Source organism: Micromonospora sp. NPDC005237 (assembly GCF_040607775.1).
In the GTDB taxonomy this organism is placed as follows: Bacteria; Actinomycetota; Actinomycetes; order Mycobacteriales; family Micromonosporaceae; genus Micromonospora.
This window is the reverse complement of sequence record NZ_JBEXHJ010000006.1, coordinates 1-57154: the sequence shown is the minus strand read 5'-3', so window position 1 is coordinate 57154 and position 57154 is coordinate 1. Positions and strand designations below refer to the sequence as shown.

At 69.4% G+C, this 57154-nt stretch carries 59 protein-coding genes and 2 pseudogenes (1 of these 61 cut by a window edge); 25 read left to right on the top strand and 36 right to left on the bottom strand.

Translation table 11 applies throughout. The annotated features are described in order from the left end of the window. From ABZT87_RS17530 to ABZT87_RS17515, 4 genes are all read right to left on the bottom strand, one after another. Nucleotides 1-170 carry the 5' end (the start) of a phenylacetate--CoA ligase family protein gene (locus tag ABZT87_RS17530; RefSeq protein WP_355065958.1) on the bottom strand. The gene continues 1255 nt to the left of window position 1, outside the view, so only the first 170 of its 1425 coding nucleotides appear in the window; the start codon lies at nt 168-170; its stop codon lies off the left edge, out of view. A gap of 64 nt (nt 171-234) precedes the next feature. Continuing rightward, a complete protein-coding gene (locus ABZT87_RS17525; protein WP_354855626.1) occupies nt 235-945 on the bottom strand; it encodes an SDR family oxidoreductase in 711 nt (236 codons plus the stop codon). Beyond that, nucleotides 942-1535, bottom strand: coding sequence for an aminodeoxychorismate/anthranilate synthase component II (locus ABZT87_RS17520; RefSeq protein WP_355136586.1), 594 nt, complete (start codon nt 1533-1535; stop codon nt 942-944). The genes ABZT87_RS17525 and ABZT87_RS17520 overlap by 4 nt, the downstream gene beginning before the upstream one ends. Then, on the bottom strand, nt 1532-2839 hold the full coding sequence (locus ABZT87_RS17515; RefSeq protein ID WP_355136584.1) for an anthranilate synthase component I family protein: 1308 nt from the start codon (nt 2837-2839) through the stop codon (nt 1532-1534). The genes ABZT87_RS17520 and ABZT87_RS17515 overlap by 4 nt, the downstream gene beginning before the upstream one ends. Nucleotides 2840-3408: 569 nt before the next feature. Between ABZT87_RS17515 and ABZT87_RS17510 the strand changes: the two genes are divergently transcribed. Further along, nucleotides 3409-4758, top strand: coding sequence for a PLP-dependent aminotransferase family protein (locus ABZT87_RS17510; protein WP_355136582.1), 1350 nt, complete (start codon nt 3409-3411; stop codon nt 4756-4758). A 120-nt stretch (nt 4759-4878) separates the two neighbouring features. Here the strand turns inward: ABZT87_RS17510 and ABZT87_RS17505 are convergent, their stop codons facing one another. Both ABZT87_RS17505 and ABZT87_RS17500 read right to left on the bottom strand, forming a co-directional pair. Next, a complete protein-coding gene (locus tag ABZT87_RS17505; protein ID WP_354855630.1) occupies nt 4879-5475 on the bottom strand; it encodes a VanZ family protein in 597 nt (198 codons plus the stop codon). A gap of 145 nt (nt 5476-5620) precedes the next feature. Next, entirely contained in the window at nt 5621-6331 is a 711-nt protein-coding gene (locus ABZT87_RS17500; protein WP_354855631.1) for an alpha/beta hydrolase, read from the bottom strand. Between the two features lie 343 nt (nt 6332-6674). Between ABZT87_RS17500 and ABZT87_RS17495 the strand changes: the two genes are divergently transcribed. Continuing rightward, on the top strand, nt 6675-8192 hold the full coding sequence (locus ABZT87_RS17495; protein ID WP_355136580.1) for a family 43 glycosylhydrolase: 1518 nt from the start codon (nt 6675-6677) through the stop codon (nt 8190-8192). A gap of 100 nt (nt 8193-8292) precedes the next feature. Further along, on the top strand, nt 8293-9336 hold the full coding sequence (locus tag ABZT87_RS17490) for an SMP-30/gluconolactonase/LRE family protein (protein ID WP_355136578.1): 1044 nt from the start codon (nt 8293-8295) through the stop codon (nt 9334-9336). A 59-nt stretch (nt 9337-9395) separates the two neighbouring features. Here ABZT87_RS17490 and ABZT87_RS17485 read toward each other — a convergent pair whose 3' ends face one another. After that, nucleotides 9396-9671: a hypothetical protein gene (locus tag ABZT87_RS17485; protein ID WP_354855633.1), complete on the bottom strand. Its 276-nt coding sequence runs from the start codon at nt 9669-9671 to the stop codon at nt 9396-9398. A gap of 120 nt (nt 9672-9791) precedes the next feature. Here ABZT87_RS17485 and ABZT87_RS17480 point away from each other — a divergent pair, with 120 nt between their 5' ends. After that, nucleotides 9792-10652: an oxygenase MpaB family protein gene (locus tag ABZT87_RS17480; RefSeq protein WP_355136576.1), complete on the top strand. Its 861-nt coding sequence runs from the start codon at nt 9792-9794 to the stop codon at nt 10650-10652. Nucleotides 10653-10823: 171 nt separating this feature from the next. Further along, entirely contained in the window at nt 10824-12671 is a 1848-nt protein-coding gene (locus tag ABZT87_RS17475) for a glycoside hydrolase family 15 protein (RefSeq protein ID WP_355136574.1), read from the top strand. Between the two features lie 35 nt (nt 12672-12706). Here ABZT87_RS17475 and ABZT87_RS17470 read toward each other — a convergent pair whose 3' ends face one another. From ABZT87_RS17470 to ABZT87_RS17460, 3 genes are read right to left on the bottom strand one after another with little or no spacing between them, the layout of a single operon-like run. After that, nucleotides 12707-13888, bottom strand: a complete 1182-nt coding sequence (locus ABZT87_RS17470) for an aminotransferase class I/II-fold pyridoxal phosphate-dependent enzyme (protein ID WP_355136572.1) — start codon at nt 13886-13888, stop codon at nt 12707-12709. A gap of 58 nt (nt 13889-13946) precedes the next feature. Continuing rightward, the gene (locus ABZT87_RS17465; protein ID WP_354855638.1) at nt 13947-14165 is read right to left on the bottom strand and encodes an NAD(P)-binding domain-containing protein; all 219 of its coding nucleotides are present in this window, start codon (nt 14163-14165) and stop codon (nt 13947-13949) included. Nucleotides 14166-14170: 5 nt separating this feature from the next. Further along, a complete protein-coding gene (locus ABZT87_RS17460; protein WP_354855639.1) occupies nt 14171-14869 on the bottom strand; it encodes an MBL fold metallo-hydrolase in 699 nt (232 codons plus the stop codon). 325 nt (nt 14870-15194) lie between these two features. On the opposite strand from ABZT87_RS17460, the gene ABZT87_RS17455 reads away from it, so the two are divergent. Continuing rightward, a complete protein-coding gene (locus ABZT87_RS17455; RefSeq protein WP_354855640.1) occupies nt 15195-15803 on the top strand; it encodes a helix-turn-helix domain-containing protein in 609 nt (202 codons plus the stop codon). A 159-nt stretch (nt 15804-15962) separates the two neighbouring features. Here the strand turns inward: ABZT87_RS17455 and ABZT87_RS17450 are convergent, their stop codons facing one another. The 7 genes from ABZT87_RS17450 to ABZT87_RS17420 all read right to left on the bottom strand — a co-directional run bounded on the left by ABZT87_RS17450 (nt 15963) and on the right by ABZT87_RS17420 (nt 21645). Further along, nucleotides 15963-17402: an NAD(P)/FAD-dependent oxidoreductase gene (locus tag ABZT87_RS17450; RefSeq protein WP_354855641.1), complete on the bottom strand. Its 1440-nt coding sequence runs from the start codon at nt 17400-17402 to the stop codon at nt 15963-15965. 1 nt (nt 17403) lies between these two features. After that, entirely contained in the window at nt 17404-17961 is a 558-nt protein-coding gene (locus tag ABZT87_RS17445; RefSeq protein ID WP_355136570.1) for a hypothetical protein, read from the bottom strand. A 75-nt stretch (nt 17962-18036) separates the two neighbouring features. Further along, nucleotides 18037-18210 carry a hypothetical protein gene (locus ABZT87_RS17440; protein ID WP_355136568.1) on the bottom strand — a complete coding sequence of 58 codons (174 nt, stop codon included), beginning with the start codon at nt 18208-18210 and terminating at the stop codon, nt 18037-18039. Nucleotides 18211-18537: 327 nt separating this feature from the next. Beyond that, nucleotides 18538-19914 carry a low temperature requirement protein A gene (locus tag ABZT87_RS17435; RefSeq protein ID WP_355136566.1) on the bottom strand — a complete coding sequence of 459 codons (1377 nt, stop codon included), beginning with the start codon at nt 19912-19914 and terminating at the stop codon, nt 18538-18540. A gap of 143 nt (nt 19915-20057) precedes the next feature. After that, nucleotides 20058-20351, bottom strand: coding sequence for a DUF1330 domain-containing protein (locus ABZT87_RS17430; protein ID WP_354855645.1), 294 nt, complete (start codon nt 20349-20351; stop codon nt 20058-20060). Between the two features lie 235 nt (nt 20352-20586). Beyond that, on the bottom strand, nt 20587-20937 hold the full coding sequence (locus tag ABZT87_RS17425; RefSeq protein WP_355136564.1) for a transposase family protein: 351 nt from the start codon (nt 20935-20937) through the stop codon (nt 20587-20589). 255 nt (nt 20938-21192) lie between these two features. Further along, nucleotides 21193-21645, bottom strand: a complete 453-nt coding sequence (locus ABZT87_RS17420) for a VOC family protein (RefSeq protein WP_354855647.1) — start codon at nt 21643-21645, stop codon at nt 21193-21195. 128 nt (nt 21646-21773) lie between these two features. Here ABZT87_RS17420 and ABZT87_RS17415 point away from each other — a divergent pair, with 128 nt between their 5' ends. Continuing rightward, entirely contained in the window at nt 21774-23273 is a 1500-nt protein-coding gene (locus tag ABZT87_RS17415; protein ID WP_355136562.1) for a UvrD-helicase domain-containing protein, read from the top strand. Nucleotides 23274-23359: 86 nt separating this feature from the next. Here the strand turns inward: ABZT87_RS17415 and ABZT87_RS17410 are convergent, their stop codons facing one another. Further along, nucleotides 23360-23482: a hypothetical protein gene (locus ABZT87_RS17410; protein ID WP_355065925.1), complete on the bottom strand. Its 123-nt coding sequence runs from the start codon at nt 23480-23482 to the stop codon at nt 23360-23362. On the opposite strand from ABZT87_RS17410, the gene ABZT87_RS17405 reads away from it, so the two are divergent. The 3 genes from ABZT87_RS17405 to ABZT87_RS17395 all read left to right on the top strand — a co-directional run bounded on the left by ABZT87_RS17405 (nt 23471) and on the right by ABZT87_RS17395 (nt 25349). Then, complete coding sequence (locus ABZT87_RS17405) at nt 23471-24070, top strand: hypothetical protein (protein ID WP_355136560.1); 600 nt, start codon at nt 23471-23473, stop codon at nt 24068-24070. The genes ABZT87_RS17410 and ABZT87_RS17405 overlap by 12 nt on opposite strands. Nucleotides 24071-24231: 161 nt before the next feature. Beyond that, nucleotides 24232-24606, top strand: coding sequence for a metalloregulator ArsR/SmtB family transcription factor (locus ABZT87_RS17400; protein WP_355136558.1), 375 nt, complete (start codon nt 24232-24234; stop codon nt 24604-24606). A 68-nt stretch (nt 24607-24674) separates the two neighbouring features. After that, nucleotides 24675-25349, top strand: a complete 675-nt coding sequence (locus ABZT87_RS17395; protein WP_355136556.1) for an alpha/beta hydrolase — start codon at nt 24675-24677, stop codon at nt 25347-25349. A gap of 293 nt (nt 25350-25642) precedes the next feature. Here the strand turns inward: ABZT87_RS17395 and ABZT87_RS17390 are convergent, their stop codons facing one another. From ABZT87_RS17390 to ABZT87_RS17350, 9 genes and pseudogenes are all read right to left on the bottom strand, one after another. Continuing rightward, nucleotides 25643-26149, bottom strand: coding sequence for a hypothetical protein (locus ABZT87_RS17390; protein ID WP_355136554.1), 507 nt, complete (start codon nt 26147-26149; stop codon nt 25643-25645). Between the two features lie 338 nt (nt 26150-26487). Then, nucleotides 26488-28092, bottom strand: a pseudogene (gene ptsP / locus ABZT87_RS17385) (phosphoenolpyruvate--protein phosphotransferase); the annotation flags it as partial. Next, nucleotides 28085-28360 (bottom strand): HPr family phosphocarrier protein, encoded by a 276-nt coding sequence (locus tag ABZT87_RS17380; RefSeq protein ID WP_354855655.1) that lies wholly within the window; start codon nt 28358-28360, stop codon nt 28085-28087. The pseudogene ptsP and the gene ABZT87_RS17380, both read right to left, overlap by 8 nt. A gap of 9 nt (nt 28361-28369) precedes the next feature. Beyond that, the gene (locus ABZT87_RS17375) at nt 28370-29410 is read right to left on the bottom strand and encodes a zinc-dependent dehydrogenase (protein ID WP_355136552.1); all 1041 of its coding nucleotides are present in this window, start codon (nt 29408-29410) and stop codon (nt 28370-28372) included. Next, nucleotides 29407-29841, bottom strand: a complete 435-nt coding sequence (locus tag ABZT87_RS17370; protein ID WP_355065911.1) for a PTS sugar transporter subunit IIA — start codon at nt 29839-29841, stop codon at nt 29407-29409. Before ABZT87_RS17370 ends, ABZT87_RS17375 begins: the two co-directional genes overlap by 4 nt. Beyond that, nucleotides 29834-30142, bottom strand: a complete 309-nt coding sequence (locus tag ABZT87_RS17365; RefSeq protein WP_354855658.1) for a PTS lactose transporter subunit IIB — start codon at nt 30140-30142, stop codon at nt 29834-29836. Before ABZT87_RS17365 ends, ABZT87_RS17370 begins: the two co-directional genes overlap by 8 nt. Nucleotides 30143-30146: 4 nt before the next feature. After that, nucleotides 30147-31307, bottom strand: a complete 1161-nt coding sequence (locus tag ABZT87_RS17360) for a PTS mannitol transporter subunit IICB (protein ID WP_354855659.1) — start codon at nt 31305-31307, stop codon at nt 30147-30149. Nucleotides 31308-31367: 60 nt separating this feature from the next. After that, nucleotides 31368-32276, bottom strand: a complete 909-nt coding sequence (pfkB, locus tag ABZT87_RS17355; protein ID WP_355136550.1) for a 1-phosphofructokinase — start codon at nt 32274-32276, stop codon at nt 31368-31370. Next, on the bottom strand, nt 32273-33034 hold the full coding sequence (locus ABZT87_RS17350; RefSeq protein ID WP_354855661.1) for a DeoR/GlpR family DNA-binding transcription regulator: 762 nt from the start codon (nt 33032-33034) through the stop codon (nt 32273-32275). The genes pfkB and ABZT87_RS17350 overlap by 4 nt, the downstream gene beginning before the upstream one ends. A 409-nt stretch (nt 33035-33443) precedes the next feature. On the opposite strand from ABZT87_RS17350, the gene ABZT87_RS17345 reads away from it, so the two are divergent. The 5 genes from ABZT87_RS17345 (at nt 33444) to ABZT87_RS17325 (ending at nt 35817) form a co-directional block, all read left to right on the top strand. Further along, complete coding sequence (locus ABZT87_RS17345) at nt 33444-33647, top strand: hypothetical protein (protein ID WP_355136548.1); 204 nt, start codon at nt 33444-33446, stop codon at nt 33645-33647. Nucleotides 33648-34293: 646 nt separating this feature from the next. Next, complete coding sequence (locus tag ABZT87_RS17340; RefSeq protein WP_355136546.1) at nt 34294-34638, top strand: metalloregulator ArsR/SmtB family transcription factor; 345 nt, start codon at nt 34294-34296, stop codon at nt 34636-34638. Continuing rightward, entirely contained in the window at nt 34635-35069 is a 435-nt protein-coding gene (locus ABZT87_RS17335) for an SRPBCC domain-containing protein (protein WP_355136544.1), read from the top strand. Before ABZT87_RS17340 ends, ABZT87_RS17335 begins: the two co-directional genes overlap by 4 nt. Beyond that, the gene (locus tag ABZT87_RS17330) at nt 35066-35494 is read left to right on the top strand and encodes a nuclear transport factor 2 family protein (protein WP_355136542.1); all 429 of its coding nucleotides are present in this window, start codon (nt 35066-35068) and stop codon (nt 35492-35494) included. Before ABZT87_RS17335 ends, ABZT87_RS17330 begins: the two co-directional genes overlap by 4 nt. Before the next feature lie 191 nt (nt 35495-35685). Further along, entirely contained in the window at nt 35686-35817 is a 132-nt protein-coding gene (locus tag ABZT87_RS17325) for a hypothetical protein (RefSeq protein WP_355136540.1), read from the top strand. Between the two features lie 25 nt (nt 35818-35842). Here the strand turns inward: ABZT87_RS17325 and ABZT87_RS17320 are convergent, their stop codons facing one another. The 4 genes and pseudogenes from ABZT87_RS17320 to ABZT87_RS17305 form a co-directional block, all read right to left on the bottom strand. After that, nucleotides 35843-36109, bottom strand: a complete 267-nt coding sequence (locus ABZT87_RS17320) for an ABC transporter permease (RefSeq protein WP_355065907.1) — start codon at nt 36107-36109, stop codon at nt 35843-35845. A 104-nt stretch (nt 36110-36213) separates the two neighbouring features. Then, nucleotides 36214-36468, bottom strand: a pseudogene (locus ABZT87_RS17315) (ABC transporter permease); the annotation flags it as partial. An 84-nt stretch (nt 36469-36552) separates the two neighbouring features. Next, the gene (locus tag ABZT87_RS17310) at nt 36553-37137 is read right to left on the bottom strand and encodes a phosphatase PAP2 family protein (protein ID WP_355065905.1); all 585 of its coding nucleotides are present in this window, start codon (nt 37135-37137) and stop codon (nt 36553-36555) included. Between the two features lie 107 nt (nt 37138-37244). Continuing rightward, nucleotides 37245-38492, bottom strand: a complete 1248-nt coding sequence (locus ABZT87_RS17305) for a hypothetical protein (protein ID WP_355136538.1) — start codon at nt 38490-38492, stop codon at nt 37245-37247. Between the two features lie 643 nt (nt 38493-39135). Between ABZT87_RS17305 and ABZT87_RS17300 the strand changes: the two genes are divergently transcribed. The 4 genes from ABZT87_RS17300 (at nt 39136) to ABZT87_RS17285 (ending at nt 42978) form a co-directional block, all read left to right on the top strand. Further along, entirely contained in the window at nt 39136-39630 is a 495-nt protein-coding gene (locus tag ABZT87_RS17300) for an SMI1/KNR4 family protein (protein ID WP_355136536.1), read from the top strand. Nucleotides 39631-39769: 139 nt separating this feature from the next. After that, nucleotides 39770-40873 carry an FUSC family protein gene (locus ABZT87_RS17295; protein ID WP_355136534.1) on the top strand — a complete coding sequence of 368 codons (1104 nt, stop codon included), beginning with the start codon at nt 39770-39772 and terminating at the stop codon, nt 40871-40873. A 170-nt stretch (nt 40874-41043) separates the two neighbouring features. Beyond that, nucleotides 41044-41928 (top strand): class I SAM-dependent methyltransferase, encoded by an 885-nt coding sequence (locus tag ABZT87_RS17290; protein ID WP_355065897.1) that lies wholly within the window; start codon nt 41044-41046, stop codon nt 41926-41928. A 636-nt stretch (nt 41929-42564) separates the two neighbouring features. Next, nucleotides 42565-42978, top strand: a complete 414-nt coding sequence (locus tag ABZT87_RS17285) for a carboxymuconolactone decarboxylase family protein (protein ID WP_354855690.1) — start codon at nt 42565-42567, stop codon at nt 42976-42978. 498 nt (nt 42979-43476) lie between these two features. On the opposite strand, the gene ABZT87_RS17280 is transcribed toward ABZT87_RS17285, so the two are convergent. Both ABZT87_RS17280 and ABZT87_RS17275 read right to left on the bottom strand, forming a co-directional pair. Next, nucleotides 43477-43854, bottom strand: a complete 378-nt coding sequence (locus ABZT87_RS17280) for a hypothetical protein (RefSeq protein WP_355136532.1) — start codon at nt 43852-43854, stop codon at nt 43477-43479. An 89-nt stretch (nt 43855-43943) separates the two neighbouring features. Next, nucleotides 43944-45038, bottom strand: coding sequence for an ROK family transcriptional regulator (locus ABZT87_RS17275; protein ID WP_355136530.1), 1095 nt, complete (start codon nt 45036-45038; stop codon nt 43944-43946). 88 nt (nt 45039-45126) lie between these two features. Here ABZT87_RS17275 and ABZT87_RS17270 point away from each other — a divergent pair, with 88 nt between their 5' ends. Continuing rightward, complete coding sequence (locus ABZT87_RS17270) at nt 45127-46401, top strand: DUF1479 domain-containing protein (protein ID WP_354855669.1); 1275 nt, start codon at nt 45127-45129, stop codon at nt 46399-46401. 573 nt (nt 46402-46974) lie between these two features. On the opposite strand, the gene ABZT87_RS17265 is transcribed toward ABZT87_RS17270, so the two are convergent. Then, nucleotides 46975-47340, bottom strand: coding sequence for a hypothetical protein (locus tag ABZT87_RS17265; protein ID WP_355136528.1), 366 nt, complete (start codon nt 47338-47340; stop codon nt 46975-46977). A gap of 127 nt (nt 47341-47467) precedes the next feature. Continuing rightward, nucleotides 47468-47890 carry a hypothetical protein gene (locus ABZT87_RS17260; protein WP_355136526.1) on the bottom strand — a complete coding sequence of 141 codons (423 nt, stop codon included), beginning with the start codon at nt 47888-47890 and terminating at the stop codon, nt 47468-47470. A 162-nt stretch (nt 47891-48052) separates the two neighbouring features. Between ABZT87_RS17260 and ABZT87_RS17255 the strand changes: the two genes are divergently transcribed. The 4 genes from ABZT87_RS17255 (at nt 48053) to ABZT87_RS17240 (ending at nt 54036) form a co-directional block, all read left to right on the top strand. Continuing rightward, nucleotides 48053-48319 carry an RICIN domain-containing protein gene (locus tag ABZT87_RS17255; RefSeq protein ID WP_355136524.1) on the top strand — a complete coding sequence of 89 codons (267 nt, stop codon included), beginning with the start codon at nt 48053-48055 and terminating at the stop codon, nt 48317-48319. Between the two features lie 158 nt (nt 48320-48477). Then, a complete protein-coding gene (locus tag ABZT87_RS17250; protein ID WP_355136522.1) occupies nt 48478-51360 on the top strand; it encodes a hypothetical protein in 2883 nt (960 codons plus the stop codon). A 4-nt stretch (nt 51361-51364) separates the two neighbouring features. Then, a complete protein-coding gene (locus tag ABZT87_RS17245; RefSeq protein ID WP_355136520.1) occupies nt 51365-53344 on the top strand; it encodes a pre-toxin TG domain-containing protein in 1980 nt (659 codons plus the stop codon). A 302-nt stretch (nt 53345-53646) separates the two neighbouring features. Further along, on the top strand, nt 53647-54036 hold the full coding sequence (locus ABZT87_RS17240) for an OsmC family protein (protein WP_354855674.1): 390 nt from the start codon (nt 53647-53649) through the stop codon (nt 54034-54036). A gap of 468 nt (nt 54037-54504) precedes the next feature. Here ABZT87_RS17240 and ABZT87_RS17235 read toward each other — a convergent pair whose 3' ends face one another. Continuing rightward, on the bottom strand, nt 54505-54744 hold the full coding sequence (locus tag ABZT87_RS17235; protein WP_355136518.1) for an integrase core domain-containing protein: 240 nt from the start codon (nt 54742-54744) through the stop codon (nt 54505-54507). 311 nt (nt 54745-55055) lie between these two features. Here ABZT87_RS17235 and ABZT87_RS17230 point away from each other — a divergent pair. Continuing rightward, nucleotides 55056-57154 (top strand): glycoside hydrolase family 2 TIM barrel-domain containing protein (locus tag ABZT87_RS17230; RefSeq protein ID WP_355136516.1); only part of this gene is annotated, 2099 nt, incomplete at its 3' end.

Sequence of the window (57154 nt, the reverse complement as noted above, 5' to 3'; positions counted from 1 at the left end):
CGGGCGTAGAACGGCGAGCCGGTCGTCACCTGGTCGAGCACCGTGCGCAGTTGGCGTTCCCGCCACGCGTTCAGCTCGGCGGGATCGAGGGTGCGGTCGTAGAAGGCCTTGTGCAGGGCCAGGTAGTCGACGGCGAAGTCGGCCGCCGGTCCGGTGGTCGGAAGCCACATGGTCGGGATCCTCTCCAGGGGTGAGCCGGCTGCGGTGCGATCGGCGCTCGGGCGGTGACGCGGCTCAGTGCAGGCCGCCGTTGACGTCCACCACAGTGGCGGTGACGTAGCTGCTGGCCGGGTCGGCGAGCCAGGCGACGGCCGCGGCGATCTCGGCCGGTGTGCCGAACCGGCCGACGGGAATCCGGGCCCGGTAGTCGTCGCGACGCTGCGCCGGAATCCGGGCGGCCATCGGGGTCTCGACCAGGCCGGGAGCGACCGCGTTGACCCGGATGCGGTGCTCGGCGAGCGACCGGCCGAGGCTGTGGGTGAGCGCGATGCACGCACCCTTCGACGCCCCGTACGCCGCGTCCGGGCTGCCGGACTGCCCGCTGATCGAGGCGACGTTGACCACCGTGCCGGGCCGGCCGGCGCTGATCAGGGCGCGGGCGAACGCCTGCGTGCAGAAGAACGCGGCGCCCACGTTGACGTCGAACACCTGCGCGTACGTCTTCGGGTCGTAGTCGAGGAAGGCCCGGGCGTGGTAGACCCCGGCGTTGTTCACCAGCACCTCCGGCAGGCCGTACCGCTCGCGGATCTCCGCGAAGAGCTGCTCGACCTGCTCCGGCACGGCCACGTCGGCGACAAGCGAGGCGTACGCCGCCGGGTCGACGGCCGGGTCGACGTCCACGCCGAGCACGCGGTGCCCGGACTCGGTCAGGGCCGCGGTCACGGCCCGACCGATGCCGCCCGCCGCGCCGGTGACCACGGCGAGGGGTGCCGACCGGTCGGTCATGACGAACCCGCCGTCAGCGTCGCCGACGCGCTGCGCAGGAAGTTGTCGAACAGGCGCAGCCCGTCCTCGGTGAGCACGCTTTCCGGGTGGAACTGCACCCCCTCGACCGGCAGGGCCCGGTGTCGTACCCCCATCACGTAGCCGTCGTCGGACGACCGCGCGGTGACGTGCAGGGCCAGCGGCGCCGGGTCCGCGACGATGAGCGAGTGGTAGCGGGTCACGGTGAGCGGGGCGGGCGCGCCGTCGAAGACCCCTCGACCGTCGTGCGTGACGACGCTGGTCTTGCCGTGCATCAGGTGCCGGGCGACCGCGACCGTCCCCCCGTACGCGAGGCCGATCGCCTGATGGCCGAGGCAGACGCCGAGCAGCGGGACCTGGCCGGCGAAGGCGTGCACCAGCTCCACGTGCCCGGACTCGGCGGGATGACCAGGCCCGGGGCCGAGCACCACCGCGTCCGGTCGCAGGGCCGCGAGCTGGTCGCTGGTCCGCGTCCGGGAGCGGACCACCACGGTCCGCGCGCCGAGCGTCCGCAGGTACTGGTCGATGATGTGGGTGAAACTGTCGTACGCGTCGACGAGCAGGACCTTCACGACAGCAGCTCCGCACCGGTCAGGGCCCAGAAGGTGGCGTTCATCTTGGCCAGCGTCTCCCGCCACTCGTCGCCCGGTGTGGAGTCGGCCACCACCCCGGCGGACGCCTGGGTGCGGTAGCGCCGGCCGTCGTGCACGGCGGTGCGGATGCAGAGCGCGAGCACGGCGTACCCGCGGACGTCCACGAGCCCGACGGCGCCCGCGTAGACGCCCCGAGGCTCGTCCTCCAAGCCGTCGATGATCTCCATCGCCCGCAGCTTGGGGGCGCCGGTCATGGTGCCGGCCGGGAAGGTGGCGCAGATCGCCGCCCACACGTCGGCGTCGTCGGCGAGCTGGCCGGAGACGGTGGAGACCAGGTGGTGCACGTACGCGAACGGCTCGACGTCGAACATGGCGTCGACGCTGAGCGTGCCGGGCACGCAGACCCGGCCGATGTCGTTGCGGCACAGGTCGACAAGCATGACGTGCTCGGCCCGTTCCTTCTCGCTGGCCGCCAGCTCGGCCACCCGCCGTCGGTCGGTCTCCGGGTCGGTGGCCCGGGGCGCGGTGCCGGCGATCGGCCGCATCGACAGCCGGCCCTGTTCGATGCGCAGGAACAGCTCCGGGCTCGCCCCGATGACGGTCTGGCCGGCCCACGGGGTCAGGTACATGTACGGCGACGGGTTGCGGTGGCGCAGCCGTCGGTAGACCTCCAGCGGCGTGAGCGTGGTCTCCACGTCGATCCGGTGGCCGATCTGGATCTGGTAGCTGTCCCCCACCTCGATGTGCCGCAGGCACTGCTTCACCCGGGCGGCGAACGTCTCCTCGTCCACGGTGTCCCGGACCAGGCTGGGCGGCGGGGCGGCCGGCACGTCCGGGTGGCCGTCGGCCGGCCCGGGAAGGTCCGGTAGCCGGGCGGCGTCGTCGTCCGGCGGCAGGTGCGGGCCGGAGGCGGAGAGCTGCCGCACCGTGCCGGCGCGCAGGTCCCACCAGACGGTGTGCCGGAACAGCGCGAGTGTGCAACGCGGGATGTCGTCGACCACCCGGTCGACGGAGAGCTCGTCCATGTCCCGCGCGGCCTCGTACGCCAGGGTGGTGAGGAAACCGAAGGCGAAGCTGTCGGCGGGGACTGAGGTGCGGACCGCGAACGCCCGCTGCACGGCCCGGACGGCGGCCCACACCTCGCTCGGTCCAGCGACCGGCCAGACCCGCTGGGCGCCGCGGTGCCGGACCGGCTCGCCTAGGACGGCGGTCAGCACGGCGGCCACGGCGTCGCCGAGCGCACCCTCGGCGGTCACCTCCAGCCGGTCGGCGATGAACCGCACCTCGGCGAGAAGACCCCAGCCGACGGCTGCGGCACACCGGTCCTGCGCCGGGCCGTCCAGGCTTTCGAAGAGATACAGATCGTTGTCAGCGCAACTTTCCGCGAGTGCCGTATAGAGCGACAAAGGATCGATCGACGGCAGTGTGACAGATGTCACCTCTATGGGAATTGAGTTGGTCAATGGTGTATGTGCCACCGCCACCGAATGCGACGGGATGGGCCACGTGGCGAGCTCTGTTGACAATAGGGACACTTGCGGAACCCCCTCTGAACAGCCCGATTCCGCGCCACCGTCGGCGCTGACCCCACCGGCGACGCGGCAGGTCGGACCCTTCCCCCCAGACGAAAGGACTCGCACGACCACTCTGGCACCGGCGGTGGAGGCGTCCGCATTGGACATTCTCGGAACGTACGCCCTGATTCGCCGGTCAGTGAGCGGTTGCGCGCCCGGCCAACACTTTCCACAGGCACGGATCACGCTGTCCATACCACTTCGACGATCTCGGAGCGGACCACTTGTCCCTGAATCTAAGCCTGTCAATAGATGCTCAATCACGTGAAACGCTGGCGGTGCAGCTCCGTAACGCATTTCGTACGCAGATCGAGGAGGGCACGCTGCGTCCCGGCACCCGCGTGCCGTCGAGCCGGCAACTCGCCGCCGACCTCGGGGTGTCCCGCAGTGTGGTCGTCGAGGCGTACGAACAGCTCTGCGCCGAGGGGTACCTCGTCTCCCAGCACGGCTCGGGCACGTCCGTGGCGGCGACGCGTACCGACGTCGGCTCGGCGCTCACCCCGGACGACCGTGCGCCCGCCGCGGCGGTCCACGACCTGCGCACCGGCGGCCTGCACGACTCCACCTTCCCCCGCCAGGACTGGATCCGGGCGGTCAGCGCGGTGGTCACCTCGGCCGGCCGCCGGGAGCTGGGGTACGCCCCACCGTCCGGCCTGCCGGTCGTCCGGCACACCCTCGCCGGCTACCTCGGCCGGGTCCGCGGCGTCCGCACCCGACCCGAACACCTCATGATCACGTCAGGCTTCGCGCAGGGCCTCGCGCTGCTCTGCCGCGAGTTGCGCGACCGGGGCCACGACACCATCGGGGTGGAGGACCCGGGGCACCCGGGCGAGTGGGAGTTCATCGCCGAGGCCGGACTGCGTCCGGTGGGCATCCCGGTGGACAGCGACGGCATCCGGGTCGACGCGCTGGCCGCGAGCGGGGTCCGCGCCGCGCTCGTCACCCCGGCCAGCCAGTTCCCGACCGGGGTCACGCTCAGTGCGCAACGCCGGGCGCACCTGGTCGCCTGGGCGCAGGAGGTGGACGGTTACCTCGTCGAGGACGACTTCGACGCCGCCCTGGTCGCCCCGGCGCAGCGGATGCCGGCGCTGCAGAGCCTCGCACCGGACCGGGTGATCTACGCCGGCAGCGCCAGCAAGGTCCTCGCCCCGGCGCTGCGCCTCGGCTGGCTGGCCACCCCGGCCGACCTGACCGCACGCGTCGAGCGGATCCGCGCCGGCTGGGACATCGGCTGCTCCGGCCTGGAGCAACTCGCCTTCGCCCGGCTGATCGACACCGGCGCGTTCGACCGGCACCTGCGCCGACTCGGCTCCGACGTCCAGAAACGCCGTCAGGCGGTCCAGCAGTTCGTCTCCCGCCACCTGCCCGACGTCACCGTCCTCGGTCAGAACGGCGGGCTCCAGGCGTACCTGGCGCTGCCGGCGCGGTGCGCCGAGGAGGCGTTGGTGCAGGCGGCCCGCCGCCGGTCGGTGCTGGTCCGCGGCGGCCGCTTCTACGCCCTGCGTGCGGACGACCGGCCGCCGGCGCTGGTCGTCGGCTACGCCGGGGTACGCGGCCCCGAGCTGGGCCGCGGGCTGGCCGGGATCGCGGCTGCCTACCGGGAGACGACCGGCGGCAGCGGTGCGTGAAGCCGCGAAATCCGCTTGGTACTGGCGGCGGGCTCCGGCGGAGTGTCCCGGTGACCGCACGGGGTCTGGACGTCGACGCAACCATCGCGCGTGAAGCCTCGCTGGGGCGGAGCCCGGAGGTCAGCGTGGCGACGCCGTGACCGATCGCGGCCGATCCGACGCCGTGTCGGCCCTGCCGCGCCACCAGCGGCGCGCCGCGAACGCGGCCAGCCCGGCGCCGGCGGCGTTGAGCAGTACATCGTCCACGGACGTCACCCGGTCCAACCGCAGGACGTACTGCGCGGCCTCGACCAGGACCGAGCAGCCCGCGGCGAGCGCCACGATCCGTGGTACGGACGCCAGTGCCGCGAACCGCAGCGGAGCGAAGAATCCCAACGCCGCGAACACCAGGAGGTTGCCGACGACCTGACCCGTCAGCGTCAGCAGCCCTCCGTCGGAGAAGATGGTGAACAGGTCACGGAGCGGCACCAGGCTCAGCCGCCCGGGAACAGCACCCGCCCGGGAGCCCGGCAACATGATCATCCAGACCCACGGCAGCGTCCCGTACACGATGCCGACCTCGGCCAACGACGTTCGCCACGCCCACGGGGCGCCGTTCGCACGCCGACGGCGGGCCAGAGCCCACACCGCCAGCGCGGCCAACGGCAGTGCGGCCACCGTGATGAGCACGACGCCGGTGAACGAGCCGACCCAGCCGTGCCACCCCTCGATCACCACCCGGGCACCATAGCCGCCTTCCCACCGAGGCGTCGCCATGCGTCCACGACGAACCGGGAGACGACCGGCCGCGGCGGTTGATCAGTCGCTGCGCCCGGCCCGGGTCGGCTCGCTACGACGTGACCCGTCGCGTCGCGTCGGCCACTCAGGTGGCCCGGACCGCCTCGATGATCGACTCGGCGACCTCACCCGGCCGGGCCACCGCCATCGCGTGCGAGCCACCGACGATCTCGCGCTGGCCCCGCGGGGCGGCCCGCTCGGCCATGAACCGGTGCGCGGCGGCCGGGATGTTCATGTCGGCGTCGCCGAACACGAACCAGCTGGGCAGGGCTCGCCAGGCGGGGTCGCCGGAGAGCCCGTCGCTCAGGGCCTGCTCGGTGATCGGCCGCTGGGTACGGGCCATCAGCGCGGCAAGGTCGCCCGACACGTCCGCGGCGAACTGCGCGTGATAGGCGTCCTGGCCGATCGCCACCTCGTTGCCGCCGGTCGACACCGGGTACTGCACCAGGGTGTCGGCGAGCGTGCTGCCGGGGAACTTCCCGGACAGCGACAGCGCCGATTCGCCGGTGTCCGGAGCGAAGGCGTTGACGTACACGAGGGCCCGCACCGTTGTGTCGCCCGCCGCGGCCTGCGTGATCACCATGCCGCCGTACGAATGACCGACGAGAACGACCGGGCCGCCGATCCCGCGTACCACGTCCCGCACGTACGCGGCGTCGCCCGCGACGCTGCGCAGCGGGTTCGCGGCGGCCACCACGTTGTACGCGGCGCCCAGCCGCTCGATCACGCCGTTCCAGCTCGCCGACTCGGCGAACGCGCCGTGCACGAGGACGATGGTGGGCTCCGGATCGGGCATGACACGCGCTCCCTTGCTCCGTGACAGTGTTCATCCGCCGGCCACGCCGGCGTGCCTGATTACCCGTTCCGCGACCGCGAAACGTCCCGTTCCGCCGCACGTCGCGCTCGATCGTGGTGATCTGTCCGCCGCGTTGGATGCCATGGTCGGCACCGCCCTCTGCCGCAGCGTCCGGAACATCTTGACACTCATCGATGTTAGCGCCAACACTTAGGGCCGTTACGTGGGCGCAACGCGCTCGACATGATCCCGGCCCGCGGGCGTTCCTTCCCAGCGGGTGCCGCGGGTTGATCGCCGCTTTCGCGGCCGATCGGCTCTCGCGCACAGACGTCACGGAGGACAGATGCCGCTGCGACTCCACCGAACCGATGCCGCCGCCGGCCGAGTCAGCGGCCCGGGGCGTACCGGCCGCGGTGGCGCCCGACGCCCCCGATCGGTCCTGGCCGCGGTGCTGGTGGTGCTCGCCGTGTCGGCCGGCCTGCCGATGGGCGCCGGGCCGGCGCACGCCGCACCCGCCGTGAGCTACACCAACCCGCTGGCCAACCAGCGCGCCGATCCACACATCTTCCGGCACACCGACGGCTACTACTACCTGACCGCGACCGTGCCGCAGTACGACCGGATCGTGCTGCGGCGTGCGACCACCCTGCAAGGGTTGGCGACGGCCGCGGAGACGACGATCTGGAGCCGGCACACCAGCGGAGAGATGGGCGCCCACATCTGGGCGCCGGAGATCCACTTCATCAACAACCGGTGGTACGTCTACTTCGCCGCCGGCCGGACCGACGACGTGTGGCGCATCCGGATGTACGTGCTGGAGAACGCCAACGCGAATCCGCTGACCGGTTCGTGGACCGAACGCGGCCGGATCACGACACCCTGGGACACCTTCAGCCTGGACGCCTCGACCTTCGCGGCCAACGGCGTGCGCTACCTGACCTGGGCGCAGCAGGAGCCGGGCATCTCCACCAACTCCAACGTCTACCTCGCCCGGATGGGCGCCAACCCGTGGCAGATCACCGGCACCGTGACCCGACTCGTCGTGCCGACGTACGACTGGGAGACCCGCGGCTACCGGGTCGCCGAGGGCCCCGCGGTGATCCAGCGCAACGGCCGCCTCTTCCTGACCTACTCGGCCAGCGCCACCGACGCCAACTACTGCCTCGGGATGCTGAGCGCCTCCGCCACCGCGAACCTGCTCGACCCCGCCGCCTGGAGCAAGAGCCCCAACCCGGTGTTCACCAGCAGCGCGGCCACCGGCCAGTACGGTCCCGGTCACAATTCGTTCACCGTCTCCGAGGACGGGCAGAGCGACATCCTGGTCTATCACGACCGCAACTACCGGGACATCAGCGGCGATCCGCTCAACGACCCGAACCGACGGACCAGGGTGCAGAAGCTGTACTGGAACGCCGACGGCACCCCCAACTTCGGCATCCCGGTGCCCGACGGGGTTACCCCGGTCCGGCTGCGGTCGCACGACCTGACCACCAGCTACATCCGACACTACGACTACCGGGCCCGAGTCGAGCCGAACGTCACCAACCTCGCCGACAGCCAGTTCCGCATCGTCAGCGGCCTGGCCGGCGGCGGAACGGTGTCGCTGGAATCCACCAACTTCCCGGGCTACTACCTGCGTCACTACGGCTTCGCCCTGTCCATCGCGCGGAACGACGGCTCGTCGGTCTTCTCCAGCGACGCGAGCTTCCAGCGCCGGTCGGGCCTGGCGGACAGCGCCGGGCTCTCGTTGGAGTCGCAGAACTACCCGGGCCGCTACGTCCGCCACCGCGACGGTCTGCTCTACCTGGAGGCGGTCAGTTCGAGCGGCGAACGCGCCTCCGCCACCTTCCACCTGGAATAGCTGGACCGGGCCGGCGGCCCGACCCGCACCCGTGCCCGCCCCGCGACCCCGAGATCGTCGGCCGGTCCTCGCGACCCGCCGACGCCGATTGGAGCATCCGATGATCCGGCGTCCCACCATCGCCGTCCTGGCCGGACTCTGCCTCGCGGCCAGCGCCGCCCCGCTGCCCGCCGCCGCACCTGTGAGCGCTCACACCACGGCCGCCGTCGCGCTCGCCGGCCCGCCCGGCACACCGCCCGGAGCGTGCCTGACGGGGGCCGGGTCCGGGTCACCGCTGCCGTCCAGCTCCGTGACGGCGACGAAGATCCGAAGCGGCTTCAACTTCCTCGAAGGGCCCGTCTGGGTCGCCGACGGCGGCTATCTGCTCTTCTCCGACATGGCCGCCGGCACCGGGCCGTACAACGTGCAGCCGTCGACGATCCGCCGGTTCACCCCGCCGTCGACCTTCGACACGTTCATCGCCAACGCCGGCAGCAACGGTCTGGCCCTCAGCGCCGACGGCCAGCAGATCATCGCGGCCACCCACGACCAGCGCAGCGTGTCCGCGTACCGGTTGAGCGACCGGAGCCGCAGCACCGTCGCGGCGAACTACCAGGGCCGGGCGTTCAACTCGCCCAACGACGTCGCGGTCCGGTCCGATGGCGTCACCTACTTCACCGACCCCAACTTCCAGCGCGGCAACCGCCCGGACCAGATGTCCGGTCGTACCAGCGTCTTCCGCGTCTCCGGGGGCCAGGTGTCGCTGGTGGACGACCAGTTGCGCCAGCCCAACGGCATCGCGCTCGCACCGGACGGATCCACGCTGTACGTGGGCGCCTACTCCGAGAACAAGATCTACAAGTACGCCGTCCAGCCCGATGGCACCACCGGCGCGCGCAGCGTCTTCGTGAACTACATCGGCGGCCCGGACGGCGTCACGATCGACTGCGCCGGCAACGTGTACTGGGCCTCGGGCGGGGACTCCCTGGTCCACGTCTACTCCCCCACGGGCACCCAGCTCGGCACGATCCGGCCCGGCTTCTCCGGGACGACAAACGTGGCCTTCGGCGGGCCCGATCGGCAGACCCTCTACATCACCTCGGGTGCGTGGGGCGACTCCGGCCTCTACAGCGTGCGGCTCAACGTCCCGGGCTATCCGTACTGAGGGCGGCCCGGAGGCGACCCCGACGCCCGGACCTGTCCATCAACACCCGGCGATACGGCTCAGGCCGTAACGCGACGGCTGGGAACCCTTTTCCGCCCCGGTTGCCCGATCGTGACGGGTGCCGGGGCGGATCGCAGCCCCTCCTCCATGACGAAGATCGACCGTCGCGCCACCGCGTCGCCTCGATCGTCGAGCTGGTACCCGTCGAGCCAGACCCACCCGTCGTAGGTGATCCAATCGAGTACGCGGATCACGCGGAACCGGATGGGGCGGATGAACTGCACGCTGGCTTCTCGCCCCACGATCAACAAGTCGCCGGCCTTCATGCGAGCCATCCGAGGAACCTGCGGTACACAGCGTCGGCGCCGTGCGCCATGCCTGTCCCGCCCATCTGTGTTCCAAAATGGAGCGAGCTTACACTCACGTTCCGTGCCGATGTCTGGAGACGCCCGCCGATGAGAGGCCGCTACGACAACCTGAAGCGGACCCGCACGCTGGACCCGCAGCGTGACTACCTGGACATCTACCAGACCATGCTGCGCCGCGAGTTTCCCTGGGACATGAAGCTCGGGCTCAACCTCGCCTTCAACCGGTCCTTCTCGATCCCCGCCATCGCCGCCGTGCACACCGCCACCGGCGAGCTGACCGACCGCACCCAGAAACGCATCGACGACACCGGCCTGCTGATGTACGAGATGGTGCTCAACGGCTTCGACCAACCCCGGGGCCGCGACGCGCTACGGCGCGTCAACCAGATCCACCGCCCGTACGACATCGGCAACGACGACTTCCGCTACGTCCTGGGCTGCCTGGTCGTCATCCCGACGCGGTGGTTGCAGGAGTACGGCTGGCGCCCGCCCTGCTGCCACGAGCGGCAGGCGACGTACCTGTTCTACCGGGAACTGGGCCGGCGGATGGGCATCACGGACATCCCGGGGTCGTACGCCGAGTTCGAGACCTGGTTCGACGCGCACGACGCGGTTCACCTCCAGCCCAACGACGAGGCGGCGGCCATCGAGCGGGCCACGCGGATGTTGCTGCTCACGCGGCTCCCCCGGCTGCTCGCACCGCTGGGAAACGCGCTGGTCAGCGCCATGTACGACGCGCCGCTGCGACGCGCGACGCGGGTCGACGCGCCGCCGTGGCCAGTCCGGGCCGGCCTGCACGTGGCGTTGAAGACGCGCTCGCGGCTGCAGCGGTGGTGCGGGTCGCCACGGACGACACCGCTGTTCGCCGAGGGCATGAGAGCCAGGAGCTACCCCGACGGGTACGAGATCAGCCACCTCGGCCCGCACCACGACCCCGCCCCTGAGTAGCACGCCGCCGCCCAGGGGGTCAGGCCGCCCTGGCGAGAGGGGTGGCTTCCCGTGTCCCAGGGCCCGAGATCCCCTGCCCGCACGACAGGGTGGCTGAACGTGAATCTCGCCTGAGCCGACAGTTCTCCCCCTAGGTTCGATGCGCAGGACGCAGCCAAACCGGGGAGAGACGTGGACAGCTATCCGGCGATCGAGGATCACGGACTCATCGGCGACCTGCAGACCGCCGCGCTGGTGACGTGTGACGGCACGGTCGACTGGTTCTGCGCGCCGCGCTTCGACTCGCCGAGCATCTTCGCGGCCCTGCTGGACAAGGACAAGGGCGGCTACTTCCGCATCGCGCCCCACGACGTCCGGTACGTCACCAAACAGCTCTACCTCCCCGGCACGCCCATCCTGATCACCCGGTTCATCAGCGCGGACGGCGTGGCCGAGGTGATGGACTTCATGCCGGTGACCGGCGAGCGGGTCACCGACGCGCACCGCCTGGTCCGCATCGTCACCATGGTCCGCGGCAGCATGCGCTTCCGCGTGGAGTGCCGGCCGCGGTTCGACTACGCCCGGGAAGAGCATCAGCTGGAGCGCCACCACAACGGCTACGTCTTCCGCAGCCGGTCGGCGACGCTGACGTTCAACCCGGTGGACCCCACTGGCCGGTTGATCTCCGAACGCGGCGAGATCCGCCTTGAGGGCGACGACCTCGTCGGCTACGGCACCCTGAACGAGGGCGACACCGGCGGCGTGGTCCTGGAGACCGCCGGCACCGAGCCGCGCGTCATCCCGGCGGAGGAGATCCAGGGCGTGTTCGAGTGGACCCGGGACTACTGGCGGCGCTGGGTCGAACGCTCCCGCTACACCGGCCGGTGGCGGGAGATGGTCGAGCGCTCCGCCATCACGCTGAAACTCATGACGTACGCCCCGACGGGCGCGATGATCGCCGCGCCCACGGCGGCGCTGCCCGAGCTGGTCGGCGGAACCCGCAACTGGGACTACCGCTACACCTGGGTACGCGACACGTCGTTCTCGGTGCACGCGCTGCTCGGGCTCGGTTTCACCGAGGAGGTCAGCCGGTACATGACGTGGCTGGACGAGCGGATCCGCGAAGCCGGCGACCACCAGGATCCCCTGAAGCTCATGTACCGGGTGGACGGCTCCTCCGACCTGCACGAGGAGGTGCTGGACCATCTGGAGGGCTACCGCGGCTCGCGGCCGGTGCGGATCGGCAACGGCGCCGCCGACCAGCTTCAGCTCGACATCCACGGCGAGGCGCTCTACGCCATGCACCTCGCCGACGAACAGGGCATCCGCGTCTCGCACCAGGTGTGGAAGAGCACCGTCCGGCTCGTCGACTGGCTCTGCCACAACTGGGATCAGCGCGACGCCGGCATCTGGGAGAGCCGCCACCACCCCCGTAACTACACCTTCGGGCGGGTGATGTCCTGGGTGGCGCTGGACCGGGCCATCCGGCTGGCCACCCGCACCGGCCGGCCCGGGGACATGACGTGCTGGACCGAGCAGCGCAACCGGATCTACGACCAGGTCATGGCCCGCGGATACAACCGGGAGCGCGGCACCTTCGTGCAGGCGTACGACGAGAGCGTGCTGGACGCGGCGCTGCTCGCCATGCCCTCCGTCGGTTTCGTCACGCCGAGCGACCCACTGTGGCAGTCCACCCTGGAGGCGATCGAACGCGAGCTGGTCTCCGACAGCCTGGTCCACCGGTACGACCCGGTCCACTCCCCCGACGGTCTCCCCGGCCATGAGGGCACCTTCAACATGTGCACCTTCTGGTACGTCGAGGCGCTGGCCCGGTCCGGTCGCCTCGACGACGCCCGACTCACGTTCGAGAAGATGTTCACCTTCAGCAACCACCTCGGCCTCTACGCCGAGGAGATCGCCGTGACCGGGGAGCAGATTGGCAACTACCCCCAGGCGTTCAGCCACCTGTCGCTGATCAACTCCGCGCTGACACTCAACGACCTGCTCGACACCGAGGCCGAGGCCCGCAACCGCCGGTAGCACGGGCACCTCCGGTCGGCCGCGTCGCGGGTGGCCTATCCCGCGACGGCGAGGGCCATTCGGCGTACCGCCTCGGTGATCAACTCCGGCGCGGTGGCCAGATTCAGCCGGACGTGACCGCCGCCCCCGGTGCCGAAGGCCGTACCGGAGTTGAGCGCCACCCGGCCGCGGTCGAGGAACACGGCCGCGGGGTCGTCACCGAGGCCCAGGGCGCGGCAGTCGAGCCAGGCGAGATAGGTGGCCTGACCGGGGTCGTAGCGGATGGCGGGCAGATGCTCGGCGAGCAGCGCGGCGAGGAGCCGACGGTTGTCGCCAAGGCCGGTCAACAGGGCGTCGAGCCACTCGCCGCCGTCGCGGAAGGCGGCGGTGTGGGCGATCACGCCGAGGTGGCTGGTGCTGACGCTGGCCCCGAACGGAACGCGGGCGAGGTCTCCCGCCGCGGCCGGGCCGGCGATCAGCAGCGCACCGCGCAGGCCGGCCAGGTTCCACCCCTTGGAGGCGGACATCAGCGACAGGCCGTTCTCGGCGCCCGGCACCGAGAGGTACGGCACGAAGCGCGCTCCCCCGAGCACCACCGGAGCGTGGATCTCGTCGGCGATCACCCGCACCCCGTGCCGCTCGGCCAGGTGGGCGACGGCGGCCAACTCGTCCGCGGTGTGCAGGACGCCGGTCGGGTTGTGCGGGCTGCACAGCAGGTACGCCGCCGGCCGCCCACCGGAACGAGCCTGCCGGAACGCGTCCTGAAGCGTGCCGAGATCGATCCGCAGGTCCCCGCCGAGCGGCGCCTCCACGATCCGGCGGTCGGCGTGCGCCACGAACTCGTAGAACGGTGGGTAGACCGGGCAGTTGACGACCACCGCGTCCCCCGGCTCGGTGACCAGCCGCAACGCCTCGACGACGCCGTGCATCACGTCGGGCACCAGCGCCGTGCGTTCCACCGCCAGCCCGTCCCAACCCCACCGCCGCCGGGCGAACTCCGCCAGCGCCTGCGGGTACGCCGTGCCGGCGGTGTAACCGGTGTCGCCGCGCGCGACAGCGTCGGTGATCGCGGTGGCGACCGGCTCGGCCAGCGGCACGTCCATCTCGGCCACCCAGAGCGGCAGCACGTCGTCGGGGTACTCCCGCCACTTGAGGCTCGTCCGTTGCCGGAGCTGGTCGATCGTGAGCTGACGAAGGGGATTCACCGCGTCGCGCGGAGGGTTCAGCACGCCACTCATGGCCAAAGCCTATTCGGCGAGCCCGCAGCGCGCCGGACCCCTTTCACGGTGCGACGAACTACGCGCTGTCGCGCCCTCGACCTCGGATGACCGTCCCAGCCGCGCCGAACACTCCCGGAAGGTCGTCGGCCGCGCGCGCTCCGGCGGCGACGAGCTCCGCGACGGGCCCGGGCGTACGTGCCCAGACGACCACGTCGACGCCCGCGTTGACGAGGTTCGTCGCCATGGGCACGCCCATGATGCCGAGCCCGATGAATCCCACCGTACGAGCACTCATCCCGGCTACCTGCTTCCGGTCGTCACCGGATCTGGTGTGCCGAGCAGGACGGTGAGGCCTTCTTCGGCCGCCAGCACAGGCCCGTCGAACTCCAGCTGTGCGGCGGCCACTGCGGCTGCCCGGTCGTTGCCCGGCCAGAAGTGGGTGAGCAGCAGGCAGCGGGCGCCCGCCCGGCGAGCCCAGTGACCGGCCTCGGTGGAGGTCATCAGATGGCGGGTGGGTCGGTCGGTCTCGCCGTCGCGGTCGGTGGCCTCGACGATGAACAGATCGGCGTCGCGGCCGAGCTCGGCCAGCACGGGGGTCGGGCCGGTGTCCCCGGAGTAGGCCACCGCTGTCCCGTCGGCCTCGATCCGAATGCCCGCGTTGGGCACGTGGTGCGGAAGGGACAGTCCGGTCAGGTCGAAGGGTCCCACCCGGTAGGTGCCGGGCAGCGGATGCACGTCGAAGACCGCGTGGAGGTCGACGTCCGGCTCCAGGCCGCTGATCCGGTCGAGCACGCCCGGCGGGCAGTACAACGCCAGCCGTGGTTCAGCAGAGGATCCGTAGAACCGCATCCGGAACAGTCCGTGCAGGTCGACGCAGTGATCGGGGTGCTCATGGGTGATGACGACAGCGTCGACCGCACCGTCTGGCCAGTGCCCGAGCAGCCGCGGCAGCGTGGCGTAGCCCAGGTCGAGCACCAGGCGGTAGCCGTCCCAGTCCACCGCGAAACCGCTACAGGCACGGCCCGGCTCGGGAAGGCGCCAGAACTGCCCAGCACGGTGACCCGTCGCATCCGCACAGAGTGCCAGACCGCCAGCCACGAGAGGCCTCACCGCCCACCGCCTGTGATACGCAGACCGGGCCGACAAGGACGGTCAGCGGAGCATTTCCCCGGCAATACGCATCAGCCCGCGATCCCGGCTCCGGCTTGCCGCATCCAGAATCCCGCATCGACGAGGGCGCCGTCAGTGGGATCGACGAACGGAGGGCCTCGTCCAATATCGCAGGCACAGATCAGACCGAACGTTCTGTCGCTAAGATGGTGGGATGACGCGCGACGAACCCGATGCCCGGCCCTCTGAGGCACGGCTCAGGCTTCTCCGCACGGCGATCAGAATCTTCTACGCGGAGGGCATTCACTCCGTCGGCGTCGACCGGATCATCGCCGAGGCGAAGGTGACCAGGGCCACGTTCTACCGGCACTTCCCCAGCAAGGACGACCTCATCCTGGCCTACCTACGTAAGGTGCATCAGCTGGAGCGCGGCATGGTCGACGAGGCCATCGCCGCCAACCGATCGCCGGTCGATCCACTCCTGGCCATCGCGGGTTCCATCGCTCAGAACATCCAGTCCCCCGGGTTCCGCGGGTGCGCCTTTCTGAACGCCGCAGCGGAATACCCCGACACGAACCATCCCGTGCACCAAGAACTCACGGCCCACCGGCAATGGTTCCTGGACACCATCACCATGCTCATGGCACAGGTCCACGAAGAAACGGCGGATCCCGCGGCACGCCACTTCGTCATGCTCCGGGACGGCGCCATGGCAGCCGGATGCCTTTCCGACCCCACGTTGGTGTCCGAGACCTTCCTGCGCGGTGTCGAAGGACTCCTCAGGATCAACTCGGAGCGTCAGTCGGCAGAGTCGGCCCGCTAGTCCTCGCGCGACCGTTGCCGCACGACGTCGAGCTGGGCCACCCCCGGTGAGGGGATGGCCCAGCTCCTTTCGTGTTGCCACCACCGGTTGAGCCCGTTCGTGAGCCTCGTCGCAACGGGTGCCCGGCCGGCGGTGGCGAGCACGGCCGAACGGCTCGGGTCAGCGGCCGTACGCCTCGAGCAGACGTAGCCAGACCTCGCTGACGGTCGGGTACGCGGGAACGGCGTGCCACAGCCGCTCCAGGGGGACCTCACCGACGACGGCGATCGTCGCGGCATGGAGCAGTTCCGCGACGTCCGGGCCGACGAGGGTGAAGCCGACGATGACCCGCCGGTCCTCGTCCACGACCATCCGGGCATGCCCCTGGTAGCCGTCGGCATGCAGCGCGGACCCGGCGACGGCGGCCAGGTCGTAGTCGACGACCCGGGTCCGCAGCCCGGCGGCCTCGGCGGCGGCTGCGGTCAGCCCCACCGACGCGACCTCCGGGTCGGTGAAGACGACCTGCGGCACGGCGCGCGCGTCGGCGGTGGCGACGTGCCGACCCCACGGGCGTTCGTCTGGCGCTTCGCCCCTGGCCCGCGCCACGATCACGTCGCCCACCGCTCGAGCCTGGTACTTGCCCTGGTGGGTCAGGAGCACCCGCCGGTTGACGTCCCCGGCCGCGTACAGCCATCCGTCGCCGATCAACGCGCCGGCACCGTCGACCACTCGCAGGGTGTCGTCGACCGTGAGCCAGGCGCCCGGCTTCAGGCCGATCCGGTCGAGGCCGACGTCGTGCGTGTTCGGCGTACGGCCGATCGCAACGAGGATTTCGTCGGCCTCGACCTGGTCGCCGTCGGTGAGCGTGATGTGCACCGTGCCGTCGCCGTCGCGGCTCACCGAGGTGGCCTCGGCACCGAGTTGGACGGACACGCCGGCTTCTCGCAGGGACTGCGTGACCCGCTCGCCGACGAACGGCTCCGCCAGCGTGAGCACTCCGTCCCGCGCGAGGACCGTCACCGACGATCCGAGGCCGGCGTACGCCGTCGCCATCTCCGCGGCCACCACGCCACCACCGATGATGGCGAGCCGGCCGGGAACCTCGCTCGCGGCGGCGGCCTCACGGCTGGTCCACGGCGCCGCCTCATGCAGGCCGGCGATGTCCGGCACCAGCGCGCTACTTCCGGTCGCGATGACGACCGCGTGTCGGGCGGTGAGCGAGGTCGGGGCGCCGTCCGCGCCGGTCACCTCGACGAACCGGTCGGAGCTGATCCGCCCCTGGCCCCGATACAGCGCGATCCCCGCCGAATTCAGCCAGGACACCTGGCCGTCGTCCTTCCAGTGCGAGGCGAAGGAGTCCCGGCGGCGCAGCACGGCCGCCGCGTCCAGATCGCCGGTCACCGCCTCGCGCGCTCCGGGCAGCTGACGAGCCGCCCGGAGCGCCGTCTGGCTGCGCAGCAACGCCTTGGTCGGCATGCAGGCCCAGTACGAGCACTCACCACCCACCAGTTCCCGCTCGACGATCGCGGCGGTCAGGCCGCCCCGCACGACGCGGTCGGCGACGTTCTCCCCCACCGGCCCCGCGCCGATGACAATGACGTCGTACGTGGCGTTCTGCACGTCAGTTCCCCTTCGCGGCGCGGCCGAGGCGGATGGCTGCGATGAGGAAGAAGATAGCGCCGGGGATGGCGTAGCCGATCGCGTTGGTCAGCGCCGGGTTGTCCGCGGAGGCAGCCGCGAAGAACGATCCACCGGCAATGACGGAGATGCCACCGCTAATGATCATCGGCCACTGGCCACCCATCTTGCGGCGGGTGACGCCCACGATCAGCTGAACCAGCCCGGCCACGACCGCCCAGGCGCCCCAGACACGCAGGACCGCCGGGATGCCGGACGCGCCGGCGATGCCCAGGCCCACCGCGGCGAGCAGGCTGATCGCGACGTTCACGTACAGCAGGGTGGGCGATCCGGTGGCCCGCGACGCGCGGACATCGACGATGGCGGCGGCCACGTCGAACAGCGGGTAGAGCACGAGCAGCGCGACGGTGAGGGGGTTGAGGTGCGGGGCGAGTGGAAACGTCACGGCAGCCCAGACGATTGCGAAGGCGAAGCGGCCGAAATACAACCGCCGCAAGGCAGCGGCCGTCGTCGAGATGCCGGGAACGGCAAGGGTGGTCATGGTCATCCTCTCGGTGATTCCGGAGCGGAGGGACGCCCAGCGGGTGCGGGCCACCGCCGGGACAAGACGGCGGTGCTACTCGATGTTGGAGAACAGCCCCGTGATCTCCACCTGAGCGCCCTGGAGCCCACCGAAGACGGCGCGGGCAGCGGGCGTCGCGACCGCGGCGGAGGCGTCCTCGTAGCTGGCGAAGTACGGGTCGAGCGTCCGGTACGCGGGAGTAGGCGTGCCGTCCTCCTTCGGCCACACCTTGGCTGACTCGACCGCTGAACCTTCGGGAATGTCTCCGCGGCCCGACGCACGTCGGCGTAGACCTTCTCGAACTCGGCAGGGTCGGCGGGATTACCGATAACGAGGGTGATCTTGGTAGGCATGGCGCTCTCCTTCAGGGACAGCCGCGCACCCGGCTGCGCCAGGTGGAACGAACGTTCTGTCCCTGAGAACCGTACCGACCGACACTTCTGCCGTCAAGACCGACCGTTCTATCTGGCCACTATTGATCGAGTGGGGCTCGCCACTACCCGTGACAGCAGCGCAGGTGCGGCATCCGCGCCCGGTGCGTGCCACGCCGGGCGATTACCCGGCGTTCGGGCAGCCGCGGCCCAGTTGGCTGCTGTTCGTGGTGGGCGGTCCGATGCTCTTCCTCGTCGCCCGTATGCGGCTGGAGTACGAGATCTTCGGCCGGGTTTCCCGACCCCCCATGATCGGCTTGGTGGCCCTGCTGCTGTTCACGCCGGCGTTGGCCCGTTGGACGCCGATGGCCGGGCTGAGCGTGGTGGCCGGAGTGCTGGCCCTGGTCGCGCTACTCGACGCGCTGCGAAGCCGGGGGCAGCCGCTGGAGGGTCCCGCCTCGCCGATCGGACGGGAGACGTCCGGAGATCGCGACTCCGAGGCGTGACGCGGCGGTCCTGCGCACCTGCTGCGCGGGCGGAACCACGTGGCGAGGACGGCGGCTGACGCGATCTCCGTGTCCAACACCGCCACGGCCGAAGCGGAGGCGAGGCGGTCGATCGCCGCGATGACCCGTGTCGGATGATCGATCACCAGCTCGTAGCCGACCGCCGTGACGAGCACGCTTAGCACGATCAACAGATGCGTCCGTTCCAACACCGCGCCCAGCCGGCCCGGCATACCCGCTCGGCCGAACGCCTGCGTCAACAGCAAACCGGCGCGGTAGAAGTAGATCCGCCAGAGCAGCGCGCTGGTGACGAACGCGACCGCGAAGGCGGCGGCCCGCTCCGCGGAATAGTCCGCGCCGCTGAAGACCACGCCGATAACCAGAATCGACTCACCGAGTGCGATGAGAAACATCTGTTGATAACGGTCCGCGAGATGGGTCCCCTCGATCCGCCACCGACCTACTTTCGACACCCCGAGCCACGGCAGCGGCCAGCCCAGGGCCCAGGCGAGGTAGTCGACGGCGAGTGCGGCAGCCCACAGCGGCAGGCGGAGTCGGTCCGGGCCCAGCGCGCCGGCCAGCCACAGCGGCGCGCTCGCCGAGGCCCACACGGCAAGTCGGATCGGCACCAGCCGTCGCGGGTGGCCACGCAGCGCGGCGGCGATCACCACTGGCCGCACCACCATCACCATCAGGTACGCGGCCGTGAACGGGAGCGCTCGCTCCTCCATGGCGCGTGGCAACGTCACCGCCATGATCAGGCCGGCGAACATGGTGCCGACCACGACGGCTTGAATGATCGGTTGCTCTGGTTCGTAGCGACTGGTGATCCAGGCGGTGTGCGACCAGACCAGCCAGAGCGCCAGAAAGAGCAGCAGGGTACGTCCGAACCCGGTGACGAGCGCCCAGCCAGTGTCATCGCTCAAGGTGGCGAATCGTTGCGAGACCCGGGTGAGGGCAACGACGAAGGCCAGATCGAAGAACAGCTCCAGGAAAGTGGCACGGCCCGAACTGGTGGGAGGGCGCAGCAGCTCGGCACCCCGCCCCGCCGCCATCGTCCGCCTCCGTCCGCCCCGTGTCACCAACGAGCCGGTCGCCAGAGGAGTTGCGTCAGCCCTCATCCCGCCGCAACGACGCCTGGCAAGCGCAGGAGTCGTTCAGAAAGGTGAAATCGCTGGCGTTGGCGCGGTCGCCCCGGTCAGTCGATGCCTTCGATGATGCGGAAGTCGCGCTCGACGCCGTCGGAGAGGGCGACCAGCGCCTCCTGGTAGGCCTCGCTCTCGTGTGCCGCGACGGCCTGTTCGAAGCTGTCGAACTCGATCAGGACGGTGCGCTCGGCGATTCCGGCGTCGTGTGCGACGACTCGACCGCCGCGGGAGAGGACCCGCCCGCCCCCGGCCTGGACGGCTGGAGCGGCCAGCTTGTTGTAGGCAGTCAGCTTCTCAGGGTCTGAAATGGTGCGGTAGGCACTGACCCAGTAGCCCTTGGCCACGGAACCTCCAGTGTTCTTTCCACGATCGGCTGACGGGCTTGACCCGTTTCGAGGGACAGGGGCGCTGCGGTGTCAGGCTACCCGCCGGGCCGTACCGAGTGGGTCGCGGTGGCTACACAGGCCGCTGGCTGAGGTAGCCCAGGCTGCGGCCGAAGGCGTCCGTGCCGTAAAACTCCTGCGAGATCAGATGACCCTCGGACTGTCAATGAACGAATCGAGATTGATTGAGGTGATCTCAGCGGGAATCGGGCAGGTATCGGTGTTCGAAATGGGTCAATACGAGGCTGGCGCGGACGATGTCGCCGACGTCGAGGATCACGTGGGACCAGCCCTCGTCCGCGACCCGCCGCAGGGCGGTGTGTAGGTCCGGGGCCTGAGCGGACAGGACCGTGATGGCCTCGGCGATGTAGCGGTACGCCGTGGCCCTCGACACGGCGAATCCAGCGCCGAGCAGGGTCTTGTCCCCGCCTTTGCGGAACCAGACCAGCGCCATCAGCGCCTGACGAAAGCAGGTCATCGCCCTGGTGCCCTTTCGGGTGCCGCGGGCGCGGCGTTCGGTGGCCAGCAGCCGGGCAAGGTGGTGCACGAGTTCCCTTGGGGACGTCGAGCATGGCACGATAAGCGATCACGTGGAGTCCTGACTGGTGAAGTAGATTTTGGCAGATCTTCTTCTACCGAGGACTCCACGCCGAGTCCAGCACCGTCCGCTCTGGACGGTTGGTTCCGTGTCGACCCATTTCCGGACTCCAGCTCCGGCATTGACACTTCGCTAAAGAGCTGGCCAGACCGCAGGCCATGCAGCCGTACGCGATCCTGCGTCGCATTCGAAGGGCCGGCCCAATCAGCGTGGGAACGGACCCAGAGGTGACTTGTCGCCTACTGACCACTTGTGGCCGAACGGGTCCGTGAAGCCACCTTGACGGTGCGTCCCCCAGGGCACGTGGTGATCCTCGATTCCCGCTCCGGCGATCGCGCCCGCGGCCACGGCGCGCTCGATGAAGGTGTCGGGATCATCGCCGAACACCTCAATGCGGGTGCTTGTGACCCCCGCCTGGCCGGGACTGGTCTCTGTGGGGTTCTCGGGATTGACCTCATGGAGGAAGAAGGCCGCGCCACTGATCTCAAGGCCGGCGACGCCACCAAGGTTCCACAGCTCTGTCGCGCCCAGCGCAGCCTTGTACCAGGCGACCGCAGCGTCAGCATCCGGGACGATCAGCATCACAGAGATCACTGATGGCGAAGCGGACACCGTGTCGCCGGACGGCACGGAACGATCTCTCAGTTCCTCAGTCATACCCACAGCATGCCCGATGTCACCAGCAGCGTCTCTCCAGTCCGGCCCACGGCCAGACTCCACCAGCCCCGAAGACGAGCAGCTCGCGAAGCGTCAGTGCCGTCCAACCCTTTGCTGAGATCACTTCATTGAGGCCACACGCGAACCCGAACTGCAAGGTATTGAGATTCCCCTCCCTGCCGGCGGATTTCCTGGCCGATGACGGAAACACAAACCTATGCTTGCCGCCGACCGCACTGCGGCTCGTCCGGGCCGAGGGACACCCATACAAGGACTTGCGAATGCGCCGGAAGTCTGCTCTGAACAACGGCACTGCTGGCGTCAGCGAACCACCGACCTCTACCGCGGAGGGCGTCGCGCGCCGATCCGCGATAGCCGAGGAACAGGCGTTTCTCGACGTGGCCACGGCCCGGCGCGACAAGCTGGTCGACCAGCTACAGGTCGAGCTTTCGTCGGAGGCGCTGGACGCATTGGCGCTGGCCCGGCAGCGCATGCTCCGCCAGCAGTTCGACGAGCTCCAGCGAGCAGAGGAAGGGCTGGTCTTCGGCCGCCTCGACGGTCTTGACGGCACCGTGCGCCACGTCGGCCGTGTCGGTCTCCGCGACGACGGCGAGGGCAGCGAGCCAATGCTGGTGGACTGGCGCGCTCCCGCAGCTCGGCCGTTCTACACCGCGACGGCTGTCGACCCACAGGGTCAGGCACGGCGCCGACACATCCGTACGACGGGATCGGTCGTCGTCGGCGTGGACGACGAGCCTCTGGACGGAACCACGACGGCGGAACTCGTCGGCGAAGGCGCTCTCCTGGCCGCCCTCGACCAGCGGCGCACCGGTCGCATGTCGACAGCGATCTCCACGCTGCAACGCGAACAGGACGACATCGTCCGGGCGGAGGCGACCGGCCCACTGATCGTTCAGGGCGGTCCCGGCACCGGCAAGACCGTTGTCGCCCTGCACCGCGTCGCGTACCTGCTGTTCACCCACCGCAAGATGGCCGACCAGGCGGTCCTGGTTCTGGGCCCCTCGCCGCGGTTCCTCAAGTACATCGCCCAGGTGCTACCCGCGCTCGGTGAGACCGCCGTCGTCTCGGCGACCTGCGACACCCTGCTGACCGACGTTCAGGTGGGCCGCGACGAGAGCCGGCCTCTCGCCGAGATCAAGGGCCGCGCCCTCTGGCAGCCCGCGCTCGAAAACTACGTCACGTCGCTGCTTCCCCGGCCCCGCGAGCTGAAGCTGCGCTGGGAGGGCGAGTTCTACGTCATCGCAGCCACAACTGTGGCGCACGCCCTCGCCTCGGCGGTGCAGGGACGCCCCTACCACCGCGCCCGCGCGGCGTTCGCCGAGCAGTTGCATCACCTACTCGCCGATGTCGTCGCCGAGCAGCGCGAGGCGCTGATGGACGAGATGGAGGAGGGCTTCGAGGACATCCTCGCTCGCGTCGACAGGGACATGGGGAATGACCACCACTCCGCCCGGACGTCCACCGGCAGTGACATCGACGGGTTGCTCTCCGAGGAGGAGACCGAACAGTTGCGCGATGTCGTATCGCCGAGGACGCCACCATCGCCCGGTTCATCGAGGCATGGTGGCCCACCCTCGACCCCGAAACCCTGCTGGGTGATCTCCTGACCGACCGCACCCTGCTGGCCCGGTTCGCCCCGCAGCTGTCCCCCGAGGAGATCACCGCCGTCGCGGCCGAGCCCGCCGGATGGGCATCAAGCGACATTCCCCTGCTCGACACCATTGCCGACCTGCTCGGCGAGGTCGACGCCCCGCAACCACAGGGCGAGTTCGTTGCCGACCGCGCTCGCCGGCAGCGTGGCTGGGTGTACGGCCACGTCGTCATCGACGAGGCGCAGGAGCTGTCCGAGATGCAGTGGCAGATGGTTCTGCGGCGCTGTCCCAGCCGCTCCATCACCGCCGTCGGTGACATCGACCAGGCGGAGGCAGCCCACCGGCACACCAGCTGGGCACAAGCGGTGCGGGCCGTTTTCGGAGACCGCTGGACCGCCGCGGAACTCACCATCTGCTACCGGACCCCGCGCGAGGTCATGGACCTCACCGAACCGGTCTTGAAGAAGGCTGGCAGCCACAACACGCCGCCACGGGCGGTACGCTCCTCCGGCATCGCCCCCTGGGAGCTCACGATCGCACCCGCTGATCTTGCTGGTGCTGCCGCCGAAGCAGTGCGGCAGCTGCAGCAGCGGTGGCACGGCGGCACGGTCGGCGTCATCGCTCCCGCCGACCGCATCGCCGAACTCCTGGCCGTGCTGAGTGATGTGCCAGTGCTCACCGCGACCCAGTCCAAGGGATTGGAATGGGACGCGACGCTCCTCATTGACCCCAGGGCATCGCCGCTGAGCCGCGCGGTTGGAACGGCCTCTACGTCGCGCTCACCCGATGCACCCAGGAACTCGGACAGCTGATCCTCACGCAGTAGTCGCCACCTCTACTGAAGGGGCTGTCCGCGTCCGGCGTACATCAGCGCTGGTGGCGGGAGCCGAGCCGGCCCAGGCGAACGAATCCGTTGACAACATCATCGGCACCTCAATACGCTTAACAGCTTCGTTAAGCGAAGGGGGTTCAGGTGGCTGGCACCGACCAGCTCAGCGCGGTGTTCTCGGCGCTCGCCGACCCGACTCGACGGGCAATCCTCGCCGAGCTGGCCGAACGCGACGCCACGGTCACCGATCTGACCGCTTCTTTCTCCATCTCGATGCCAGCGGTGTCACGGCACCTGAAGGTGCTCGAACGCGCCGCGCTCATCTCGCGATCGCGGTCGGGCAAGTGGCGCGAGAGCCGCCTCGAGGCTGCCCCGCTGCGCGAGGCGGCCGACTGGATCGAGCACTACCGGCGGTTCTGGGACTCGTCCCTCAGCCGCCTCGATGCCCACCTTGCCGCGGTGCAGGCCGCCGGACGAGCAACGGATCAGATGGCCGACGACTCCCGGGAGCTCGAATGAACGCCGAAACTCCGCAGCTCGTCATCTCTCGCGTGTTCGACGCGCCACGGGAGCGAAAGAGCAGGATCATGACGAACTTCGTTTTCGTCCCCGGAATGTGCCACGGCGGCTGGTGCTTCGAGCACCTCACCCGGCGACTGCGCGACGTCGGGCACACCGTCCACCCGCTGACCTTGACCGGCGTGAGTGAACGCCGACACCTGCTGCAGGGCACGGTGAACCTCGACACGCACATCCAGGACGTCATCGCCGTCCTTGAGGGCGAGTACCTGCGGGAGACGGTACTGGTCGGGCACAGCTACGGCGAAATGGTGATCACCGGGGCCGCCGACCGGGCGCCGGACCGGGTCGACTCCTTGGTCTACCTGGACGCGGTGGTGCCCGGCGACGGTGACTCCTGCTGGTCACTCGTCTCGGACCAGGAACGGAGATGGTATGCGGACGTGGACGAGACGGGATGTGCGTCCCGGCCACTGCCGTTCTTCGACGCCCGGGCGACGGCACACCCGATCGCCTCCGTGCTCCAACCGCTACGGCTCGCCGGCGACCTGGCGCACATCCGCCGCCGGGACTACGTGTACGCCGCCGGGTGGGCCGACCAGTCGCCGTTCACCCCGACCTACCGCAAGCTGAGCAAGGACCCCCGCTGGACCACGCACGCGCTGGCCGCCGGCCACAACCTCATGCGCGACGCCCCGGACGAGCTGGCGAGGATCCTGAGCGACGTCGCCGCGTCCCGCTGATCGGCGCCTCCGCCGGCGCCGCCGGGAGACGCTCGCCGAGGCGTACCGCTGGTGTCCCCCAGAGCACCAGCGCGCCCAGGCCCGCACCCGATCCGCCGGCGCGGACCCGGCGACCTGCTGCGTCGACCGTACGGCAGAGCCCAGCTGCGGGCGACCTAAGGGGCCGGCTGCAGACCCGTGAACGGGAAGATCCACTCCGGGGTGGGCTGCGGAAATCACCTGCACACAGGCATCCTCGATGATCGTCCTTACCGGATGATCATCGGGGTTACGAGGCGTTCGCTTGGCAGGATTCAGGATCGGGAGGCTACCTGGGGCAGGTGCCGGGCAAGTTCGGCGCGCAGGACGCCGGTCGCGGGCCTAAGCAAGCCGACGCTGACCGTGTAGACAGGCTGTCCCGCACGGAGCCGTGGACGAAGTGTCGTGGCAGACGGCACGACCGCTGCGGGGAGCAGAGTGACCTCAAGGACGGCGAACGGACCAGGACGGCGGACCATCGCCGACTGGATGGCCTGCCACGGGAGAACGGCCATCCGCCCCCGCTCGGCGAGCCTCAACGCCGGACCGGTTACGTCGACAGATGACCAGTTCCTTCGGTGCAGGGCGAGCGAGAAAGCGCTGAGGAGGACGGCGTAGAGGACGCCTGACGCGACGATGTTCGTCAGGTCGGCAGGCGGCCGCCCAGCAACGAGTGATAGAAGGACTTGGACAAGAGCCCAGGCCAGCAAGCCGATCACCAGCTTGAACAGGAACATGAGGCGGGCGGACGTACGGAACATCGTCCCGTCGCTTGCGTCCATGAAGGGCCCTCCCGTCGACCGATGCAGCCGACTGTAGAGCAGCCGATCACCTCGGCTGCGGCGCAGGCGTCGGATGAGTACCTGCCGACGATCCGGCCCCACCAATCCGGCCTCGCCGGCACCAGTCCTTGACGACCGGCCATGCCCTCTACCCCGACCAGATGGTTCAGCGGTCACACTTCCGAGATGGAGGTCGGGTCACGAGACATCCCTTAGCGATCCCTGGAGCTGGACGATCTGAACGACGAATCGCCGGTGGCCACGACCGGCTCGCCGCACGGAAACGCCGTCGCCCAACCGGAGCTGGCGCGAAGCGCGGCCACCGCCGCCCGGGCTGCCTCCGGGCTGGGGGCAGCAAGGGCCGCCCCGGCGATCTGGCGGCACTCGTCCAGGGTGTGCGCGGCCAGGGACTCGTGCACCGCCGGAATGCTGCGGGGCGCCATGGACAGGCTGGTGATGCCCAGGCCTGCCAGCACCAGAGCGAAATTGGGATCCGCTGCGGACTCTCCACACACGCCAACTGGCTTGCCCGCCTCGACGCCGGCTGCCGCGCAGGAGGCGAGGAGCGCGATCAGCGCGGGCTGCCACGGGTCGAGCAGGTCAGCGAGGTCGCCGCACATGCGGTCAGCGGCGAACGTGTACTGGCTGAGGTCGTTGGTGCCGATGCTGAGGAAGTCCGCGTGGCGAAGCACCTGGCTGGCACGCAGGGCAGCGGCCGGCACCTCGATCATCACGCCGGCGGTTGGCAGGCCGTGCTCGCGGCAGGACTCGGTGAACGCGGCCGCCTCCGCCGCCGTGGCGACCATCGGCGCCATCACCCACACGTCGGCGTCCGCCGCCGCAGCCGCCGTCGCGATCGCGGCCAGCTGCGTGGTGAGTACGGCGGGTGTCTGCCGCGCGACCCGCAGGCCGCGGATGCCCAGCGCAGGGTTGGGTTCATCGGCCAGACGCAGGAACGGCAGCGGCTTGTCAGCGCCGGCGTCGAGGGTGCGTACGACGATCTTGCGGCCGGGCAGCGCGGCGAAGACGTCGCGGTACGCGGCGACCTGCTCTTCGTGCGACGGCGGGTCGCTGCGGTCGAGGTAGAGCAGCTCGGTGCGGAACAGGCCGACGCCTTCCACCTCGCCGGTGAGGTCGCGGGCGGAGCCGATGTTGGCCAGTAGCGCGATGGGATGGCCGTCTGCGGTCCGCCCCGGGCCCTGGGAGCGGGCGCGGCGTTCGATCTCCGCGAGTCGGTCCGCGTTGACAGTGGTCACCGTGTCGGCGGAGACGCCGGCCACCACGACGCCGCTCGCCCCGTCGAGAGTGGCCAGCGTGCCGTCGGTCACGTCCAGGATGCCCGCGCAGCGGACCACGGCCGGGATGCCGAGTGTCCGGGCCAGGATCGCGGTGTGGCTGGTCGGGCCGCCCTCGGCCGTGACCAGGCCCAGCACCAGGGCCGGTTCGAGGCCGGCGGTGTCGGCGGGCGCCAGGTCGCGGGCGATGAGCAGGTACGGGTGGCCAGGGTTCGGCACGCCCGGCATCGGCAGCCCCAGGCACGCGGCGACGAGGCGGTCCCGCAGGTCGTCCAGGTCGCTGACCCGCTCGGCGAGGTACCCGCCCGCGGCTTCGAAGGCGGCCCGATGCACGGCGAGCACGTCGGTGATCGCGTGCGGCGCGTCCGCACCGCCGTCGATGGCGATGTCGGCCGCGTCGATGAGCGTCTCGTCCTGCGCCATCATCACCTGGGCGCGCAGGACCTCGGCGGCGGTCGCGTCCAGGGCGGTGTCGGCGCGACGGGTCAGGTCGGCGGCGACGGCGAGGACCGCTTCCCGCACGGCCGCCTTCTCGGCTGCGGGATCAACGGTCTCCGCCAACGGCGGCAGGGCCGGCGGCGGAGCCAGCCGGTAGACCGGCCCCGCCGCACCGCCAGGGCTGGCCCCGATTCCCCGAAGTTCACGCATCGACGGCATCCAGATCACGTTCGAGGAGGTCGGCCAGGGTGTCGACGGCGGCCTGCGCGCCGTCGCCGTCGGCCTCCAGGGTGACCTCGGTGCCCTTCCTGGCGCCGAGCGACAGCACGGCGAGCATGCTGCGGGCCGGCACGGGTTTTTTGTCGCCGGTGCGGATGGTGACCAGCACCGGCTGCTTCGCCGCTTCGGCGACGAACAGCGCCGCCGGGCGGGCGTGCAGCCCGCTGGCGGAGCCGACGAGGACTGTTCTGGTGGGCAACGGATCCTCCTACGGTTCGATCGTCACCTTGATCGCTTCGCCGCGCGCCACGATGCCGAAGGCGTCGAGGGCGCGGTCGAGCGGCAGGCGGTGGGTGATGAGATCGGCGACCGGCACGGAGCCGTTGGCGATGAGTCGCAGCGCCTCCTTGTTGTGTTCCGGGCTGGAGCCGTTGGCACCGACGATGGTCAGTTCGCGGTAGTGCACGAGGTTGGAGTCCAGGGAGATGACCGGCTTGTCCTTCGGCAGGCCGCCGAAGAAGCTGATCCGGCCCTGCCGCGCGGTCATCTGCACCGCCTGCTCCTGGGCGGCGCCAGCGGCCGTGGCGGTAATGACGACGTCGGCACCCCGGCCCTCGGTGAGCTTGAGCACCGCGTCGACGACGTCGGTCTCGGCGCCGCAGATCGCCGCGTCCGGCTGCACCAGGTTGGCGGCCAGGTCGAGGCGTTCGCGGTTGAGGTCGACGAGGAGCACCCGGGCCGCGCCGCGCGCCCGGGCCAGACGGACATGCAGGCAGCCGATCGGCCCGGCGCCCACGACGACCACGTCGTCGCCCTCCCCCACACCGGCGAGGTTCTGGCCGTTGAGGACGCAGGCGAGGGGCTCGGCGACGGACGCCTCGGCGAAGCTGAGTCCCTCGGGGATCCGGTTGAGCCCGTCGACGGCGAGGACGTTGTGGGGCACGACCACGTATTCGGCGAACCCGCCGTCGAAGTGGTATCCCATCGACACCTGGTTGGGGCACACGGTCATCCGGCCGCGCTGGCACTCGGCGCACGTACCGCAGGGGATGGCGGCGATGACCTGGACCCGGTCCCCCGGCCGCCAGCCCGTGACTTCGTCACCGACTTCGGTGATCTCGCCGGCGATCTCGTGGCCCATGACGCGCGGCGGGGCGATGTGGTGGTGGCCGAAGCGGGAGATCTTCACGTCGGTGCCGCAGGTGGAGCATGCGCGGACGCGGATCTTCACGTCGGCGGGGCCCGGCGTGGGCTCGGGCGCGTCCTCGATGCGGACGTCACCGGGTGCGTGGAATCGGACAACCTTCACGAGGGGTTCCCTTCGAGGATAGCGATCACGTCATCGGCGCTCGTCGACTCTCGTAGCCGCTGCGCCTGCGCCGGGTCCATCAACACCGAGGCGAGTTGGGCCAGGATGTCCACGTGCCCGTCGCCGGCCGCGGCGATGGCGACACAGACCCGCACGTCGAAGCCGTCCCAGTCGACGCCGTCCGGGAAGCGCAGCACCGCGAGGGCGTCGCGCTGGACCGACTCCTTGCTGTTCAGCGTGCCGTGCGGGATGGCGACGCCCTCCCCGATGTACGTGGAGACGCTCCGCTCGCGGGCGAGCATCGCGTCCACGTACGCCGGGGCGACCGCGCCGACCTCGACGAGTACCGCGCCGCAGCGGCTGATCGCTTCGTCCCGCGATCGGGCCCGCTCGTCGAGCCGGATCGCGTCACGGGCCAGCAGCTCAGCCACTCAGCTCACCACCGCGCTGTACCGCGTTCACGACCCTGGTGACGGCCGGGTCGCCGATGAACACCTGGATCGGCACGATCACCTTGTCGGGTGCGCTGACCCGGGCCCGCGCGGCGAGCCCCTGGTGGCAGATGACCACGTCTGCGTCCGCCGGGATCGAGTTGACCGGGGTGTGCTCGACGGTCACCGCGTTCTTCGCCAGTTGCCGCCGAAGTTGGCTGGCCAGCATCACGCTGCTGCCCATGCCGGCGTCGCAGGCGACGACGACCTTCTTGATTTCGGTGCCGTTGATGGTGGGCATCTGTTCAGACCTCCTGCTTCGCCGGCTTGTCGAGGGTCTCGTCGGGGTCGACAGCCCTTTCCTGCTCTGGGCGGACAGCCACCTCTTCGTCCGGGCCGACAGCGTCCGCTGCGGGCTCGCCGCGCCCGAAGCCGAGCAGGGCCGAGGCGACCGCGAAGGTGACGGCGGCGGCGATCACGACGCCGAGAATGACCCCGAAGTGGCCGCCCTTGGGAGTGACCGCGAGGTAGGCGAAGATGCTGCCCGGCGAGGGGGTGGCGACCAGGCCCGCACCGGTGATCACGAAGGTGCCGACGCCGGCCGCACCCCCGGCGATCATGGCGAGGATCAGCTTCGGCTTCATCAGCACGTACGGGAAATAGATCTCGTGGATGCCGCCGAGGAACTGCACGATGATCGCGGCCGGAGCGCTGGGGCGCAGCGCGCGGGGGCCGAAGAGCATGAAGGCGAGCAGCAGACCGAGGCCGGGGCCGGGGTTCGACTCGATCATGAACAGGATCGACTTGCCCTTGTCGGCGGCCTCGGCGATGCCCAGCGGGCCGAATACGCCGTGGTTGATGGCGTTGTTGAGGAAGAGCACCTTGGCGGGTTCGACGAGCACCGAGGTCAGCGGCAGCAGGTCCTTGCCGACGAGCCAGTCGACGCCTGCGCCGGCCTGCTTGGTGAGCCATTCGACCACCGGGCCGATGCCGTAGACGCCGCCGATGGCCATCGCGGCGCCGATGATGCCGGCGCTGAAGTTGTCGACAAGCATCTCGAAGCCGGGGCGGATCCTGTTCTCGACCAGGCTGTCGAACAGCTTGAGGAGATAGGCCGTGAGCGGCCCAATGATCATCGCGCCGAGGATCATCGGCACGTCCGCGCCGACGACGAGGCCCATGGTCGCCACCGCGCCCACGACGGCACCGCGCTGGCCGTGGACCAGCCGGCCGCCGGTGTAGCCGATGAGCACCGGTAGCAGGATGCTGATGATCGGGCCGACCAGTTCCGCCAGGGTCTTGTTGGGCAGCCAGCCGGTCGGAATGAACAGTGCGGTGATCAGGCCCCAGGCGATGAACGCGCCGATGTTGGGCATGACCATCGCGGCCAGGTAGCCGCCGAGGCGTTGCACTGTGGCTTTGGGGCCCTGGCCCTTTACTTCTGGTGTGTAGGAAGAGGAGGTCACGGGGGTATCTCCTTCATGAGGGGCGGTCCAGACAGCCGCAGGGGGAAGAAGGTCGTCCGGCTAGGTGTGGATGGTGACGTCGTGGCGGAACAGATCCGCCGGCCCGGGCATCCGGCTGCCGGGCAGGCTCACCGCGGCGGCGCCCCAGGCCAGGCCCTCAGCGAGGGCGGCGGCACCCTGCGCCCCCGCAGCGAGGAACCCGGCGAGCAGCGCATCGCCGGCACCGACGGTGCTACGGGGCCGGGCGACCGGACAGGTGCCGGTGCGGACCCCTTCGGCGTTGACCAGGACAGCGCCGTCAGCGCCGAGGCTGGCCACGACGGTGCCGGCTCCCCATGCCCGCAGGCACTGAGCGGCATCGACGACATCGCCGAGGTCCTTCAGCGGGGTGCCGACCACTTCGGCCAGTTCGTCGCGGTTGGGCTTGAGCAGGTTCGCCCCAGCCAGAGCGGCCTCGCGCAGGGCAGGACCGCTGGTATCGACGGCGACCCTGACGCCGGCAGCGCGCAGCTTCCGGCACAACTGAGCGTAAGCGTCGGCGGGCAGGCCGGGCGGGACGCTGCCGCACAGCACGACCCAGTCGGCACCGCTGGCGCGGGCGAGCACACGGTCGATCACCTCGTCGAACTCGGCGCGGCACATGGCCGGGCCAGGCTCGTTGATTTTGGTGACCGTGCCGTCGGGCTCGGCCAGGGTGATGTTGGAACGGGTCCGTCCGGAGATCGACACGGCGAGGACCTCCACACCCTCCGCCTGGAGTAGGCGGATGAGCTGATTGCCCTCGTCACCGCCGGACGGCAACACCGCTACCGACGGCACCCCGTTGGCCAGCAGTGCACGGGATACGTTGACGCCCTTGCCGCCGGGGTCAAGGTGAGCTGTGGCAGCCCGGATGACCTCGCCCCGGGTGAGTGAGTCGACCTCCACGGCCCGGTCGAGGCTGGGGTTGAGGGTGACGGTGACGATCATGCGCGTACCACCCGGACATTCGCGGACTCCAGGTCACCGACCAGGTCGACGTCGGCACGGCTGTCGGTGATGAGCAGGTCGACGTCGGCCAGCTCAGCGAACCGGGCGAAGTAATCGTTGCCGAGCTTGGTGTGATCGGCGACCACCACCGTGCGGCGGGCCGCACGAACCATCGCCCGCTTCACCGCAGCCTCGGACGGGTCCGGGGTGGTCAGCCCGCGCTCGACCGAGATGCCGTTGGTCCCGACGAACGCGACGTCGACGTAGAGGTCCGCCAACGGCGACAGCGCCCAGTCGTCGACGGTCGCCAGGGTCTTCCCGCGGACCCGTCCACCCAGCAGCAGGACGTTGAGGTTGGCATAGGTACCGAGGGTCGTGGCGATGACCGGCGAGTTGACCACGACGGTCAGCTCTCGGTCCACCGGCAGCAGCTGGGCCAGCCGGGCGGTCGTGGTGCCGGCGTCGAGGATGATCGCGCCCTCCTCCGGCACCTCGCTCAAGGCGAGCTTGGCGATGCGCTCCTTCTCCTCGATGAGCACCGCGTCACGCGCCGCCAGCGCGGGCTCGAACCCGAGCCGTTCGACCGGAATAGCTCCACCGTGGACTCGACGCAGCACCCCGGCCCGCTCCAGGATGGTGAGATCGCGGCGGATGGTCTCCGACGTCACGTTGAGCCCGTCGGCCAAGCCCGCCACCTCGACCCGGCCCATCTCTCGGGCGATGCGGAGGATCTCCTGCTGTCGTTCTTCGGCGTACATGTTGTTGTTTCACCGCCGTTTCGTTTTGCTTGTGCTTTGTTTACGCCCGACTTTAGGGGAAGTCAAGAGACGGACCACAGAAAGCCACACCGGTCGGCACCTGGCAGGACGAGCGGGACCTAGCTTGATCTTTAACCGTGCTCACGCGGCGTCGGCCCTCGGCTGCGTGGCAGGCGCTGCCGCCTGCGAGCGCGCCCGTAGCTCCAACCCGATCCGCACCGATACGCCAGTAGGGTCATCGGGGCGGCTGCGGCCGCCCCAGCCCACGAGCAACTCAAGCCTCTCCGCGGGGCTCCGCATATGTGGACGTCGCCGTGCGCGTTGTCAGCCGTGCGCGTTGTCAGCAGCAAAGCCGCGCATTCCGGCCCTGCCGAAGCGGTGGAGCGTGAAGCGCGATTAGGGTCTGCGGATGCGGGATGACATCGTTCTGCGGCTGGACCGCGCAACCGCCGAAGATCTGTACGTCACGCTGCACGAGGCCGGAGAGCACATTGCGGCTGGCGCAGCCATCACTCCGCCCACCGCCGAGGAGACCGAGCGGCTGGGCACCCTCCTGCGGGACCTGGGCCACGCACTTGGCCGTCGCTGTTCTCCATACTGCGAGCACCTCTAGTTGGTGGAGAGTCGCACGTATTCAGCGGCAGATGCGCTCAGCTGATCAACCGACTTTGGCGTGGCGAAGCGCATCAACTTTGCGTAGCTTGGCGGCCGCGAGTCTCTCGTCGCGGCATCGCATTTGATGCACAGCGCGGGCGCCATCGTGGTTGGGTGCCGTACACGTCGATCCCATCCTGGGTGCCCCCCGAGCCGCCATAGGTCCGGGCGTCGCGCAGCGCGTCCAGCCGTTCGACGGTCGCCCCGCGGTCCAGTAACGGTAGATACCTGCCGTTGACGCAGGTGGGCGGCAGCGGAAAAGATGCTGGCGGACGGAGGACCTGTTCGCGGGCGATCTCACGTCCCGGGGCACCCGGGACAGCATCGCTACGGTGCGCAGCCACCTGCACACTCTAGGGTCGCTCGCGGTAGAACCGATCCCTGACCCGCCCTATGCGAGTGGAGCAGGTCGATAAGCGGGTTGCATTACCGCGGCAAGCCCCCAGGGGCCTCGGCGGTCTCCGGACCCGGCGGCCGGCATCCCCCGGACCCACTGTGAGAAACACCTTCTGGCCCAGTGGCCAACCGAGCACCGTCCACACAGGGCGGGCCAGAAACTTAAGCCGGTCCTTGACTTTGCAACCCAGGGACCTACAGTTAAGTACATGCTTAAGCATGAGAGGGGGGTGGCGGACCGGGTGTTCCACGCGCTCGCCGACGCGAACCGGCGGGCGGTAATCGAGCGCCTGACCCGCGGTCCGGCGACCGTGAGTGAGCTGGCCGCTCAGCTCGGGGTCACCGTCGCCGCGACAGTCCAGCATCTCCAGGTGCTGCAGGACAGCGAGCTGGTGCGGTCGGAGAAGGTCGGGCGGGTCCGCACCTGCCAGATCGATCCGGCCGGCCTCCGCAACGCCGAGGCGTGGTTGCAGCGCCAGCGCACGGCGTGGGAGCACCGCATGGACCGCCTCGGCGCGGTCCTCGACGACCAGACGAAGGAGCCAGGATCATGACCGACCACTCGGTGAAACACAGTACGTTCACGCTGGAGCGCAGCTACGCCGCCTCGGCCGCGGCGGTCTTCGCGGCCTGGTCCGACCGCGACACCAAGGCGAAGTGGTTCGCGGCCGAGGACGGCCACTATTCGCTGGACTTCCGAGTCGGCGGCACCGAGGCCGTGCACGGCGGCGGCCTCGTCGCGAAGAGCGAATACCACGACATCGTGCCCAACGAGCGCATCGTCTACACCACGGCCCTGTTCATCGACGAGGTCCTGTCGACCGTGTCGCTTACCACCGTGCGGTTCACCCATGACGGCGACGGGACCCTCCTGATGCTCACCGAACAGGGCACCTTCCTGGACGACCGGGAACAGCCCGAGTGGCGCGAGCAGGGCACCGCCGACTGGCTGGAGGCCCTCGGCGGTCAGGTGGCCCAGCGATGACGGCGGACCGCGAACGGCAGATCCGCGCGCTGTTGGAGACCCGCACCCGCGCCTTCGGCCGCCGTGACGCCACAACCGCGGCCGCCGGCTACGACCACGATCTCGTGTTGTACGACGTGATCGGCCCATTCGTTCGCCGTGGCGAGGACCCGGCCGACCGGTTGGAGAACTGGATCGCCTCGTACCGCACGCCGATCGGGCACGAGATCCGTGACCTGGAAATCACCGCCGGAGCGGATCTCGCGTTCTGCCACTTCCTGGTCCGGATCAGCGGCACGATGCGGGACGGCACCGAGGTCGGCATGTGGGTGCGCGCGACGAGCTGCCTGCGCCGGCAGGACGGCGCTTGGACAATCGTCCACGAGCACGCGTCGGTGCCGTTCGACGCCGACACCGGCCACGCCGTCCTTCGTGGTGAGCTCTGATGACCCTCTAAGTGCGGGTTTGAGATGGGTTGATCAGGTCCAGGTGAAGGCGCGGCGGGCTTGACGGCGTGCCGGTTGGCCGCAGGTGATGCGGCGTGTGATGCCGGCGATGGCGGCCCAGCGGATGAGCGCTTTGGAGACGGCCGGGTGGTGTTCGTAGTCGCGGGCCAGTCGGCGGCAGACGGTGAGCCGTGTCCACCACGATCGAACCGACATCGTGGTACGCCACCCTGCTCGCGGCCACCGTCAACATCACACCCACGGCCACCTGGCTCGAGGTCGCGGTCTGGGTGGCGTACGCGGCCGGTGTGCTGTTCCTGTAACTCCGCCCGGCCCGGCCGCGGACGGCTATGGAGCCACCGGCCGACGAAGCATCCCGCCGGCAACCAGTTCCAGAGTGAGCCCGACGACGATCGCCTCCGCCGCCAGCAACGCGATCAGCACCAGCAGCTGAGTGGCGCCGGCCTGCACGGCGGAGCCACCGCCGAGCAGCACTCCGACGAAAGCACCGGGCAGCGTGACCAGACCCACGGTCCGGGTCTGGTCCAGGGCCTGACCGGCGACAGGCCGGCACACCTCGAGCGCGGCCTCGCGAGGCAGGAAGCCGAGCGCCAACGCCGCCTCGTACTCGCCCTTCCGATCCCGTAACTCATTGGAGTCCGACGGTTAGACAGCGACGTCGCGGTCATCGCGCCGCCGATCAGGATGCCGGCGATCGGCAGGACCGCCACCTCGGTCAGCGGCATCGTTCCGGCCCCGACGATCAGCGCGCCGACCGGCAGCGCCCCGGCCGTGATCGGGATGATCGCGAGCCACCCGAGCCGGAACGTGCTCACCCTGCGGGCCGCGGTGACGCCGGCGACCAGCAGCATCACCGCGAGGAACCCGGCAGTGGCCCACCAGGAACGCAGCACGGCGGCGATCAGCAACGAGACGACCACCAGCTGCAGGATCGCCCGGAGCGACGCCGTCACGCCCCCACGGCTTTCCCCGAGCCGGGCGACCAGCGCCACCAGCACGACGGGCCAGCGTGGGTCCGGCGGAGATCGTTCCCTGATTCACCAGAGCACCCACGCATTGAGAGAAGAGACGGGCTCTACGTTCTGGTGCGCTTGCCTGTTCGTGGCCGCGAGCGCGAGCCCGAACCGCGCGGCGGCCACCACTTCGAGGACCGCCACACCGCCGATGATTGCCCCAGCGACGATGTCCCTCGGATAGTGCACGCCGACCCAGATCCGGGCGAAGCCGATCGCCAGCGCCGCGACGGCCAGCACGACACCCCAGCGGCGGCCCAGGAACGCGTACACGCCGAACGCCAGCGTAAACGCCGCCGTTGCGTGATCGCTGGGCAGCGAGACACCGGGGTCGTGCGCGATGAGCTGGTGCACCTGATGGCTCTGGAACGGCCGCCCCTGGGCGCTGATGTGTGAGAGCACGACGGCGAACCCGAACGCCAGAACGAGCGCGGCGCCGAGCTGGACCACCGGGCGGATCCGACGGTCGAGCAGGGCCCGGCCCCCGAGCACGGCGGCGACCGCGAAACCCGGATAGATCAACCAGGTCGCGGCGAACTCCATCACGTCGTCTACGCTGTCGGCCCGACCCGCGGCGCCGTTGATCAGTTCGACGAGCTGATAGTTCACGCTGGCCAATCTCCCTGGGTGGCGCATTTAAGAGGTGCTGAAAGCCGTGGGCCGGCCCATCCCAGCGGGGGCACTGAGATGGGCAGGCGGCCTGGGTCGGCGTGGAGTCACACGCCGTCGAATTGGTTCAGGGTGGTGGTGAGGGCCCGCAGGTTGGCGGAGCAGTCGGCTGGGCTCGGCTGTCCGGCTCGCAGCGAGGTCAGGACGGCATCGATTTCGCTGTCGAGCCTGTGCCAACTCGCCGGATCGCGGGGTTTGAGGCCGGCCTCGGCGTCGTCCCAGCGCACCTCCAGGTCCTTGGCACGGGTCCGGCCACCCGCGAGGTCGTTACGGGCAACCATGGCCTGCATGTCGCCGGCGATCCTGGCGAAGCCGGTCAGGTCTCCCAGGCGGGTAGTGGGGTGCACCAGCTGGGCGGCAGCCTGCGTCGCCCCGTCGGGCTGAGCGACGGTGACGGTCTGCGCGTCCGTGCTGCCTGCCCCCGGGCGGAGGGCGCTGAGGCCGAAGCCGGCGATGACGACAGCCGCGACACCGGCGGCCGCCCAGGCGTAGTCCGGGCGGCGTCCGCCGAGCGGACCGTCACCCTTGGCCGCCACCCCGTGCCGATTGGCCAGCACCTGCTCCCGGCCAACCAGCACCAGGATGACCGCGAAGAACAGCAGGCTGGTCGCGCTGGCGCCCAGGTCGAGGCCACCGAAGTCCTTGGACTGGGTCAGCAGGTCGCCCAGGGACGCGCCGAGCGGGCGGGTGAGGACGTACGCGATCCAGAACGTCAGCACGGTGGAAGCGCCGGCGCGGTTGCCGATCCAGGTGAGCAGGATGAGGCCGCCGAAGATCAGTGTGCCGTTGCGGAAGCCCAGGCTGAGCGCCTCGGTGGCCAGGTCGCCGGCCGCGGTGCCGAGTGCGAACGTGGTGAGGATCGCGGCCCAGTAGAAGCCCTCGCGCCGCGGTGTGTCGATCGAGGTGATCGCCAGAGTGCGCTCCTGGCGATACCAGATCATGAAGACCACGGCCAGGATGACCGAGAAGACCGCGGTGCTGACGTACAGGCTGACGCCGAGGGTGTCGGTGAAGAAGTCGGTGATCTGGGTGCCGACGATGCTGACGAGCACCACGCACAGCCAGTAGATCCACGGGGTGTACTTGCGCGTTCGGAACTGCACGGTGAGCGCGGCGGCGAGCACGGCGATCATCACCGCGGTGGTGACGAGCGGGCCGAGCCCCACGTTGACGGAGAGGTAGTCGGCGAACGTCTCCCCGATCGTGGTCGACAGGACTTTGATGACCCAGAACGTGGCGGTGATCGCCGGCACCTTGGTCAGCCAGCCCCGCGAACGCGTTGCCAGGTACTCCATGGAAACTCCAGTCGACGCTCGGACGACCGCGGTCGGCGGCCGGTGACGTCGACCAAGGTGCGGCATGCGGCCTGAAAACTTGCTGAGGACCACGACGGGCGGATATCCGGGGGAAAGGCTAATTTTCCGGGGTGAGCAGGTTGCTGGTCGTGGAGGACGACACCGGACCATGCCCTGGGCGTTTCCGATCGACCGTCGGCCGTTCATTCTGATCACGGACCTCATGGGCCTCGCGAGGAGAGCCCGGGAGCGAGCGGTGTACCGACGGGTCAAGGAAGAGAAGGGAAAGCCGGCGGAGCCAGCGCAGCCGTGGGAGAGGGCCGCAGTAGAGCTTGACGCCCAGTTGTGGGCGTCGCTGTACCGCCCCGGCGTGGACGCGCTGGCGTTGGCACGCCGAGTCGTCGAGGTTCAGGCGGCCTACGACGAGTCCAGTCAGGCCAGGCAGGGCAAGCAGCGGTGGACCCGAATCGGCTGTACGAATCGCTCTTCGCCAGTCTGGGGGACGGCGCCCTGCAACCAGACGATCCAGAGGACTCCGGCCGCAGGTGGGCGAACGAGCGGGCGACCGCTCGGGACTGACGCTCATGCCGGACGTCCAGCTGGGCCCGTCAATTCAGCCTGGCAGAGCGACTACCGTCGGCGAGTGCTCGATCCCACGATCATCTTCGACACCTCCGGTCCGTTGGAAAACCCGCTCACCGACGAGCTTCTGCGTGAGGTGCAGGCGCAGCTCGGACACAAGCTACCCGCTGCGTACGTCGACCTGGCCCGGCGCCACAACGGCGGGGTGCTGGCCCGGGACGCCCACCCCTCGCCCAGCCGGACCTCCTGGTCGGCAGGCCACGTGGCGGTGTACACACTGGCGGCGATCGGTCACACCGCCTCCTTCAGCCTGTGCGGCGAACTCGAGAACGCGTTCTGGATGACGGAGTGGGGCTACCCCGACATCGGCGTCTACATCGCCGACTGCCCCTCAGCGGGCCACGACATGATCGCTCTCGACTACCGATCCCCCGGCGAGCCGACGGTCGTACACGTCGACCAGGAGTGGGACTACCAGATCACCGTCATCGCCCCCGACTTCGAGACGTTCCTGGGCGGCCTCGTCGACGCGGCCGAGTTCGACGGAGACGACTGACCGCGCGTCACCGGCCTTCCATCCCGAGTGCCGCCCACCACCTGACGATTGAGCAGGTCACGGGCGGGGTAGTGCCCGTTCTCGCGGAAGATCAAGCGGCGGCCGTCCCCGGTCCGCTGGGCGGAAGGGGGTATCACCGGTGCGGACGTGGGGGCGCGACGCCGTCGCGCGGTTGCGGGGCGACGGGATGACCGTGGTCGAGCTGACCGCCGCCGCGGTGGTCGCCTGGATCGTGGCAGCGGTGGTGATCCGTCACCCGGACCCGTTCTACGCCCCGACCGCCGCGCTCGTCGTGCTCGGTGAGTCCCGCGGTCGACGGCTGCGTCAGACCGTCGAGATCCTGCTCGCCGTGGCCGCCGCCGTGCTCGTCGCGGAGCTGCTGGTGTACGCGCTGGGCCCGGGCACCGGCACGGTCCTGCTGGTGCTGGTACTGACCACCACGACGCTCGTGGTGATCGGTGCCCGCCGTGCCCTGGTCGTGCAGGCCACCGTCTCGGCCATGTACCTGGTCGTGGTCGCCGCACCGCACGGGACGCTGATGCCGTTCCGCTTCGTCGACGCGCTCATCGGCGGCGCGGTCGCGTTGGCCGCCAGCCAGCTGATGACCGCCCGCGACCCGCTGGCGCCGCTGGTGGCCCAGGCTCGGTGCAGCTACACCGACCTGGCCGACCTGCTCGATGAGGTGAACGCGGCGCTGCAGGGCTGCGACGAGGATGCCGCCCGCGCCGCGCTGGACCAAGCCCGGCAGGTGGACGACTGCGTCGCCCAGCTGCAGACCGCCGTGCTCGCCACCGATGAGACGCTGCGGCTGGGGCTGCGCCGCCGGCACCTGGGCAAGCTCGCCGACGTGGAAGGGACGCTGCGGCAGCTCGACTACGCCGCCCGCAACATCCGGGTGCTGGCCCGGGCCGCTGTGACCCTGACCCGCCGGCACACCGCCACACCGCCGGAGCTGGCCGCCGCGATTGGCGCGCTGACCGCCGCCGTACGGTCGGCCGGGGAGGCGCTGGCCAGCGACCTGAGCGGCGCCGACGCCGACCGGCATGCGCAGCGGGCCGACGCGGTGGCCCTGGAAGCGGTCCGGATCGCCGCGGGCCTGCTGCGGTCCGATCCGCCGCTGCCGGTCACCATGATCGTCGGACAGATCCGGGCGACCGCCATCGACCTGCTGCGCGGCGTCGGCCACGACGACATGACGGTGCTGGACCGGGTGGACGAGGCGCTCGGCCTGAGCCGGGCTTGACGCCTGTCGTCCGGCCGGAGACAACGATCCGCGCCACAACGTGATGCCGCGTCACAGCGTCCGGCGCCACCGCCTGGCGGCGACCGACGACGGCGTGGCGTTGCCCGACTCCACGTTCTCGCTGTTCGCGAACGATCGTCCGGGTATGCGTCGGGGGTTACGCTGACCCGGTGGCGAGGGACAAGTGGGCCCAGTGGCTCCTTGCCCGCCGGGACGGCAACAGCGCGGGCCTGCGCGCCCGTAACGCCCTGGATCTGGCGGCGTTCCGTGATGGCGTCCTTGAGGGAGCCGGGCTGGTGGCCGACGACGTGGTCCTCGACGTGGGCTGCGGGACGGGACTGATCGCGTTCGGCGCGCTGGATCGGCTCGGCCCGGACGGCCGAGTCATCTTCAGCGATGTCTCACCGGATGTGCTCGACGAGTGCCGGCGCACCGCCGGTGGCGACGAGCGGTGCAACTTTGTGGTCGCGCCGGCCGATGACCTCGCCGGAATCGCTGACGCCTCTGTCGACGTCGTGACCACTCGCTCGGTGCTCATCTACTCCGACCGCAAGACCGCCGCCTTCGCGGAGTTCTTCCGGGTCCTGCGGCCGGGCGGACGGATGTCCCTGTTCGAGCCCATCAACGGCTTCGCGGAGCGGCTCCGGCCCGATGATCTGTTCGGCTTGGGCAACTCGCCCGTCAACGACCTGATCGCCAAGGTCAGCGACGTCTACCGGAGCACCACCGCGGAAACCACCCGACCGATGATGGACTTCGACGAGCGTGACCTGGTCGACTGGGCAGTATCCGCCGGCTTCGAGGCGGTGGAGCTGAGCTACCGCGCCCAGGTCGACGTGCCCGCCGACCCGATCGGGGACTGGGAGGCACTCAAGCGAGTGGCACCCAACCCCCTGGTCCCCACGTACGGCGAAGCGATCGCCGCCGCCCTGACCGACGACGATCGCGAGCGCCTCGACACATACATGACCGCCCTGGCCGCGGCCGGTACGCCGACGCGGCGCACGATGGCCACGGTGTTCCTTCGCGCACGGCGTCCACACGGGTACCGCTGAGGACGTACCGCGTCGCCCCGCATTCACTGACCCGACGGACACACGTCTTGCGCTGGCCCGGTCGTCCTCAGCAGGACCACCGCCTCGCCCCCTTCAACCATCGCGAGCCCGAGCTGCAATCGCGCTGATTGCGACAGGCACGGAGGCCTGTCAGTCGCGACGGCCGTCGGTCAGGTGGAGGTGACGTAGTCCCGGACCAAAGGCGGCGACATGCTCCGCTGTGCCGTGGCGCGCGACGGCCCCTGCCGAGCCGCCCCCTGGCGGGCATCGGGGAGGTCCGCACACTCGGCCAGCAGCCGACTCCTCAGTGCATCCGTCTGCTCCCCTAATATTGGCACGACACCGCCGGCAGCCGTCACCGAGCACGGTCAACTTGATCAGCGCCTGACGCCCTTGGGTCGGGCCGGCCTCCTGCTTCGAGGTGCCATCGCGACGCCGTGCAGGCTGAGGTGAGCGTGTCGGCCTCGTCTCGGGCGGCGTCCTGGTTCGGCAAAGCAGCTTGGAGGACCTCCTCCTTGATCTCACTGGCCGCGCCCCCTATCGACCGACGCGCGGGACGCGACCCGTTTGTCCGGCACGGCAATGGGTACCCGCCGGTCCAGCCGACAGGACGATTGGCAGAGGTGGGGCGTGAGCATGGCGGAGGACGAGCAGTACGAGCGGGGTCTTGAGGCGCTGCGACAGGCCGACGGCGGCGCCGCGCAAAGACTCCTGGAAGCCCTCGCCGACGTCTCGCCCGAGCTCAGCCGTCGCTCCGTCGCCTGGTCCTACGGGGATCTCTACGTCCGGCCCCAGCTCGCGCGCCGGGACCGGGAGCTGCTCACCCTCGGCATTCTGACCGGCCTCGGTGATGCCGGGGCCCAGCTAGAAGTGCACGTCAACGGGGCACTCAACGCGGGCCTGACGCCGTCGGAGATAGTCGAGGCGCTGCTGCAGGCGGTGGTCTACTGCGGCGTGCCGCGGGCCGTCAACGCCACGCTCGTCGCCAAGAAGGTCTTCGCAGAGCGCAACCTGCTACCTGTCCCGGCAAGCCCCACCCCGGCCGGCTGACCTCGCCGTCGTCGCTCACGCGTCGCCGACACAGCTGATAGCGCCCGCTCACGTCGCCCGGTCTGCTGCCGGCCCGAGGCGACGGTGCCGCGCCCGAACGGCGGCACCAGGGGCTGCCTTAATCTCGCTTAGCACCATCGTGAACTGCTTCCGCTTTTCGAGGGCCTGACCGGGGCACGACGAAGGCAGCGGCGTCGCCGCTCCGAGCGGTAGGAGCGGAGCGTCGGCCGCTCACGCCGATCGGTAGGCGGTCAGCGAGCAAACAGCGGGCTGCGCCGTCGACGATGAGACGTGGTAGCAGTACCTGAACATCGAGAACCTCAACATGCTCAACTGGCCATGTGGTCAGCGCCCGGTCTCGAATGACGGAACTGCGGCGAACCCCATCAAGCTGACCCGCAACGCTCCACATCGATCTACAGCACGCCTACAAACGTAGTCTTACAACTCCTAATGAAAATGATGTTGTGGGGCGGTTTCGTGCGTGGCATCGCTTGATCAGCTCCGAGGCATCCCACCATGCGGACTGTTGACGATGAGCGGCACGCTGTCTGGTGCCAGGAAATGGTGACCCTCGAAGTACTCCAGGTGAACGTGGCCGCCGTCGTCCATGCTGGCTACATCGTGTAGCAGGTCGGCGAGGAGCGACCGGCTTTCCGCGCCACCGTGGATGCTGAGATAGCTGCGATCGTCGACACCAATAACGACGGGGCCCTGCGTCACTTCGATGAGCACACCCCGTAGATGCCGAGGGTGAGCGGACGGCGCAAGGCTCAGCTCGCCTCCGCTTGCTACCAGGTCAGCGAGGTGACAAAGGTCTGCCCGGCCACTCGCGACGTCGACGCCTTCGGCGGCAGAATAGTAGTCAAGCTTCACCCCGCAACCGTAGGCTGCCGCGCCTATCTAGTGCCTTGACCACGAACGTTCACGGTGTTGGATGACACGCCGCTCGGCTGGACGCCCGGTCAGTCGGTCGTCGTGATGGCTGACCGGAGGCGGTTGAGCGCCTCCGCGCGCACACCGGCCAGAACCGGCTCGCCGGTCAGCACGGCGGGCCGCACGGGGACCTCGCGCGGCATCGGTGTTGTCGCCGAGCGGATGCTACCGATCAGGGCAGGGCCCCACGAACCGCCAACAACGATCTCCTGCGGGTCGGCAAGCGCGACCACGGCGGCGACGACACCGGCAACGGCCTGGCCGATGAGCTCCCGCGTCGCGGGGTCGCTGTCGAGGAGCCGCTCGACGTCGATCGCGGTCGAGCCGTCGCGGCGCAGACCCAGCTCGCCGAAGACCTCGATCAACCGGACCGCGCGACCACCCGGCCCGACGGTAAGCAGGTGGGCGATCTCACCGGTCAGGCCGGTATGCCCGCGGCGGACCTCGCCGTCGCTGACGATCGCACAGCCCAGCCCTTCACCCAAGTAGAGGTAAGCGAAGTCGCGGGCGGTGTTCCGCTCGGCCAGCGCCGCCCAGTTCACGTCGTTGTCGACGACGACCGGGCCGCCCGCCTGCGGCGCGAGGACGGCGACCGGGTCGAGGTCACCGACCAGGAAAGGTGAGTCGGGCAGCTGCACCAGGCGGCCGGTGGCGCGATCTACCGGGTCAGCCGCGCTGACGACGGCCAGCCGGGCCGGCCGGCCGGCTGCGGCGAGAACCTCGACGGTCGCGGCGGCCAGCGCATCGGCAGCCTGGCTCGGGCGGGCCGGCCGGTCGATCGGCCGGACCGCGCGCGACACCGTGTCACCGTAGATGTCCAGGCACTCCGCCACGACACCCTCCGGAGCGATGACGACGGCCAGCGCCACGCCCACCGCCGGCGCGAGCGCGTAGTACGAGCCCACCCGACCGCGACCGCGACCACCCGGGGTGCGCTCACCTGTGTCGGCCACCAGGCCGCGTTCGGTCAGCCGGCGCACGCTCTCCCCCGCGGTCGGCTTGGAGATGCCGATCTCGACGGCCAGCTCGGCGCGAGTAAGTCGACGGTGCTGCATCAACGCGCGAAGCACGTGCTCGTCGGTGAGCGACCGGACGATCTCCTGCGACGGCAAGGTGGGCTCCACGCCAACATTCTAGTCAGGGCTATTGCCTAGAAGAGGCTCGACCCAGTAAAGTCTTTCAAGTAATGGGGGCTAACTAGAAGGAGACGCCGTGTCGACCAGCACCACACTGCCGCACTGGGAGCAGACCCCCGCCGACCTCAAAGCGGCCACCCGGGAGATCAAGGCCGCGCTGCGCGCCCGGATCGAGGCCTCCGGGCGTACGGTCGATGAGGTTTTCGCCGTCGTCGAACAGCGGGTCCAGGCCGCCGTCGATGACATCAACGCCGCCCGCCGTCGCGGCGAGAGCGTCTGGCCGGTCATCGACTACGCCGACATCGCGAACTGCACCGTCACCGCCGGGCAACTCGACCTGCTGCGCCGCCGCGGCTGCCTGGTCGTGCGTGGCCACTTCGACCGCGACCAGGCCCTCGCGTGGGACCAGGACATCGTCGACTACGTCGAGAGCAACAACTTCTTCGAGAACTACCGCGGCCCCGGCGACGACTTCTTCGGCAGCGTCGGCTCCAAGCCCGAGATCTACCCGATCTACTGGTCGCCCGCACAGATGCAGGCCCGCCAGAGCGACCGGATGGCGGCCGTCCAGGCCTTCCTCAACAGCCAGTGGAAGTCGGAGTCTGACGGCGTGCAGTGGTTCGACCCGAACAGGGATTCGCTTTACCCCGACCGCATCCGCCGCCGCCCCGAGGGCGCCGACTCCGCCGGCCTAGGCACCCACCTCGACCCCGGCACCCTGGACCTGTGGATGACCAGGGCCTACCAGCAGGCGTTCCGGCACCTGTTCGACGGCAGCGTCGAACAGTACGACCCGTGGGACGCCGCGCACCGCACCGACGGCCCGCAGTACCCCGGCACCACCATGTGCTCGGCATTCCGCACCTTCCAGGGCTGGACCGCCCTGTCTGACATGGCCCACGACCAGGGCGTGCTGCACACCGTGCCGATTCCCGAGGCTATGGCGTACCTGATGCTGCGCCCGCTGCTGTCTGACGTCCCCGACGACGACATGTGTGGCGTCACCGTCAACCAGGTCTTCCCGGCTGGCCACAAGTGGCACGCTCCGCTCATGGAGGCACTGGCCGGCATCCCCGACGTGCAGGCCGGTGACTCGGTCTGGTGGCACGCCGACATGATCCATAGTGTCGCGCCGGTCGAGTCGCAGAAGGGCTGGGGCAACGTCATGTACATCCCCGCCGCACCGTGGTGCCCCCGCAACGAGAAGTACGCCGCCAACGTCCGCGAGGCGTTCCTCAGCGGATCGAGCCCTTCGGACTTCCCCGCCGAGGACTACGAGCGCGAATGGCCCAACCGCTTCCAGCCCGAAGACCTCAACGAAACCGGCCGCCGCGGCCTCGGAATCGCCTAGACATCCACGAACGCTGCACGACTCTTTCCGGCCCCTGGGATCTGCGCCGTTGATCGGCATCCGGACCCACAACGAGGATGGAGGCGTCAGCGGGCACGCCGGCGGTTCAAAATCCCATGGACAAACTTAAAGCCCTGACCAGCGTTTCCGCTGGTCAGGGCTTTTTCTCTGTCGGGACGGCCGGATTCGAACCGACGACCCCTTGACCCCCAGTTTTACAACGATTCTGTCACGCCGTGCCGGGATAGGTTGAAACATTCCTAGAAGGGGACAAGAACGGCGGACACAAATGCCGCTCCATGCCGTGGATCACCGCCTCATCCACCTATGGCGATCCCCTCCGCTACCGGGCTCGTTACCGCGGATCGTCAAGCGCTTCTCGTGCCAAGAAGTCCGGACGAACTTTTGTCTTGCACGACCGCCAGCGGCTCCAACCACCGGTCTGTAGACCGACGGGTCCGCGGTGCTGGGGCGTCCGGTGTCCCCCGGGGCCAGCGAAGGCACCGCCGCGAGCCGCGGCACATCAATCGCTCCAGACGAACTGGCGGCCACTGCGGCCGGGCTGAGCGCGCACTATCCAGGGTAGGGCCAGCGGCGCTCATGCAGCAGTTGCGTCCAGCCGTCGGCCTCGATTACCCAGGTACGCGGCTCACACAGCGGGTCATCGAGACTGGCGATCTCTCGACCGGCCGGATCTCGGGCCACCAGCCGCATCAACCGCTCGCAACTGCTTCGCAGCGGGATCAATGCCGAGCTCGTGGCAAACACGCTATGGGTGATGGGGACGCCGCCCGTCTCCTCAACCGTCAGCTCGAACTCCAGATGATTCTCCACTACGAACGATTCCGCACTGTGGTCACGCTCCGTCAGCGGACCGCCGAACTGTCGTACCCAGCCGACGGCACAGGCGCAAATCACTACCACGATCGTGAGGAGCACGGCGAGGATCGGCCACCAGCGCCGATGTTGGCCTGGTTTCCGGGACGCTGGTGGTGTTGTCATCGTCTCTCCCGCCGGGCGCCGGGGACGGTCGCCAGTTGCGAGCCCTCCCCGGACGGGGACCAGGTCAGCCTTGGCGACGCGCCAATGTCCCGGCCGTCGACGGCGAGTATCGCGGTGAACGGCGTGCCCTGCGCTTTCCCGTCTGGCGTGCCGGGCTTGCCGAACGCGTACAACGGTGCGTCTGTCCACGTTGGTCACGGCCGTTAGTGCGGCGGCCTGCGAGGTGGTCAACGCCGTAGTAGATGTCGAACGCCTTGGACTGCCCCGGCTCAAAGCTGCCAAGCTTCAGATCGATCAGAGCCCCGGTGTTTTCTGGCCCGAAGTCTGAAAATAGTCCGGTGGTCCCGAGATCTGTGAATGCGTTCTGCGGATTGGGGTCGGCGAAGCCATCATTGGTGATCCCGCCGACGTAGGACGGCACGGCCCCGTCCCGGGAGGCGAAGGTGCTGTAGAAGCCGGCCAGGTCCGGCAACATGTCCCAGTCCACCGCCCGCCGGTAGTGCACCATCCCCGAACTGCCCACGGTGCGGGTACTAGCTTGATCTTTAACCTGGGGTTGGTTTGTATCGACCCCGGCTGATCATGGCCGCAGCCCTTGATTGATCATTCTTCTTGTCTAGGGAAGAAGATCGGGATCAAGGGCTGCGGGATGATCAGTGTGCATGACAAGGTGGTCGACGTCAGTGGCGTCTCCACCGCCGACGGCGCCCGGGTGACGCAGTGGGACTGGCTCGGCGCAGCGAACCAGCAGTGGCGGCTCGCCTGGGCCGGCTTCGGCGCCTTCGCCCTGCACGGCCGGCACAGCGACAAGGTCCTCGAGGTGTCCGATCGGTCCACCGCCGATGGAGTACCCGTCACGCAGTGGTCCGACCTGAGCCTCGCCAACCATCGGCGGCGCGTCATTCCTGGCACCTGAGCCGTTCCGAGCAGGTCGGTCAGTATCATCGCGAAAGGCCGTCGAGCACGACAGGCAGTGCCGTCCACGTCGCTGGTGACCTCGCCCGTTGTCGGCTCGGCGAGGCCGCTATCCGACAGACACTGTGCGCACGCGTCGCGACGTCCTACAACAGACTTATGCCAGACAGTCAGACCGTCGATGCCTTCAAGTTCGTCGCTGTACGTCCGCCGCAACTGGTCGGGCAACGTGAGGCGGCCCTCGGCCTGATCACCGACCAGCGCAGAGCCCCCGGCGGCGGGTCGCTCGCCGGCAACGATGATGGCGAGTCCACGCGGCACCCGGACCCGCGGCTGGCCGCGCTGGCCGAAGCGGCCCGCGCGCTGGCCGACCACTTCGGCGCGCAGCCCGGCGGCGACCCGCTGGGCGACGCGGACGCGGAACTGCGTGACGTGCGCGCCTTGGCCGACCGCGATGCCGCCGAGCTGGCCGGGACGGCTTGGGACGCGCTGTACCGGGCGTATCGTCAGGGCCCGGCGGCCGGACCCGACCTGGAGACGCCGACGGCCGCGCTGCGGGCACTGCACTTCGCCGCACTGTGGCGCGCCGACGCGGCAACCACCGCCGCCGACGCGGTGACCGCGCTGGGCGCCACCCCGGTTGTGCCCGCGGAGCTCGCGGTCGTCGAGGCGCCCGAGACCACACGCTGGCGCGGCTCCGCCTCGGTGGCAGGGCACGCCGAGGTGTCCGACGAGCCGGTCCGCGCGCTTCTGCGGGAGGTCGCGGCGACCCGCACACTGCTGGACGCCGTACGGGCGAACGCCGCGCCAATCCGCGAGCGGGTGCTGTCGGAGGAGCCAACCCAGCACGGCGACGTGTTCCGCAACCGGATCACGCTGGGACGCGTGGCGAGCATGGCCCGGATATTCGATGGCAACCTGCCCGAGGAAGCGCGGAGCGTCGCGGCCCGTCTACGGATCGGGGAGGCCACCGCGGTTCCGACGGCGACCGCGACCGCTCAAACGCACCTGACCACGCTGCTGCGGAGGGTGGACGCTCTGCGTGACGACCCGGCGCTGCGGCGCGAATTCCGGGCGCTGTCGGGCACGCTCGATCTGCACGACGTGGGCACCATCGCGCCGGGCCTGGACCTCCCGCCGATCTTCGATGCCGACCCCGACCCGGGCACCAGCCCCGACGTGGATGTCAGCGGCCGGATCCGGCCACTGGGCGTCGGCGACCTGAAGGTGGTCAAGCAGACCCTGCTCGGGTACGCCCCGGGAGAAGTTGCACACATAGAGAACGTGCTCAAGGGCGAGCACCGCGAGCGGGTGCACCGCATGCTGGACCGGGTCGAGACCACTTACTTCGAGTCGTCGGAGGAGGTGAACGAGACCGAGCGTGACCAGCAGTCCACCGACCGGTTCGAGCTGAAGAAGGAGGCGGACCGAACCGTCAAGGAGGACATGAGCGTGCAGGCCGGAGTGACGGTGACCGCCGCCTTCGGGCCGGTCGTCACCACCGCGCACGGCGACTTCGCCTACGCGACATCCAAGCAGGAGTCGACCAGAAGCAGCTCGAACTTCGCCCGCGATGTGGTCGACCGCTCCGTCACAAAGATTCAGAAGAAGGTGAAGACCGAGCGCACCACCAAGACCTTCCACGAGGTCGAGGAGACCAATACCCACGGCGTCGACAACGCCCAGGGCGCCGCGCACATCACCGGCGTCTACCGCTGGGTGGACAAGCGCTACCGGGCACAGGTCTACAACTACGGCCGGCGGCTGATGCTGGAGTTCATCGTGCCGCAGCCGGCGGCCTATTGGCTCGCCTCGCAGCTGCGGCCGAAGACCGTGGTGGGCGCTGAGCCGCCGATACCGCTCGTCAACGCTAAGAACCAGCCGCTGACCGCCGCCGACCTCGACGAGTCGAACTACCAGACGTTCGCCAGCCGCTACAACGCCCAGGGAATCACCACGCCGCCGCTGGAATGGACGTACGCGGCGACGTCGTTCGAGCAGAGTGGCGTCGACAACGGCAAGACCGTATCGAAGATGCTCAAGGACCTGGTCGTGCCGGACGGCTACACCATGATCTACTACATCGCCAACGTGTCGCTGATCTACGTGGTCGGCGGGCCACGGTTCTCGATCCAAATCGGTGACGACGCCGCCGAACTCATCGCCAGCACCGCGGTCAAGCAGGGCGGAGTGCACACCCTGGGGTGGGCGCAGTCCTCGGAGACCTTCGACAACCCGACAGGGCCCATGGCGGTCAGCTGCATCGGGTACGACATCAACGCGTACTCGGTCAACGTCGGCATCAACTGCTACCGGAACGACGCGCACCTGCAGGACTGGCAGAACAAAACCTTCGAGAAGATCAGCACAGCCTACCTGGCCATGAAGACGGCGTACGACCAGAAGGTGGCCCAGGCCGGCGCGCCGGAGGGGGCCGTGGTGATCCAGGGCCGTAACCCGGCCACCAATCGGGAGATCGAGCGCACCGAGCTAAAGAAGCTGTGTGTCACCATGATGACCGGCAGTCACCTCAGCGACTACAACGCGATGACGGACCCGGCGGACGCCCCGGCGAAGCTGCCCGAGGTCGACGTGTACGAGGCGATGGCAGAGGGCCCGGTCATCCAGTTCTTCGAACAGGCCTTCGACTGGCCGCAGATGACCTACCTGTTTTATCCGTACTTCTGGGGCCGCAAGACCAAGTGGACCGAGGCCAGCAACCGCTCCGACATCGACCCGTTGTTCGCCCAGTTCAAGCAGGCAGGCGCGGCCAGGGTGGTGGTCCCGGTGTCGCCCGCATACAACCTGGCGGTCGCGTACTTCCTGGCTCGCAGGAGCCCTCGGCTGGCCGACCGGGTCTGGCTCGGCGGCGAGCCGCCAACCATCGACGACCCGCTGTACAAGTCGGTCGCCGACGAGGTGCGGGCGCAGACCGACGACCTGGCCGGCGCGTTGCCCGAGGGCAGCCCGTGGGAGTTCACCGTGCCGACCACGCTGGTGTGGTTGCAGGAAGGCCCCGAACTCCCCGTCTACCCAGCCTGACTCGATGGCCATCGACCTGGGCCCCTACCGGCGAATGCTGACCTCGGCTCGTGTCGAGTTCGAGGCCGGCATGACCGGCGGCAGGGCGAGCGCCTTCGAGCTGGCCGTGCTGCGCGGCGGGGTCGCCATCATGGCCGAAGATCTCGCTCGGCGGCCTGACTCCCTTGCCGCATACGAGCATCGCAAGGAGGGCGGTCTCTCCGGCCCGGAGCTGTGGAAGGTCACCGCGCGGCGGCAGGCGGCAGCCCCGCTGCGCCGCCGTGAGCTGACCCCGGAAGCCTTCACCGCCAAGAACAACGAATACCTGGCGCTGATGCGGATGCTGCGCGAACGCGCCACCATGCCCACGCACCTGGTCGTCGATCGCACCCGCAAGCGCGTACTGCTGGTACAGGAACACGACCGGGCATCGGCGGTGCCAGGATCTCCGGTGCCTCCCACGCCTTCTGTTCCCGACGCCCTCGACGCCATTGCGGCGACCCTGGCCGCGTGGGTGATGGCGCACCAGGGCGACGACGACTTTCTCACCCTGCCCGCGGCCGAGGGTATGAGCCGGATGCTGGCACAGCGCCAGGACCTGCTGGTCACGCTGCGGATAGCCCAGCAGCAGCCCACCGACACCAATTCCTTCCCGCTGCCCGTCGAACACCGTCCGGCGGTGCTGGAGGTCGTCGAGTTCGGCATCGCCCTCATCCCGGTCGTCGGCACCGCGGTTGCGATCTTCGAGGCGGCCTTCGGGTACGACATCTTCGGCTACGAGCTGACCGAGGTCGACCGGTGCATCATCGCCGCGGGCGTGCTGCTGCCGTTCGCCTCCCGGTTCGTCAAGGGCGGTCGGGCGCTCTACACCGCAGCGCGGATGGAGCGGCTGTACGGGCTCGGCGCCGCACGCTGGAGCCTCGCCCTGGCTGCGGGTGAGAAGGTCAGCGAGGACGTCACTGGGCGCCTCGCCATCTCCGAGGCCCGGACCCTGATCGCGGCGGGAAAGAAGGTCGATTCGGCGCTGGCGGCGAGGGCCGTCACCGCGCTGGAGAGGATGGGCGTCAAGCGGGGCAGCCCGCGGGGCATGTCCATCGCCACGTACGTCGCCGACTCGTTGAAGAAGCTCGTCAGCGGCACGGCAGTGCTCAGCGAGCTGGACCATCTGGCGCTGATGCGGGTCGTTGAGAAGGGCCCGAACATTAACCTGATGAAGGGGCAGCTGCTGGAGGAGTTCCTGGAGGCGCGGATCGCGGCGTGGCTGCGTGATCCCGCCGGGGCGCGTGCCCTGGGCATCCACATCCCCGCGCCCCAGACGCTGGAGTTCATCCCGGGCCACATGATCCGCGACGCGTCGGGACGCCAGCTCACCGACGGCATCCTGGCCCACCGGCAGAACGGTGAGCTGATCATCGTCGCCATCTTCGAGGCCAAGGCAGGCAGGCACGCCGCCCGGGAGTTGAAGATCGCCTCCGGCGGCATCAGTTCCCTGTCCCAGGCTGAGCGCGCCGAGCTGCGCGCGTACGCCCGTGACGTGCTGCGCGCCCGCAACAACCGGGCCCGGCTGCGCGGCGAAAAGTTCCCCACCAGGGCCGACGAGGTCGACGCGGCCCTGGACAGGATCGAGCGTGAGGTCGTGCTAAGCGAGGAGGGCGGGCAGGTCCGCCGCGACATCGAGCGGCTGGCGGCCAATGAGGACGGTACCGCGGCAGTGGTCCAGGTCGGTGAGGAGTTCCTGCCGGTGCGGGTCTCCCCGAAGGACACAAAGGTCTTCGGTGTACTTCCCAGGGATGTGCCGGTGGGGAACATGCAGGAGCAGCTCACGGGACTGGGCTACAACTTCGAGGTGCTCGGAATGAATGTGACGCAGAAGGAGCTGGTCGACCTGTCCAACAGCCTGCGCATCCACGTGCCGCCGGAGCACCTGCTGGGCCCGGCTCCCCTGCTCCCCCGCGGCGTGCCCGGCCAGGCCGTCCCGGTGCCCGCCACCGGCCAGCCGAAGTAGCAGCCCCACCGAACAGGCCCCATCCGGCAGCCAACCAGTCCTGTCGGCGTACGGGTCCAAATGCACAAGCAGGTACGGCTGGAGCGTACAGAGGTCGACGCTCCAGAAGGGGCGACGACGTCTGTCGAGCACCTTCCCATGTCGCATGACGGACCGCCCTGCCGACTACAATCCGTCACCGCTGGGGTGGTCGCGCTCGCGCCGGATCGCGGCTAGAAGCGGATGTCTCGGTATCTGGTGGTGATGCTGGTGACGGGCGACAATGAGCCGGTCGGGTGAGGCAAAGCGGACAGGGGCAACCGGTGGAGCGATTCGCGGTCGTGGTCGGCGCCGGCTCGTTCAGATCAGATGACGGTGGTGCGATCGGGTTCCCTCACCGCTGGACACCTGAGGGCGTCACGGTCGAGGCGGACTTCACCGGGGCACACCTGTTGCACCTCGCCGCGGCTGGCTGCGTCCTGAACGACATATATCGGGAGGCAGGCGAACTCGGCATCCGGATCGACGGGGTACGTGTATCGGCCGAGGGAGGTTTCGACACGCAGACGTGGATATCCAGCGGCATCACCTACCAGGTCGAGTTGAGCTCGCCCGCGTCCGGCGACGAACTTGCCACGCTGCTGGATCGTGTCGACGATGTCGCCGAGATACCGCGGGCGATTCGAGCCGGGACCACGGTACAAAGAAGCTGACACGCCTCTCGACTCTCACATCACCAGCGGTCACGCCGGGCATCGCGCGAGGAGAGGCTAAAAGGGGCATGGGTGGGCGCCTCCTCGGCATCCGGGTCCCGGTGCTGACCGCGTTCCACCCGCACCCCCACATCGACTACTTCCTGACGCACATCTTCTGCCACCCGGACCAGGTCGAGCGGACCAGGCGCGGCCGCGGACGAGCTGGTAGCCCAGCTCGCCGCCGAGGGCACCCCCCCTCGGCGCTGCATAGGGTGCACCGTCACCGATCGTCGACCCTGGCACCATCCACGTCATGCGCGGCGACCCGCTCCACCAGGCGCTAACAGCGAAGCAGACCAGGCTCATCTGACCCACGTACGAAAGGGTCCGGTCCGGGCCCACCGCGGTGATCCGGCGAACACGGTGGTGCCCTGTACCGTGCCAAAAATTGTGTTGCAGGCTATGAGCTGCGGATTTGTGAGCGGATCAAGCGGCCCTGTGATACTCGTTGATGAGGCCACCAAGGATGCGGCGCCGGCGGATCGGCTTGTCGATCGCGACGACCGCGCCGCCGGGGTCGTAGTCGGGTGGATGCTGCTCCAGGCCCTGGTGTGGCCGGTGCCAGTCGAAGTGGTCCTCATAGTCACGGAGCACCGTGCGGGCGTGCTGTTCGTTGTAGATCAACATCCGGTCGGTGCACTCGGTCCGGACGCTGCGCACCAACACGCCCTAATCATCCCGCAGGCGCTTCAGTCGGAGGCCGATGCGTCGACGGTGGTGCCAACGGGCCTTTCGTCCTACCTTTGCTGCGGCTTTTGTCGGGACTGATAGAGTTTCAGACTTCGGCACAAGATAGATGAGTCGAAATCCTTGACTGAGTGCCTGTGTTGCCGGTTAATGACATCTACATGTCGGCTGCGTTCACCCTCCCGGGTGGTCGACGACGTCGGCGCATCGTCGAATCGATTCGACTACAGCCGGCACATACGCCATGGCTCGGAGTCATACGGCTGTCGGGTGAGTCGCAGGAGGTTACCGTGCATCGTACGAACGTCCGCTGGGGTGACCGATTGTCGGCGCCGGCCAGAGGGCTGGCCGCGACCGTGGCGCTCGGCCTGACCCTGACGCTGGGCGGCCTGACCCTGGCGACCCCCGGTTCGGCCCTGGCCGCGCCGGCCGCGACGCAGAGTGTCGCGGCCGCCGGACTTGACGGTGTGGCGGCCGGTAACGGCGCGATCGCCTCGGTCGATCTGAGCGGGACGTGGAGCTTCACGCCCTCGGGTCGGGGAACGACCTCGATCACGGTGCCTGGTGGCGGCTGGTACAAGCAGGGCTTCACCGAGGTGAACGAGGCGGTGTACTCGCGCAGCATCACCGTGCCGGACTCGGGGCAGCCGCAGTCGACCTGGATCGAGTTCGGCGCCGTCAACCACCAGGCGACACTCTCCGTCGACGGCCGCGTGGTCGCGACCCAGACAACGGCGTTCACCCCGTCGAACTTCGACATCAGTGGCTACGCCGCACCGGGCACCACCCATACGATCAGCGTGCAGGTGAAGGGCCGCGGTGCGTTGAAGTCGTCCGACGGCAAGTACCTGGTCCCGGTGGCGGCCGACTGGTCCGAGGCGATACCGCAGGGCATTTACCGGTCCGCGTCCCTGCGGGTGTACCCGGCGGTGTATGTCAGCGACGCGTTCGTCCGTACCTCGGTGGCGAACCGCACCCTCAGCTACGACGTGTCGGTAACCAACTCCTCGGCCGCGACCAGAACGGTCGCCCTCAGCGGGTCGCTCGCGTCCGACGGCGCGGGCTCTTTCAGCTACCCGCAGCTGCCGCAGCGGACCGTGACGGTGGCGGCCCGTTCGACGGCGAAGGTCACGGTGGGCCCCGTGGCGTGGGACCTCGGCACCACCTCGTACTGGTGGCCCAATGTGCCGTACCGGTCCGGATACCGGCCCCAACTGCACCGCCTGGCGATCCACGCCACCGTTGACGACGGCCGCACCAGTGACGCCACGTACCGCTTCGGGTTCCGGGAGAGCACGCAGAACGGCGAGTACTACTACCTCAACGGCGTGCGGGTGAACTTCCGAGGCGACAGCCTGCAGGGCGCCGACTACGACCGGGTCAACTACGGCGGGAAGGGCGACGCGTACGACACCCTGCCCGGCTTCCTGCCGCCGTCGTCTGGCAACGGCGGCTGGCCCGAGGCGGTGAACAACTACCAGCGTCTCAACTACAACGTGGTACGCATGCACATGGAACCGGCCAGCCCGTACATGCTCGACGTGGCCGACGAGATGGGCCTGATGGTCATCGACGAGACCGCCATCCGCAGCGGTGCCCAGGACTTCGTGTCCGGACGCAACAACATGGTGGCCCACGCTCGTGCGCTGACCCTGCGCGACCGCAACCATCCGGCGATCATCCGCTGGAGCCAGATCAACGAGCCCAGCTTCAACAACAACGACTCGCAGCAGTTCCAACAGGACCTGTACGCGGCGATGAACGGCAACGACGGCACCCGGCCGATCAGCATCGACGCCGCTCCGGGCGCGGACTCGGCCAGCCGGTACCCGGCCATGAACTACTCCAACTTCGCCATTTTCGCGCACTACCTGGACGGTGTCGGCCGGTACGGCGAGGCCCTGAATCGCAATTCCGGGCGTCCGGACGGCGAAGGCGAGTACATCTGGCCCGCCTGCAGCACCAGGCAGGGCTTCACGTGGTTCGCCACCGCAACTGCTGCCAAGCGCGGCAAGGACGCCAGCGACCTGCGCCCCTACACGCTGCTGTCTGCCTGGGCCAGCGTGGTGCCGGGCGTGAGAACCACCGACTTCACCACGGAGGAGGGCACTCGCCCGGTCTACGGCGCGGACAATCTGACCGACCCGTGGAGCAACGCACAGATCCAGCGCGTGCAGGCGGCGTTCAACCCGGTGGCCGCGGTCGACCTCCCCTACTGGTCCGCCTCCGGCAATTCGGACTCGAACGGCACCTTCCCGCTGCCGCAGGCGGTACCCAGCTACGCCCGCAACGCCACTGTGACCCGCAACATCACCGTCTTCAACGACGACTTCACCAACACCTCGGTGGGCTTCACCTGGACCGCCCGGCTCGACAGCCCGACCGGCAC

Coding starts and splice junctions, on each gene's coding strand:
- ABZT87_RS17490 (WP_355136578.1), top strand. CDS start 8,293: ATGATCCGGCGTCCCACCATCGCCGTCCTGGCCGGACTCTGCCTCGCG.
- ABZT87_RS17350 (WP_354855661.1), bottom strand. CDS start 33,034: ATGTACGCCGAAGAACGACAGCAGGAGATCCTCCGCATCGCCCGAGAG.
- ABZT87_RS17485 (WP_354855633.1), bottom strand. CDS start 9,671: ATGGCTCGCATGAAGGCCGGCGACTTGTTGATCGTGGGGCGAGAAGCC.
- ABZT87_RS17465 (WP_354855638.1), bottom strand. CDS start 14,165: ATGAGTGCTCGTACGGTGGGATTCATCGGGCTCGGCATCATGGGCGTG.
- ABZT87_RS17330 (WP_355136542.1), top strand. CDS start 35,066: ATGACGGCGGACCGCGAACGGCAGATCCGCGCGCTGTTGGAGACCCGC.
- ABZT87_RS17455 (WP_354855640.1), top strand. CDS start 15,195: ATGACGCGCGACGAACCCGATGCCCGGCCCTCTGAGGCACGGCTCAGG.
- ABZT87_RS17480 (WP_355136576.1), top strand. CDS start 9,792: ATGAGAGGCCGCTACGACAACCTGAAGCGGACCCGCACGCTGGACCCG.
- ABZT87_RS17420 (WP_354855647.1), bottom strand. CDS start 21,645: ATGACTGAGGAACTGAGAGATCGTTCCGTGCCGTCCGGCGACACGGTG.
- ABZT87_RS17305 (WP_355136538.1), bottom strand. CDS start 38,492: ATGGAGTACCTGGCAACGCGTTCGCGGGGCTGGCTGACCAAGGTGCCG.
- ABZT87_RS17395 (WP_355136556.1), top strand. CDS start 24,675: ATGACGAACTTCGTTTTCGTCCCCGGAATGTGCCACGGCGGCTGGTGC.
- ABZT87_RS17500 (WP_354855631.1), bottom strand. CDS start 6,331: ATGCCCGATCCGGAGCCCACCATCGTCCTCGTGCACGGCGCGTTCGCC.
- ABZT87_RS17390 (WP_355136554.1), bottom strand. CDS start 26,149: ATGGACGCAAGCGACGGGACGATGTTCCGTACGTCCGCCCGCCTCATG.
- ABZT87_RS17340 (WP_355136546.1), top strand. CDS start 34,294: ATGCTTAAGCATGAGAGGGGGGTGGCGGACCGGGTGTTCCACGCGCTC.
- ABZT87_RS17435 (WP_355136566.1), bottom strand. CDS start 19,914: ATGGCGGCGGGGCGGGGTGCCGAGCTGCTGCGCCCTCCCACCAGTTCG.
- ABZT87_RS17245 (WP_355136520.1), top strand. CDS start 51,365: ATGGCCATCGACCTGGGCCCCTACCGGCGAATGCTGACCTCGGCTCGT.
- ABZT87_RS17525 (WP_354855626.1), bottom strand. CDS start 945: ATGACCGACCGGTCGGCACCCCTCGCCGTGGTCACCGGCGCGGCGGGC.
- ABZT87_RS17470 (WP_355136572.1), bottom strand. CDS start 13,888: ATGAGTGGCGTGCTGAACCCTCCGCGCGACGCGGTGAATCCCCTTCGT.
- ABZT87_RS17285 (WP_354855690.1), top strand. CDS start 42,565: ATGGCGGAGGACGAGCAGTACGAGCGGGGTCTTGAGGCGCTGCGACAG.
- ABZT87_RS17495 (WP_355136580.1), top strand. CDS start 6,675: ATGCCGCTGCGACTCCACCGAACCGATGCCGCCGCCGGCCGAGTCAGC.
- ABZT87_RS17345 (WP_355136548.1), top strand. CDS start 33,444: ATGCGGGATGACATCGTTCTGCGGCTGGACCGCGCAACCGCCGAAGAT.
- ABZT87_RS17250 (WP_355136522.1), top strand. CDS start 48,478: ATGCCAGACAGTCAGACCGTCGATGCCTTCAAGTTCGTCGCTGTACGT.
- ABZT87_RS17365 (WP_354855658.1), bottom strand. CDS start 30,142: ATGCCCACCATCAACGGCACCGAAATCAAGAAGGTCGTCGTCGCCTGC.
- ABZT87_RS17445 (WP_355136570.1), bottom strand. CDS start 17,961: ATGACCACCCTTGCCGTTCCCGGCATCTCGACGACGGCCGCTGCCTTG.
- ABZT87_RS17255 (WP_355136524.1), top strand. CDS start 48,053: ATGATCAGTGTGCATGACAAGGTGGTCGACGTCAGTGGCGTCTCCACC.
- ABZT87_RS17335 (WP_355136544.1), top strand. CDS start 34,635: ATGACCGACCACTCGGTGAAACACAGTACGTTCACGCTGGAGCGCAGC.
- pfkB (WP_355136550.1), bottom strand. CDS start 32,276: ATGATCGTCACCGTCACCCTCAACCCCAGCCTCGACCGGGCCGTGGAG.